We start from the raw sequence: 57,164 nt of genomic DNA, 5'->3' as shown, positions 1-57,164 counted from the left end.
CGCTTCGAGTGCGCGAAGCCGCCGCCCGATGGTCGGATGACTAAGCCTCAGCGCACGTGCGGCCGCGCCGAGTGTCCCGGTCCGTGCGATTGCGAGAAAGATTTTGACATCGCTCCACTCCATATGCAGGTGCCCACAAAAATGAACGCACGATGTTCAGTATATTGAATTGTCGAACGAAAATGATTTCGCCAAACTTCGCTCCATCGCATGTCGTAGTGCCCTCGCACCGCGCGTCCCTCACTTCAAAGAATGGAGAACGATCTTGGCCTTTTGGAAAAATGCTGCCGCGCGCACCGTGCGGCGCGGTCATATGTGGATTCCGGGCGATCGGGTCGAACAAAACGGACAGACCTACCAATGCGGTCCGCTCTTTATCGAGTGGGAAGCGCCCGAGCAGGTGACTCGCCCTTGGCCGATCGTGCTGCTGCATGGGGGCGGCTACCAAGGAACGGAATGGTTCGACACGCCGGATGGCCGGCCTGGCTGGGCGCAACGTCTGGTAGAGGCGGGCTATGCGGTGCTCGTTGCCGACCGCCCGGGACAAGGACGCTCGCCGTTCCATGTCGAGACGATGGGACCGATGGGGCCGGCGTTTTCCTATGAACACGGTCGCCATATCTACTTTCCCGCCGAATATGAAGGTCGGCATACTCAATGGCCCTTTGCCCGCGACGACGAAGCCGCAATGGATGAGTTCATCGCCGGTTATGGGCCGCTTCCCGCGGATCTCGCGTTTTCCGAGGACATGGAGGCTGACCGGATCGGCAGATTGCTGGACAAAATCGGCCCGGCGATCCTGCTCACGCACTCGGCATCGGGGCCGGTCGGCTGGCTGGTGGCTGATCGACGGCCCGGCTTGGTGAAAGCAATCGTCGCGGTGGAGCCGATGGGGCCTCCTTTCGCGGAGATTCCCAATATAGGCTCGCTGACGTGGGGCCTCGCGGCGGCTCCGCTCAATTGGGAGCCGCCCGTCGCTTCGCCTGAAGCGTTGCGCCAGGCCGCGCCTGGTACGCATCGGCTACCCGCGCTAGCCGGATTGCCGATCGTTGCCGTGACGGCCGATGCTTCCGCCTTCGCCGCAGCCAGCCGGCCCGCCATCGAGCAACTGAAGGCGGCGGGCAGCCACGCGCAAGTGCTGCATCTCCCCGACCACGGAGTATTCGGGAACGGCCACGGGCTCATCTACGAGAAGAACTCCGATGAGGCGCTGGCGCCGGTGTTGAAGTGGCTCGTTGAACACACGGAAGGACGGGACCCGACGTAAGAAAAACGGGAGGCGATAGAATGCACCGATGACCAAATTTGTCGCTCTCTTGCGTGCCGTGAACGTCGGCGGCACAGGCAAGCTCCCCATGGCCGAGTTGCGCGCGATGTGCGAGTCCCTTGGCTTCGCCGAGGTGCGCACGTATATAGCAAGCGGCAACGTCGTCTTCGAAAGCGAGCTCTCCGAAGCTTCGGTGAAGACCAAGCTGGAGCGTTGCTTGAAGACGAACGCCGGCATGCAGACCGGCGTTCTAGTCCGAACCGGCGCGGAACTGGCCGCGGTTCTCGCGGGCAATCCTTTTGCGTCAGCCGCGCCTAATCGAACCGTTGCCATATTCCTCGATGCGCCTCCTCCAGCCGATACGCTGGCCGGCGTGAGCGGCCAGCGGTCGGAAGAGATCGCGCTCGGGAAGCGCGAGATCTACGTGCATTATGGAAACGGCATGGCGGACTCGAAACTGAAGATCGCGGCCGCCAAGTCCGGCACCGCTCGGAACATGAACACGGTGGCAAAGCTCGCCGAATGGGCGGCGGAGTAGGCGCACAAGTGCGCCGGTCAGCCCTCTCCGTCGGCCTTAAGCCGTTCTTTTCGACGAGCGCGATGCCAAATCATTTCCCGGGAGGCTCAGTGCCCCGGTTGATGAGGTCAATGTAGCCGTAATAGCTGAATAACCGATTGCGCTTCTGCGCAGTGAGTTCTCGCACAATACCTAGCCCTTGCAAAAGCGTCAGCGACTTGTTGACAGTAGCCGGTGTGAGGCCGGTCTTTTCCGTAAGGCGAGCGGAGGTCGCGATCGGATGTTCCATTAGGGCTCTGTGAACTTGCAAAGCCGACGGCGTCGCGCGGCCAAGCGTCCCAACCATATCTCGATCGCGATCTGAGAGTGCGAGCAATTGACGCGCAGTATCCACGGCTTGGGTTGAGGTCACAATTACGGCCTCAGCGAAGAAGTCTAGCCAGGCTTCCCAGTTGCCATCCAGGCGGACTTCGTTCAGCAGTTCGTAGTAATGCTGACGATGGGTTTTGAAATAAAGACTGAGGTATAACATCGGTTCGCGCAGGACCTGCTGCTCGCACAGCAGCAAAGTAATCAGCAACCGTCCCAGACGGCCGTTGCCGTCCAAGAACGGGTGAATGGTTTCGAATTGGACGTGAGCAAGTGCTGCCTTGACTAATATCGGAGTCGACTGCGGTTGGTCGTGCAAGAATAGTTCGAGCTTGCTCATGCACTCCAATACTTGCTCGGGTGGCGGCGGTACGAAAGCAGCGTTTCCCGGGCGCGTGCCACCAATCCAATTTTGCGTGCGCCTGAACTCGCCCGGCGTCAGACGGCTACCGCGGCCTTTCGAGAGAAGTACCGAGTGCACTTCTCGGATCAGTCGTAGCGATAATGGCAGACCATTTCGTAGCAGATGCAGGCCGTGATCCAAGGCGGCCACATAGTTGCTGACCTCGCGCACATCGTCGAGGGCGACGCCAGGGGCTTCATCGAGTTCGAAAAGAAGCAGGTCCGAAAGCGAGGACTCTGTACCCTCAATCATGGACGATAGCACGGCCTCTTTTCTTACATACATATAAAGGAACAACGCGGTATCCGGTAGCAGCGTCGACACGCTGTCCAGTCGGCCGAGCGCCAACAACGCTTGATCGAACTTGTTTCGCAACCTCGGAGTCCAGTCGATAGGCGGTCGCGGTGGTAGGGCGGCTGGAATGAACGAGCGAACCTTTTCGCCAACGGTAGAGACGGTTTGGTAGCGACCTTGGGTGCTTCGCTTCATCGGATCTGGATCTTAAAATAAGGGAACACGTTATTTTACGATGATCCGTTATCTTAAAATAGCAACGAGACCTCCTGGCATCGCCGCCCTGCAGTTTCCTCTTCGTGTACATCCTGCTGGGCTTGCGGCTAACAGCAATCGGGCTCTTTAGCGTAATCGCGTTGCTTGGATATGCGGACGATTCTTGGGGAGGTAAGCCAACGAGGCGCTAAGAGGCGCTTCCCGACGTATAGCTCGCAGCCAACGCCGAACAACGCTCGCGCAGGAAGACATGCAACGCGTTGATGGCGGGCGTCAGTTGCGTACGGTGAGCACAAATCAAGTGCAGCGGCGCAGGCTCGCAATGCTCCTGCGGGAATAACTCCACCAGCCGGCCTGCCTTCAGATCGTCGATGAGATCGAGTCGCGACTTGTAGACAATGCCCTCCCCAGCTACCGCCCAGCGGCGCACGGCATCGGCATCGTCGCTGATGCGATTGCCCGTGACGGCCACGGTGCGCTCGCCGCCCGGCGGCGTAAAGCGCCAGCGTTCAAATATCTGCTCGCTCCAGACGTACCGAAGACAATTGTGCCGCCGCAAGTCGTCCACTTTGGCCGGCGCGCCATGTCGTTCGAGGTATGACGGCGCGGCACACAATGCCCGGCGATTGTTCTCGACCAGTTTCATGGCCAGCAGCGACGAATCGGGCAGCACCCCATAGCGCACGACAGCATCGAGCGGCTGGCGCATGAGGTCGGCCGCGCGGTCGCTTATTTTGAGGTGCACCGACAAACCCGGATGCAGGTGCTGAAATTCATCGAGCCACGGCAATAGCAAGTTTCGCCCGAAGTCGGACGGAGCCGACAGCCGCAGCGGCCCGGTCAGCGCCCCCCGGCCGGCCGCCAAGGCCTGCTCGCCTTGCGCAAGGGCGGCAATCATGACCCGCGCGTGCGGTAGATAACGCTCGCCGGCCTCGGACAGTTGCATGCTTCGCGTCGAACGGGTGAACAGACGCGTGTTCAGCGCTTTTTCGAGCCGTTGAACCGACGCGCTCGCGAGCGCCGGCGCGATATTGAGCTGACGTGCCGCTTCCGAGAAGCTTCCATAGTCCACCGTATGCACGAAGATCTGGACGTCATCGAGGCGAATCATTTTCGTTGAAATGCGGAAAGTGTTTGGGTTCGACGGGTATTTATCCGTATTTCGACGAAAGATAGCATGGCTTCAAATCTTTTCGGAGCGCAAGTCATGAAAGCCATCGGTTTCTATCAGAACCATTCCATCGACCACCCCGAGGCGCTGCAAGATATCGAGCTGCCGACGCCGGAATTGCGCGATCACGATCTGCTGGTGGAAGTGAAAGCAGTGTCGGTGAACCCCGTCGACACCAAGATCCGGCGCGGCGGCGATATTCCGGAAGGCGCGGCGCGTATTGCCGGTTGGGACGCTGCGGGAATCGTCCGCGCAACCGGTCCGTTGGCCTCGCGCTTCAAACCCGGCGACCGTGTCTGGTACGCCGGCGATATCAAGCGGCCCGGCAGTAACAGCGAACTGCATGCCGTGGACGAACGTATCGTCGGCCCCATGCCGGCATCGCTGGACTTCGCGCAGGCGGCATCGTTGCCGCTGACGACCATCACGGCGTGGGAACTGCTGTTCGACCGCCTGCATGTTCAGGCAGCGGACCCCACCGACAACAACGTGCTGCTCGTCATCGGCGCGGCGGGCGGCGTCGGCTCGATTCTGACCCAGCTAGCGCGCGAACTGACCGGCATGACCGTCATCGGCACGGCCTCACGGCCCGAAACCCGCGAGTGGGTGCTGGCGCATGGCGCGCATCACGTCCTCGATCACCACCAGCCGTGGGCGCCTCAGCTAGCCGCGCTCGGTATCGAGCACGTCACCCACGTTGCCGGGTTGAACAACAGCGCCGCTTATGTACGGCAAATCGCCGACGTGCTGCGCCCTGAAGGCCAGTTCGCACTGATCGACGACCCCGTGGGGCTCGACATCGGCCCATTCAAGGGGAAGTCGATTTCGATTCACTGGGAGCTTATGTTCACCCGCGCCATGTTTACCACCGGCACGATCGCACGGCAGCACGCCTTGCTGCGCCGCGCGGCGCAACTGGTTGACCAGGGGCGTCTCAAGCACACCGTAACCCGACGCATTGACGGCATCAATGCAAAAAATCTGATCGAAGCGCATGCGCTGGTCGAGGCCGGCAACATGATCGGCAAGGTCGTCGTTGCCAACCGTTGAACTGTTCGAGAAGGAGCATTGACATGAACTCGCCGATCATTAACACGGCCACGATTAGCCTCGAAGCCGCGCAAGCACTGCTGGCGCAAGCGCGCCAAGCATGCGCCGAGCGCGGGTTTGCCGCGACGATCGCAATTACCGATGCAGGCGGTCACCTGCGCGCGTTCGAGCGCTCGGATTCCGCCCCATTCCTCACTGTTGACGTGGCCATCGACAAGGCATGGACCGCCGCGTCGTTCGGCATGGCCACGCAACAATGGAACGAGTACATGGCCGAGCCGGCCGTCGCCCCGTTGGCGCACCACCCGCGGCTCATGCCGGTCGGCGGTGGCGTACCGATCTTTCATGAAGAGCGTTTGGTAGGTGCCATCGGTATTTCCGGTGGAACATCGGTTCAAGACCATGAGGCCGCTGAGGAGGCGCTGCGTCGGGCGGGGCTCGCGCGGTGAGTCTCGCTTGCTAGAGAAGCCGAGTTGTCCCGCTATGTTCTTTGGAACGACTCCGCTTCACGCCGCAGCGCCTTCCGGCGCATCCGATCAAGTCAAACCATAGGCCCGGCGAGCCAATGCCGATGCCAGCACTTCCGCTGGGTCCACCAATCTCCACGCCCGCGCTTCATCGATGAAGGGCATCGCAAGCGGGATCTCCGTGCACGCCATCACCATGGGCAGGTGGCCGTGCTGTTCGTATAGCACGCGACCCACCGCCGCGAATCGCTCGCGCGCGAGTTCGAGGCTGCCGGCCTTGACGCCGCCATAGATACCCTCCATTAGCGCGTCGCGCTCCGGCGCCGGCGGAAGCACGCAGTGAATCCCGCATGCCTCGAACGCCTCCTGATAGAGCGCCATCCGATAAGTGCCCTCCGTTGCAAGCAGGATGGCCGACGTAACGCCGGACGCCCGCAGATGGCTAGCCGTTTCCCTCGCGATATGCAGCAGTTCGACGTCCGGGTGTTCCCGCTGCAAAGCCGCCTGCCACGCATGCGCGGTATTGCAGGCGACTGCCACGGTGCGCGCACCGAGGCCGACGAGTCGCGCGATTGCCAGCGACATGCCTTCCAGCGGTTGCGGCGCATTGGGATCGCGTAGCGCCCGGCTACGGTCCGCCACGGGAATCTGCGCGAGCCAATGCTCCGGGAACGCCTGATCGACGATCGCCACGCCGTGCTCGCGCAAACATCGCTCGCAGGCCGAGAGGAATAAGCGGACGAAATCGACGCCCGCGGCGGGCCCCATGCCGCCCAGGATGCCGACGGGATACGTTTTTGCGAAAGACACCCGCGGCCGCCGCGGTCATCAACGGCTTCGGCAAGAGCATCGGACTCGTCCAGTTGCAGGAGCTGGGCATGCTCGAAACGCCGATTGCGCTCACGAATACCTTCTCCGCCGGGGCGGTTGCCGAGGCGCAAATCCGCGCGGCTATCAAGCGCCACCCTGAGATCGGCCGGGAATGGTCGACGGTCAATCCGCTCGTGTTCGAGTGCAACGACGGCTATCTGAACGACATCCAGGCGATGGCGGTGTCGGCCGAGCACTATGCGACCGCATGCAATGAGGCCACGGTCGAGTTCGCTCAAGGCTCTGTTGGAGCGGGCCGAGGGATGTCGATGTTCGGTTTCAAGGGCGGCATTGGGTCCGCCTCGCGCATCGCGGCGCTGCCGGATGGACAACGATATGTGCTGGGCGCACTGGTGCTGGCCAACTTCGGCCGGACCGAGCACCTCACGGTGGCGGGACAGCCGCTCGGGCGCCGTGTCGTTGCACAGGGACCCGGCGCGGATGACGAACGGGCTGGGCCGGAGAAAGGATCGATCATCATGATCGTCGCGACCGACGCGCCGCTCGATGTCCGGCAATTGGAGCGCGTGGCGAAACGCTCGGCGGCCGGGCTTGCACGCACGGGTTCAGTCTATGGCCACGGCAGCGGCGACATCGCGCTCGCGTTCAGCTCGGCGTGGCAGGTGCCGCATCTTGCGACCGAGCCGATGCCCGCCGTACGCATGGTGCACGAATCGATGCTGGATCCGCTTTTCAACGCATGCGCGGAAGCCGTCGAGCAGGCGATCGTCCATGGGCTGTGGCATGCCGCGACCGTGACCGGGCGAGACGGCCATCGGCGCGAAGCGTTCGTGGATGCGGTTCCGAATTGGCGGGAGCTACTGGCGCTTCCGTATTCAAGCGAGCAATCATAGTGAAGATTCTGATCTCCACCGATATCGAAGGCGTGGCCGGCGTGACCCACGTGGAGCAAACGCGTAGCGGCAACGCCGAGTACGAGCGTGCAAGAGGTTGGATGACCGATGAGGCGAACGCGGCGGTGCACGGTGCGTTCGACGGTGGTGCGACCGAGGTCCTCGTGAACGATTCGCACGGCGGTTTTCGCAATCTGTTGCTCGACCGGCTCGATGCACGCGCGCAGTCCATCACCGGCAAGCCGCGCAATCTCGGCATGATGGCGGGTGTCGAGCTCGATTGCGATGCGGTTTATCTGATCGGCTATCACGCGCGGTCGCAAACCACCGGCGTGCTTGCGCACACGATCAATAGCTTTGCGTTCAGGAGCGTACGCGTGAACGGCGCGGAGCTGGGGGAGGCAGGCCTATACGGTGCGCTCGCGGGAGAATTCGGCGTGCCGGTGGCGATGTTTTCCGGCGACGATGTCTTTCTGGCCGAAACGGCGCCGATTTTTCCCGGCGCGATCGGTGTGGAAACGAAGCGCGCATACGGCAACGCAGTGTGTACGAGCCTCGCGCCGTCGTCCGCCTGCGCGCTGATCGAAGAGGCGGCAAGCAGCGCGGTGTCCCGCATCCGTGACTTGAGGCCGTTCACGATGGCGGGGCCGCTGGAGTGCGAGTTGACGACGCAAACGCCGGGGCAAGCGGACTTGTTCGGCCAATGGCCGGGTATGCACCGAGTCGAAGGCAGTACGCTGCGGTTCGACGCGGACAGTATGCAGTCGCTCGTGCGCATGCTCAATTGTCTTTCCGCCATGTCGTTCATGCTGCGCTGAAGACCGCGCGTCCGCTCGTGCGGGAGTACTAGGCCGCGAGCCGTTGAACGGCGTCGCGCGCCGAAGCTATCGCTTTTTCTTTGATATCGGCGACATTCAGACCCTCGGCGACCACCGTCTCCACGTTCTTTACGCCGATGAAGCCCAGCGCCACCCGCAGAAACGACTCCGCGTGCTCGATCGACTTAAGCGTGGATGGTTCGCTGTAGACACCGCCGCGGGCGATCGCGAGAATCACCCGTTTGTTGCCCGCGAGACCCTCGGGGCCGTTCGGGCCGTATCGGAACGTGGTGCCCGGGACCAGGAGCCGGTCGACCCAAGCCTTCAGCGCCGAGGGCAACGCAAAGTTGTACAACGGGGCACCGACCACCACGATGTCGGCCTCGATGAACTCCTTCAGAATCGTATCGCTGGTATCCCGTTGTACTTGTTGCGCCGCGCTCAACGCCGGAACGGTTTTGGCGATCGGATGAGCGGAGGGTGCGGTTATAGCGGTAAAGTGAGGCAGATCCTCGGCGACGAGGTCGCGATAGACATAGACGCTCTCTAACCCTTGCGCCGCGCGAAGCTTTTCGACGATGAGCGCGGAGAGTTCGCGAGAAACCGAGCGCGGCCCGGTGATGCTGCTGTCGACGTGTAAGAGTTTCATGGGGTTCCAGTTCCGATTAGTAAGCGGGTGAAAGTATGTGCCCGCGCTAATCGGCCCACAAGAACGCACAAAGTTGAAACCTAAGGCACATGAATGTGACTGATACAGCTCTCGATGCGGCGGTTGCACATCGGCCCGGCGCTTGTCTCAAGGTCTCGCAGGCCATTGGCCGCATCGGTGACAAGTGGACCGTGATGGTCATTGTCCTGCTGCGCAGGCGCGGACACCGGTTCAACGAACTGAAGCGCGAGATTGGAGGTATATCGCAGCGGATGCTTACCCTCACGCTGCGGAATATGGAGCGCGATGGTTTAGTGACTCGGACGGTTACGCCTTCGATCCCGCCTCGCGTCGATTACGAACTGACGGACATCGGCCAATCGTTGGCGGAGCCGGTTAAGGTCCTCGGCGAGTGGGCTTTTAAGAACCTGGAACGGATCGCTGCCGCCCAGGCGGCGTACGATGCGCGAACCGATGAGAAAGCCTGAAGTGCGAGTTACGCGGGAATTGCTCGCCGGGAGGATCAGTCTAATCTCATTCTTCAAGGGCGTCCGGGGCGACGCTGTACGCACTCGACGGGGCGCATCGCATCACCCACATTTGGCCTTGGAATAGCCTCGACGAGCGCATTGCCATTCGCGCCAAATCGTATGCCGACGGGATCTGGCCGCCGAAGGGCGGCCCCGATCAATTCTATGAGGCTACTTCGACGATCTGGATTCCGGCTGCCAATTCGCCGCTACGTTGAATGAGGTATGCCGACTCGGAGCCGCCGAAGGTGCGCGCTTTCATGCGGCATTTAAACCCCGAATGTCGATTCCGACCACCCGAACGCCGTCCGCATCAAAGCGACTTCTTCTGTCGGCGTGCGACCGAATGCTCGTTTGAATTCGCGGCTGAACTGCGATGGACTTTCGTAGCCGCACCTTTGCAGATGCGGCGGCGACAGTCAACCCGGTGCGTATCATCAATAGGCGTGCTTGATGCAGCCGCGTCGACTTGAGATATTGAATGGGTGTCGCGCGGGTCACCGCCTTGAAATGGCGATGAAAGGTCGGAACGCTCATGCCGATTTCGTTGCTCAGGCTGTCGACGTCGATACGCTTGTCGTAGTCGGTGTGGATGCGGCGCAGTGCACGGGCAATCTGCGGGAAATGACCGCGCAGTGCACGGGCAATCTGCGGGAAATGACCGGTCGCCGCGAGCGACGCCCGCACTGAATCGCCCTGTTCGCCTGTCAACACTAGAAAGAAAATCTCGCGCACGACGAGAGGCGCGACGATGCGCGCTTCCATCGGCGAGCCGAGCGCCTCCAAAAGTCGAAGTAGCGTATCGGCAAGGCGATCGTTCAACGGGGTGGAATAGATCCCTTGCGGCATCCCGGATGGCTTACTGCCGGGTGTATCCAAGGCGAGGACGAGATCTGCGACGGCGCCTGCATCGAGGCGAAGCGTGACGGCGAGAAACGGCTCGGCGGAAGTCGCTTCGGTTTCCGTGGTGAACGGCAACGGCACGGAAGTACGAGATAGTGATTGGCGTCGTATACGAAGACCCTATCTCCGAAAAAACCGCGCTTGCGGCCCTGGCAGACAAGAACGATGCTCGGTTCGTACAAAACGGGCGTGCGGCCTAGCGACCGGTTGGCGCGAACAAAGCTGACACCCTCCAACGGCGATGCCGTATATCCCTCGTTCGGCGCAAGCCGCTCAATCAGCTTGACGATACGCCGGCGTCTCTCTGACATCCATCGCTCCTGCGTCTTTCATGACGACCCTCAATATAGCCGCTGCGCGAGGCTGGCGTCATCGTCGATACTTTTAGGCAAGGATGCGACAAGGGCAGCCATGGCCCGAGAGAAAGCCGGCAACTACATTTATTTCCTCGATCAAGCGGATCAACGGGTTGTTGAACAGCTCTACTAGTCGACTCTGGAGGAAATGAAGATGCAAGGTATCGATGAGGTTGGAGGAAAGGTTGCAATCGTCACGGGCGCGGCCAGCGGTATCGGACGCGCAATCACTGAATTGCTCGTGGAGCGTGGCGCTTATGTCATTGCCGAGGACATCGATCCCGCTGTCGAAGCGCTGGCGAGCCCGCATGTCGTGCCGCTCGTTGCGGACATCAGTGCCGACGGCAGCGCGGAAAAAGCGGTGGGGCTTGCCGTCGAACGATTCTCGCGTCTGGACCTGCTCGTGAACAACGCCGGCATCATTATCAACAAGCTTGTGGTGGACATGTCGCGCAACGATTGGGAGCGCATCATGACCGTGAACGTGACAGGCGCGTTCCTGCACGCTCGGGAAGCCATGAAGGCGATGATCCCGCGGCGCTCCGGTGCCATCGTCAACGTGGCTTCTTATGCGTCGTATTTCTCGTTTCCGACTATTGCCGCTTATACCGCGTCGAAAGGGGCACTGGCGCAGTTGACACGGACGCTTGCGTTGGAAGCGATCGAGCATGGCATTCGAGTCAATGCCGTTGGCTCCGGCGATGTGCTGACAAACATCCTCAACGATGCAGCACCCGACGGCAACGGCGTCGCGGCGTTAGCCGCGCACGGAGAAGGCGCGCCTATCGGTCGCGCAGCGAATCCGAAAGAGATCGCCGAGGTGGTGCTGTTCCTTGCCTCCGACCGAGCAAGCTTCATGGTTGGATCGGTCGTCATGGCCGACGGTGGGATGAGCGTGAAGGTTGGCTCGTGAACGTCTAGCGATTCAGCGGATTCGGCGGCCCGCATGGCGCGGGTCGCCGAATTCGTGTCGCACGGATAACAATCCGCCCCGCCGCTCCTGACTGTACTATCCCGAGTTGGCGCCGTTCAGGCGCAGTGCACGGCAGTTGTCCATCATTCTTATACGGAGAAGACGATGTCCCTCGCTAGCGAATTCCGAAAACTGCACGACAACACCACGCCGCTACGACTGCCGAATGTTTGGGACGCCGGCAGCGCTCGCCTCGTCGAAGCGCTGGGCGCGAAAGCGATCGCCACGACCAGCGCGGGTTTTGCATGGGCGCTCGGCTACCCGGACGGACATCAACTCCCCATGACCGAGGTGGTCGACGCCGTTCGGCGTATGACGCGTGTGCTGAAGGTGCCGCTCTCGGTCGATTTCGAAAACGGTTATACGGATGACCCTGCCACCGTTGCCGACAATGTGATGCGGCTCGTCGATCTCGGCATCGCCGGCATCAATATCGAGGATGGTTCGGACGCGCCCTCGCTGCTCGCGTCGAAGATCGAAGCGATCAAGACCGCCGTCGCGAAAGCCGGAGCGGATCTCTTTGTCAACGCGCGCAGCGATGTCTTTCTGGCTGGTCTCGTGGACAAGCCAAGTCAGGCCGCGGAGTCGATCAAGCGCGGTGCTCTATATGCATCCGCCGGTGCGGACGGGTTGTTTTTGCCCGCCATCATGGCGCCCTCCGACATTTCCGCGGTGATCAAGGAGATCCGATTGCCGCTCAATGTGATGGCGCGTCCAGGACTTGCCGACGGAGATACGCTAGGCAAACTCGGCGTCCGGCGATTGAGTGCGGGCAGCGGTATTTCGCAGGTACTCTTCGCTCAAGCGCGGGTGCTCGCTCGCGGTTTTCTGGAAGGTGGGGCCTCGGAGCCGTTGGCTGCCGCGATGCCGTACGGCGATATTCAGAATTTGTTTAGCGGTTTGCCGGCGAAGTGATGCATAAACGTTTGATAGTTCGGCGGCCCGCATCTTGCAGGCCGTCGAATGGTCTTCCCAAGCATTCACATCTTTAGTTGTATCGATAAATCGACGGCGAGTACGAGCTGACGGCAGACGTCGATGCGCGATGTCCCGAGTGCGAAGTGCCTTGGGTATCGGCGCCGTAACCGCTCGTATCCGTTTGAGCGACGCTCTCGTGTGCGACAACGCGTTGCTCGGCAGCTTGGATATTTTCAGGGTAATGCAGGCGATCGAGCGGGTTATAACCGGCGCGTTCGACACGGACCAGGTCTGCGCGAACCTCAGCGCGCGTCAACGGCTGATTGGATTGCGAGAAGGCGGCAACGGGAGCGACCAGGGCGACGGCTAAGGCGACTTGCTTGATAAGAGCGTTCATGATGACAACCTCCGGATTCGTTTATTTTCAAGGGGCTGCGAGCACAGGAAGTGTTTAGCAGGTGAGCGAAGTCTAGGCCTCGTATCCTTGACGATAAATATGCGATTCCGGAATTCATTGGTGTCGTTTGGATAACAATCGCCGCAGGCTATCGGCGCGATTGACGCCTCCTAGCGTCTCAGCCGCGTAGATTAGGCCGCGTTCGCCTGTGTAGCCTCGCGCAGCGCCCCGAGCGCGAGGCCGTCGGCGCCGAACAAATGCGCGTGCCGCACCGAAAACCCAACCTCGATACGTTGACCGTCCGCCACGGCCGAATCGCCCGAGCCTTTCACCTGAATCGTCCCGCCGCCAGGGAGCGCCAGGTGCGATAGCGTCTCGCCGCCGAGGTGTTCGACGACAATCACCTCTCCCCCCAAGCGCGCGTCGCAGCCCGCCACGCCGGTCTCCGTGATGTGCTCGGGACGCACGCCGAGCGTGAGCTTCTCGCCCGCGCGAACACCACCGGCCTCGCAAGGGACCGTAAGCACCGAGCCGCCGGGCAGTGCGATCGTCACACCTGAATGATCCGCCGCGCTGACTTCGACTTCGATGAAATTCATCTTCGGCGACCCAATGAAGCCGGCAACGAAGCGGTTGCGGGGACGCCGATAAAGCTCGAGCGGCGAGCCGATCTGCTCGACCGCGCCATGATTGAGCACGACGATGCGATCGGCCATCGTCATTGCTTCGGTTTGATCGTGCGTCACATAGATCATCGTCGCGTTCAACTGTTTGTGCAGTTTGATGAGCTCGAGGCGCATCTGTACGCGTAGCGCGGCATCTAAATTCGAGAGCGGCTCGTCGAAGAGAAAGACCTTGGGCTCGCGCACGATCGCCCGCCCGATCGCTACGCGCTGTCTTTGCCCGCCCGATAACGCACGTGGACGGCGTTCGAGCAATTGCCCGATCTGAAGGATCTGCGCCGCGGCATTCACGCGCCGGTCGATTTCGTTTTGCGGCAGCTTCAACATCCGCAACCCAAAAGCGATGTTCTCGTAGACGGACATATGCGGATAAAGCGCATACGACTGAAACACCATGGCGACGCCGCGCTCCGAGGGCTCGATCTCGGTTACGTCTTCCCCGCCGATCAGCACCCGCCCGGAATCGACCCGCTCCAACCCGGCAATCGTCCGAAGTAGCGTGGACTTGCCGCAGCCCGACGGCCCGACGAATACGAGGAACTCATGTTCGTTCACTTCGATATCGACGCCCCTGAGCACCTCGGCGCCCGAGAACGTCTTTCGGATCTGCTGCAACTGAACTGCGCTCATTTCGTGTCTCCTACGAATGTCGCACTTCCCGCGTTGTCGACCTGCGTCTTACACCCGGCGCCTCGCTACTTGCGGCCCGTTTATCGTGCAGTGCCGCAAGCACTCCTAATCAATTTTTTCTTGACAAGCGTCGTGCGCCAAAATATACATTTGAAAAAACGAAATTACAAGTGAAACGCAAACCCCGGTGGGCCGCCGGCTGCGCCGCAGTTGCATGAGGCAGTACCGAGTGTCCGTGGGCGTCGAGTAAGTCCGATGCCCGCCGCTGAATCGATAACAAGCTAGCTTTGCATCGGACCGGGAGCGAGCGCGTCGAGTGTTCGTTGCGGTCGACAAGGAGACAATCGATGAACAAACGGTTCTTGCAGCGCAACACAGCGATGGCGTCGTTGGCCGCCGCATCGTTCATGGTGGCGGCCCATGCTTCGGCATGGACGTTGAAGGAGGCAGCCGCTCCCTACTCGGGGACCACCATCCACGCGATCTTTCTCGATCGTCCCGGCTATGCGGCCGCGGAGAAGCTGATCCCGCAGTTCGAGAAGGAAACGGGCATCACGATCAAGTGGGACGTCGTGCCCTACGAGAGCACGCGGCAAAAAGAGGTGCTCAATTTCGTCAGCGGCGGCGCGCAAGACATCGTGCTCGTCGATGTCGTGTGGATCGGCGAATTCGCGAGCAACAAGTGGCTCGTGCCGATCAAGAAATTCACCGATGATCCCAAGCTCGCCGATCCGAACCTGAACCTGAAAGGCTTTTTCCCGATCCTGCTCGATTCGTTCGGTACATGGGACAAGGTGACGTATGGGCTGCCGTTCGATAACTACTCGGGGCTCATGTTCTACAACAAATGCATGCTCAAGCAAGCCGGATTCGACGAGCCGCCGAAAACTTGGGATGATTTGCTGAACGTCTATGCGCCTAAACTCACGAACGCGAGCAAGAACCAATATGCGTTCGCGCTGCAGTCCCGCCGGGGCGAAACCCAATCGGCCGATAGCTTCATGCGCATGCTCTGGCCGAACGGCGGCTCGTTGCTCGACGCCAAATTCAAGTCGAATTTGATGTCGCCGCAATCGCAGTCGGGGCTCGACTACCGGCAAAAGCTGATGAAGTACATGCCTCCGGGTATCGTCGATTTCGATCACGCCGAGGCGGTCAATGCACTCGCGCAAGGCCAAGTCGCAATGATCACCGAATGGTCGGCGTTCTACCCCACGTTGACGGATTCTTCGAAGTCCAAGCTCGGCAATTGCCTAGGCATTGCGACGGAACCGCGCGGCCCGGCGGGACTCAAGCCCGCGTTGGGCGGTTTTTCGCTGGCCGTGAACGCGAAGTCGAACGCGAAGAAGCAAGCCGCGGCCTGGCTCTTCATCCAGTGGATCACGTCCGAGCAAATGGCTAAGCCGTACCTCGATGCGGGCGGCGTGCCGGCCCGCACGGCCGTGTATCAGGATCCGGCCGTGCAGCAGAAGTATCCGTTCGTGAAGCCGATGGTCGAATCGTGGCAAGGCGGCGTGCCCGACTACCGTCCGCGCTTCCCGGAGTGGCCCGCGATCTCCGAGATTATCGGTGAGTGGGGGACGAAGATGATGCTCGGCGAGGTGTCGGTCAAGGACGGGGCGCAGACGATCGGCTCCAAGATGGAAGCGATTCTGCAAAAGGCCGGCTACTACGACGGCAAGAAGCCGCTGCTCAAATGAGCGATGCGCGGCCTCTAGTGTGAACCGGAGATCGTCATGCTGAACGGTATCGTCTCGGATGCTGGACAAGAGCCGGCCGCACGCCCGCGCGTGCGGCGACGGCTCCGGTCGCGTTCGCCCGCGTTTTGGTTCTTGTTTCCTGCGGTGTTCGCGTTAGCCGTGATCGGTATCTATCCGCTATTGGTCGCGCTTTACAACTCCGTTCATCAGTACCGCCTCGCGGATATCGAGGCAGGCACGCCGTTCGTAGGCCTGGACAATTACATCGCGACGCTGACCGATACGACGTTTTGGCAGGCGCTCGGGCGCACGATGCTGTTCCTGTGCCTAACCCTGCCGATCGAGATCGCGCTGGGTCTCTTCGCTGCGCTCATGCTGCACCGGCCCGGACTCGCCTGGATGCGGGCCGTTGCGCGCGTGGGTTTGGTCGTGCCGATGGCGACGACTTATGCCGTGGTCGGCCTCATCGGCCGTCTCATCTTCAATCGGCAGTTCGGCGTCGCGAATTACTTGCTCGGCTTCTTCGGCGTTCAGCCGCTCGACTGGCTCGGCGATCCCACGCTGGCCTACGTCTCGGTGATGATCATGGACATCTGGCAATGGACGCCGTTTTGCGCCTTGATCCTGCTCGCCGGCTTGACGATGGTGCCGAAGGAAGCGGAGGAAGCGGCGCGGCTCGAGACGCGCAAGCGCTTGACGATTCTCTGGCATATCGAGCGGCCGTACCTTCTGCCGGGGCTCACTGCAATTCTGATTCTGCGCTCGGCGGACATGCTCAAGATGTTCGATGCCGTCTACACGATGACGCGCGGCGGCCCGGGCGCGGCCACGGAGTTCATCAGCGTTTATATCGAGCGAATCGGTTTTCGTCTGTTCGACCAAGGCTTAGCCTCGGCGCAGGCCATGTTGCTGCTCGTGCTGACGATCGTGCTCTCGCGCTTATACATTCGCTACATTTACCGGGAGGTGGCATGAGCGCATCGTTTCTGGGTTTGCTGGCGCTCGGCGCGACACCCCGCTCCGATAGGGCGCGTGCGGGGCGGCGACGCGCGACGCTTTGGCATGGCTTCGCGTTGCTCGTCGTTTTCCTATCGTCGGTATTTCCTTTTTATTGGATGGTGACGACGAGCTTGAAGACACAGGCCGATGCGCTTGCCTATCCGCCGCTTTGGCGGTTCTCCCCCACGCTGCAGCATTACGGTGACGCGCTCTTTAGGCACGACGTGGGCGCAAGTCTCGTCAACTCATTGATCGTGGCGAGCAGCACGACGGTGCTCGCGATCTTGCTCGGCACGCCGGCCGCCTATGCGCTTGCTCGTTTCGAGTTTCGCGGCAAGCGCGACCTGTGGTTCTGGTTCATTTCGAACCGGATGGTGAGTCCCGTCGTGCTGGCCGTACCGTTTTTCCTGATCGCGACCAAGCTCGATCTGATCGACACGCATATCGTACTGATCCTGCTTTATCTCACCTTTTCATTGCCGATCGTGGTGTGGATCTGCACCGATCAATTCCGCAATGTCCCGATCGAACTGGACGAGGCCGCGCGGCTCGACGGCGCTTCGCCTTGGCGCGTGTTCTGGCGTATCAATCTGCCGCTTGCGATGCCGGGCATCGTGGTGTCCGCCATTTTCGCGTTCATCTTCTCGTGGAACGACTTGCTCTACGCCCTCGTACTCACGCGCGACAACGCCGCAACCTCGCCCGTGGCCGCGACGAATTATATGAGCGGGTACGAGCTTCCTTGGGGCGAAATCATGGCAACCGGGACCCTGATCGTCCTGCCCATGGTGATCTTCGCGTTGCTGGTTTCGGGCCGGCTCGTGCAGGGTGTCACGATGGGCGCGGTCAAGTGACTCGTTTGCTATAACTGTCGGTTTTCTCTTAGCGAGACATTCTTGACATCATGGGCAAGACCACCCAGTCCATACAACCCGTCGAGCCTGACGACGGCGTAGACCACGAAGAGGAACTGCAAACGCGTGTCGCCTGGCATTACTACGTCGGCAACATGACGCAGCAAGAGATCGCGCAACTGCTCGGCACGAACCGCGTGCGCGTCAATCGGCTGCTCGCGGCCGGCCGCGAAGCCGGCCTCGTGCGTATCACGATCAACAGCCGGATCGCGCCGTGCGTGGCGCTCGAGGAGCAACTCGTCGAGCGCTTCTCGCTGCAGGCGGCCGTCGTCGTGCCGAGCGGCGCGACTTACGAAGCAACGATGGCCGCCCTAGGCATCGGCGCCGCGAACTATCTGACGCAACACATCGCGGCGGGCCACACGATCGGGCTCGGCTGGGGAAGAACGATTCGCGCTGTCTTGCGTGCCTTGCCGCAGCGCTCCTATGGGCCTATCTCGGCGGTCTCGCTGCAAGGCGGGCTCGCGCATTGCCCCAGTATCAACACGTTCGACATCGTGTCGGATTTCGCCGATCTGTGCCACGCGGACGGCTATTTGTTCCCGGCGCCGATCTACGTCAGCAGTCAGAAAGTGCGCGACGTCATTCTGCAGGAGGACGCCGTGCGAGAAACCTACGAGCTTGCGCGCGGGGCCGAGCTTGCCTTGTTGACGGCAGGCGATCTGACGGAATCGCTCGTGATTACGTACGGCGTGAAGGATCCCGAGGATTTGCGTACGTTGCGCAAGGCGGGCGCCGTGGGCGACGTGCTGGGCCATTTCGTCGACGAAAACGGCAAGCTCATCAATCATCCGCTCAATCGCCGGACGGTGGCCATCACGCTCGACGATTTGCGCGGCATCAAGCAGGTCGTGCTCGCGAGTGGCGGCGCCAAGAAATTTTTTGTCACGCGCGCCGTGTTGCGCGGCGGCTATGTGTCGGTGCTCGTGACCGACGAGGATACGGCGCGAAGGCTCTGTGAGGAGCCGTGACTCGCGCCGATAAAGAACGTGAGGACTGCCGATCATGAGTTCGACGAATGCGGTCGACCGCAGCAACGAATTTACCGGAAAGCGCGTTTTGATTACGGGCGCCGGCAAGGGGATCGGCCGCTCGACGGCGTTGTTGTTGGCTGAGCGCGGTGCTCAGGTTATCGCGCTCAGCCGCTCCGCGGCCGATCTGCGCGCGCTCGAACGCGAAATCGGCTGCGAGACGCATGCCGTCGATCTGGGCGACGCGACGGCCGCGCGCGCAGCGGCGGTTGCCGCACAGCCGGTCGATCTGCTCGTCAACAACGCGGGCATCGCGCGCTTGCAGGCGTTTCTCGATCTCGATGTCGAAGCGTTCGACGAGACGATCGCTGTGAACGCGCGCGCTGCGATGGTCGTGGGGCAGGTTTGTGCGCGCGGCATGATCGAGCGCGGCGCGGGCGGCGCGATCGTCAACGTCTCGAGCATCTCGGCTCAGATCGGCTTCCCGCTGCACGCGGCCTATTGCGCATCGAAGGCGGCGCTCGATGCGCTGACGCGCGTCATGGCCGTCGAGCTGGGAGAGCATGGCATTCGCGTCAATTCGGTCAATCCGACTGTCACGTTGACGCCGATGGCGGAGAAGGCCTGGGGCGAGCCGGCCAAGGCCGCGCAAATGCTTTCGCGCATTCCTTTGAATCGGTTCGTGCAGCCCGGCGAGGTGGCGCAGGCGATCGCCTACCTGCTCGGCGACGAATCGCGCATGATCAACGGCGTGAGTCTGGCCGTGGATGGCGGTTTTCTAGCGCGGTGAACGCCGCGCGTTTATGTGCTTCCTCATCCTAAGCGAGTCGACTATGAGTGAACCGAATGAGACGGCGCAGATGACGGCCGTCGTCTGTCATGCCCCGAAGGATTATCGCGTCGAACGCGTCGCGCGGCCCAGGCCCGGCCCGAACGAACTCGTCATCCGGATTGCGGCGTGCGGCATTTGCGCCAGCGACTGTAAATGCTATTCCGGTGCGAAGATGTTTTGGGGCGGACCGAGCCCCTGGGTCAAGGCTCCCGTGATTCCCGGGCATGAATTCTTCGGGTACGTGGAAGAACTGGGCGAGGGCGCGGCGCAGCACTTCGGCGTGAAGGTGGGCGAGCGCGTGATCGCCGAGCAGATCGTGCCGTGCGGCAAATGCCGCTATTGCAAGTCGGGCCAATATTGGATGTGCGAAGTCCATAACATTTTCGGTTTCCAGCGCGAAGTCGCCGACGGCGGCATGGCCGAATACATGCGTTTCCCGCCGACGGCGATCGTGCACAAGATTCCGGACGGCATTTCGATCGAGGATGCCGCGATCATCGAGCCGCTCTCGTGCGCGATACATACGGTCAATCGCGGCGACATTCAGCTCGACGACGTCGTGGTGATTGCGGGCGCCGGACCGCTCGGGCTGATGATGACGCAAGTTGCTCATCTGAAGACGCCCAAAAAACTCGTCGTGATCGATCTCGTGGACGAGCGCCTGGCGCTTGCGCGCGAGTACGGTGCCGACGTGACGATCAACCCGAGGCGAGACGATGCGCTGGCGATCGTTCGTTCGCTCACCGACCAATACGGCTGCGATGTCTACATCGAAACGACTGGCGTACCGGCGGGTGTGCCGCAAGGGCTGGAACTCATTCGCAAATTGGGGCGGTTCGTCGAGTTTTCGGTGTTCGGCGCGGAGACCTCGGTCGACTGGTCCATCATTGGCGATCGCAAGGAGCTCGACGTACGTGGCGCCCACCTCGGGCCTTATTGCTATCCCGTTGCCATCGATTTGCTGGCGCGCGGGCTCGTCACGTCGAAGGGCATCGTCACGCATGGGTTCTCGCTCGAAGAGTGGGAGGAGGCCATCAAGGTCGCGAACTCGCTCGATTCGATCAAGGTGCTGATGCGGCCGGGCGAGCGTTCGCGGGGGTGAGCGCTAGCTGGGGCGGCGCGGGCTTGACGTCTGCGCTGATCGCGTGAAATCTCGATCATTGCCGTAGAACTCGTAATTGCTGAACGAGACGGTGCCGGGCTTCGAGGCGCCATAGCCCTTGATGAAGTACTCCGCGATCGCCTTACCTCCCGTAATTCTGCTTCCTCCGGGCGGTAACAGCGCGCCGTCTTGGGTATAGAGGCGGCCGGTCGCATCATAGTCGCCTCGCCCGAACGCATCCGCCCATCGTGCATTCTCGGCTTTGATAGCCGCTTCGGGCGGATGTTGCGAATCGGCGGCAAAAGCCGGCGCGGAAAGCGCGAAAACTGAGAGGCAGGCTGCAAGCGCAGCGCTACGAAAACGGATATGTTGCATCGAGGTATTTCCTATCCTGTGTGAAGCGAGAAAGAGCTGTGTTGAACTGAACTGGTGAGGGCAGATTCAGCGAACGCCCGGGATTCGCCCGAGCCCCCTGGATGCCCCGGGCATTTTCTTATCGACCATCGCGACGATTTCCGGCCGCGCATCCCGGGGATGACCGGCATGGAACGGCGGATCGGGGTCGTATTCGATGACGAGCTGCGTGTATTCGGCGGCTTGGCGGCCGCGCAGCTTCTGAGCAACGCGAAGCGCGAAGTCGATGCCTGCGCGTTACGCCGCCGCCGCTCATGAACCGGCCGTTGTCGTCTTCTACGAAGCGATCGGGAACGGGAATCGCCCCATATTCAGAGAGCTTGTTGACGAAGGCCCAATGACAGGCGCTGCGCTTACCGTTGAGAATCCCGGTTGCGGCAAGCACGAGCGATCCATTGCAAACCGACGTGATATGTTTGGCGCTTTGTGCGAGACGCCGGATTTGCGCTTGATACTCCGGGCGCATCGGCGCTGTCAAATCGGAGCCGCCCGGGACCAGAATGAGGTCGGTTTTCTCGATATCGGCCAGCCGCTCGGTGTTGCCATAGACAACCCCGAACTCAAGGGTCACGTTGCCTCCATCGAGGCTCGCGTAGCGAACGTTCGTATTCGGTAGCCGGTGAAATACCTCGCTGGGGCCGGCGAAATCGAGAAGCGTTCCACCGGCTGCATCGTGCCCGCCTTCACATCAGCATCGAGCAAATCGATCAGATTGCCTTACAGGAAGCTGCTAGAACGCTCGATGCCGCCCGCCGGTTCGGCACTCAAGAAAAAGTCGCATTGATCAATGCGATCGTCGTGCACATTGACCGCAGTCTGCATGACGATCTATCGATCCATCAAATTTCCGACCGTTTCGGCATCAGCGAACGGACGCTAGCCCGGCGATTCGTTAACGAGATCAGGATGCCGATTGGAAGTTACATACTCAATCGGCGCCTTGAAGAGGCACGGCGGCTACTCCAAGCGACCGACATGCCTATCGCAGAGATTCATCTCTCGGTCGGCTTTTCATCCGCTTCGCACTTCGCAACTTCGATCCGACGGCGATTCAAGATGTCGCCAAGCGCTTTGCGCGGTTGATGGCCGGAAAACGCAACTCGGTGGCCGGTTTTTGCAAGCAACGTTATCCAAAGAAACTAAGATTTTTCAACGTGCTTGGATCGATCGAATATGGAACACGACATCAACCGGACTTCGCAAACAGCCGCAGGTTCTGACGTAAGAGCAATGGCGCTCTGCCTAGGAGCGATGGTGCTAATGCAAAGCGGCATGGCCCTATCCCTTCCGTGGGTGCGCAGTATTGGCCCGCTGCACGTCTCGGCGATTCGGTTTGCGTATGCGGCGTTCTTGGCCGCAGCGTGGGCATGTGTACGCGATGTCAGGGGCTGGAATTGGCAAATAGGACTCGTGGCGATTCCGCTCGGGACGGCCATGGCGGGTATGGGCATTCTGTTCGCAGTGGCGATCGCGCGTATTCCTCTTGGCCTCGCTACCAGTATCGAATTCCTGGGGCCAATGGCCGTTGCCGTGGTATCGCGGCGGAAGCCGGTCACGCTCCTACTGGCCATGACGGCTATGGCGGGTGTACTCCTGATTCTTGGTGTCCATGAAAGCGTTGACATGAACGTCGGGACCGCAGCCGCGTTTGCGGCGGCATGTTGCTGGGCCGCATACATCGTAACCACGAAGAAATTAGCTAATGCGTCGGCCGGGGGAGTGCATGGCTATGCATTCGCCCTTTCGACGGCTGCCATCGTATCGGCCCTTGCTTCTCCCATGGAGAGCTCATCCGTCATGGTGGACCTGCATAGCGCGGCATGGCTTGCCGCGGTTGCCATCCTGTATCCGTTGCTCCCGTATGCGATGGAACTGACGGCCCTGCGGACGATGACTAAGCACCGATTCGGGATGCTTACCAGTATGGAGCCGGTCGTCGCGGTTGCGATAGGCGCTGTGATATTGGGGCAAAGCTTGTCGCGCTGGCAATCGTTGGGTGTTTTGCTGATTGTGTTGTCGAACGCGGGCGTAGCCTTTTTCGGTCGCCCGAGGAAGTAGTTGAAGTGGGTTCGCTTATCGAGACCGTCTGCGAAACGGAAGGCGACGTGAGGCGCGCAAAGGAGGGGTTCAAAGCATTTTGCGACGATGCCTACAAGTTTATGGTGGAAATGGATCGTCTCGCTGTGCTTCAGTAAGAATCGATGCGCTGCCGGCAGTCGCCGGGCGGTCATCCTCCCTCGCGCACCACTTGTACTAAGCACTGACAGTCTTTGGCGAGCGTCCGTTCGTTGAGATTCGTCACGCCGAGCAATAGCCCTTGTTGTGCGGGCGCCTGCTTATACCAAGGTGAGAGCGGCACCGGAGAGAGCCCCGAGCGTCTCGCCCGCGAAGCGATATCGACATCCGATACCGAGCCGGGAAGCGTGACCACCACGGCCATTCCGGCCGCCGTGTCAGCTTTGACCAAGTCTCCATCGATCTCTTTGAGACAACGCACCAAGGCTTCCCGCTGCTCGGAGTAAAGCCGCTTCATACGGCGAAGATGTCGAAGGTAATGTCCCTCGGTGATGAACTCGGTCACCGCGTGTTGCACGCAAGCAGCCGGCGCTGGGGCGAGGCATGCGCAGACATCGCCGAAACGCGGTACTAAATCCGCCGGCACTACGAGAAAGCCCAAACGCAGCGTGGGGCTGATCGTCTTACTGAAGGTGCCCGCGTGCAGCACGCGGCCGTCTCGATCGAGCGAAGCGAGCGCGGGCGCTGCTCGCCCTTTCAATTGGAGTTCGCCGAGATAATCGTCTTCGACTATCCAAGCGTCATGATCGCGAGCCCAAGCAAGCAGCGAGATCCTGCGGGCGAGCGACATCGTCATGCCGAGCGGTGCCTGTTGGCCAGGCGTCACGACCGCGAGTGCGGCGTCGGGCGCTTGCCGGATGCCCGCATCGATATCGAGTCCATCCGCGTCCACGGGTACGGCCGACACGGTCATGCCTGCGAGATCGAGGGCCGTATAAGTGAGCGGAAAGCCCGGATCTTCCATCCACGCTCGCCGTCCCTCCATGCGCAGCCCGCGAATCGCCAGGTTGAGCGCGCCGGCGAATCCAGCCGTGACGAACACCTGTGAAGGATTGCAGTGCAGGCCGCGCGCGACGCCGAGATATGCGGCGATTTCTCTGCGTAAGTCCGGGTCGCCGCGCGGATCGGGGTATCCCACGGGAGCCGCCGCTGCCCGGCGCGCCGCACGCGCTTGAATCCGCGCCCATAGCTTGAACGGAAACGCATCCTGCGACGGCACGCCCATTTGAAACGCCAAAGGCGCCGTGCCGAAGTCCTTGAATATCTCTGGCAGCGGCGGCGCCTCCGGCGACCAGCCGGTCATCGCCGCCAATGCGGGACGCTCCGCTACGCGGGTGCCCGCCGCGCCAAGCCCGATCGCGAATTGCTCGTCGATTAAGCGTTCGTAAGCGGCGCGCACAGTGCCTCGCGATACGCCGAGCTGGACGGCCAGATCGGACCAAGACGGGAGCCGTGCGCCGGCGGCAAGCTGCCCAGACTCGATCGCAGCGCGGATCGAGTTGTAAATCTGGACGGAGAGCGAGGTGCGTCCAGAACGATCGAGGCCAATAGTAGGGGTCGCCATAGCCGCGATAGTACATTCGAATTCCCTATGCTTGCGTTCGCCTCGCGACCGATTCAAGGCATTTGATTAAATTCTCATTCCTCCCACCTGATGGGACGGGCAAAAAATATTTGAAATTCTTCGATGTCGCTGACTATAGTCGTCGTGACCAAAATATAAAGCACCTCCCGGAGCCCCGGAATTGACGGAGACAGGCATGAATCTGCTCATGTACAGATGTCGCGCGTTGATGCTGTTGGTCGGAGTGTCCTTGACTATGTCGCTTGGATTATCGGGCTGTGGGGGCGGCTCGACCGATGACGGTACCGCGGCGTCGCTGAAGAGCGAAGCGAATGCCGCCGCGGCGGCAACCGATCAGGCAGATGGGCCGCAATCGAACCGGCATCGCGCGGTCCCAAGGAAGGTCGCGGTCGTGCCGCCGCCCATGGGATGGTCGTCGTGGAACAGCCTCGAGGAGAACGTGAATTACAACACGATCAAGGCTGAAGCTGACGGGCTCGCCGCGGTGAACGCACTGATCAAGAGCGGTGCGAAGTACGAATACGTGAACACTGACGAGGGCTGGTGGACGTCCGGCGTGCGCGATGCCGACGGCAATTTCGTGATCGACAGCACCCAATGGCCCGGTGGCATGCAGGCGATCGTGCAATACATCCACAGCAAAGGCCTGAAAGCGGGTATCTATATCGACGCAGGTCCACAAGGCTGCGGCACGCGCAGGAATGGCACACACTTCGTCGGCAGCGACTTCGCGCACTACGATCACGACTTCCTGCAGTTCGCGCAATGGGGCTATGACTTCGTGAAGGTGGACTTCTGCGGCGGGAGCGCGGCGGGCTACGATCCCGAGCAGGCCTACTCGGCCATCGCCGAGGCCATCGACAAGGCCTACGTACAGACTGGCCAACGCCTTACGCTGAGCATCTGCGACTGGGGCACGATCGGCAGCAATCCCGCCTATCCCGACTACAAGCAAGGACCGTGGGCATGGGCTGCCGGCGTCGGGCGTATGTGGCGCACGACGGGCGACATCTACATCCCGAACAGCGGCGCACCGAAATTCGGTAGCGTGGTTGGCAACTTTCTCGGCAACTATCACCCTGAAGGTCAGCATACCGGTTTCTATAACGACCCGGATATGATGGTCGCCGGCATGGGGATGACCGCCGTCCAGGATCAGGCACACATGAGCTTGTGGGCGATCGCGGGCGCGCCGCTGATTCTCGGCAACGACCTGTCGAAGCCGCTCACCGCCGATGCCACGCGTCTGTTGACCAGTACTGAAGTCATCGGCGTCGATCAGGACCCACTCGGTATTCAGGGCGTGATGGTCGCGCAATCAGGCGCGCAACAGGTGTGGGCGAAGCTGCTTGCGGGCACCGGCCAGCGCGCGGTCGTGCTGTTCAACAACGGCGCGAACGATGCACCGATGACGGTCTCCTGGCAGGAGCTTGGCTTCACGCCAAACAGCCGCGCGACGGTCCGCGACCTGTGGGCGGGCAAGAGCCTCGGGTCGTTCGTGGCGTCCTATACGGCGCCGACAGTGCCTGCGGGCGGTGCCGTGATGCTCGCGGTCAGCGGCAACGATGTGGCATCGGCGATCTACAAACCGACCTCGCTCGGCGGCGGCGCCACGTACTCGAATTGCTCGGACTGCATCGGAGGACGGATTGTGCGTGGCCTCGGTACGGTGACATTCGGCAATATCGAGGCGGCGAACAGTAGCGGCGGCTATGTGGAAATCACCTATGCGAATCGCACGCGCGAGACGCTGACCGCGCAACTGACGGCCAACGGAGGGCAGCCGACCATCGTCGCGTTCCCGCCGACGGGCCGCGATGGAGGTGTCGGCACGGTCACGCTGTATGTGCCGCTCACGGCGGGCCAGAATTCGATCACGATTTCGAGCGCCGACAGCGCCGCGCCGACGCCCGACATTGGCACGCTCGCGGTCGTTGCCGGTCCGGTGCGGCTGCCCCCTTTCAAGGCCGCCTACGAAGGCGAAGCTTCGAGCAGCGTGCTCGCCGGCGGCGCGCGCGTCGCGTCGTGCAGCGCATGTTCGGGTGGCGAGGACGTCGGCTATATCGGAAACGGCGGCACGCTGACGATGAACGGCATCTCGGTCGCGGCAGACGGTACGTACACCGTGCTCGTGGGCTACGCGAACGGCGACTCCGCACCGCGCTCCGCGCAGATCAGCTTCAACGGCACGACACCGGTTACAGTCTCGTTCCCGCCGACCGGCGGATGGAACACGATTTCGACGCTCGCCGTCACCGGCACGTTCAAGGCGGGCAGCGCTAATACGCTGATCTTCTCGAACCCGTCGGGCTGGGCGCCCGACATCGACGGGATTGGCGCGCCGACCGCAGCGAACTAAGCACCCATCAGGTCCACCTCGGCGCGGCGATAGTATCTGCTGTCGCCGCGCCGCATGCCAATGCACACCGCACGTCTGCGTTTAACCAATCGGAAGCGCTAGGCGCTGCAAGGCTGCCGTATTTACCGGTACCAGGCCTCATCCGAGCATCGCGCGCGGCTCGCTGCATGAACATTTCGTTGCGCACAAGCATCCGTTTTTGATTGCGGTGGTTCTACGAAACGTCCCACGATCTAAGTCGCCAAAATGACACCGATTTCGGACGTTCCCCGCGCGTTGCGATGCCTCTAACTAAAGTTGGAGAACTCCCCAAGCGTGGCCGGCGGCGCGGCGCCGCTCGATATGGAGCCAGAACGCCGCCCGCCGAGCTGCGCTTGCGTGCTTGATACCCCACATTCCGCCCTGCATTTCGAGGATAAGCCGTGAGAAAAACGCTCGTGGGCCTTGACGCCATGCGCTTCGTGCTTGCCGTGTACTTGATGGTCTTCCACACAATCCACGCCTACCCACAGGCGAACCGTCTCCCCTTCGTCTGGCTCGCCGATTTGGGCGGTTTTTCCACCAGCACTTTCTTCATACTTTCTGGGTTCATTCTTACTCACGTCTACGTCGAACGAAGCCCCTCCCTGCGCGGCGGAACGCACGATTTTCTTGTCAAACGATTTTCGGAAATCTATCCGATTCATTTAATCGGATTGCTTTTGTTCGTGCTCGTTCTATCCATGAGTACGCGCGCTTTCGATTCGTTTTTCTTGCCTTCCTTGGGCCGCGGAGAGCAGCAGGCCGTTCGACTGACGGGCGGTCTCGCAGCGTTCAATTGGTTGCTGAACATTGCGATGGTGCAAGTTTGGTATCCCCGCTACTCTTCGATCAACCCGCCGTCATGGTCGCTCGGTTGCCTACTATTTTTCTACGTTTGCTTCCCTTTGCTCGGCCCTAGGCTTGCCAATATGCGTCGTCGAGCCGCCGCGCTCGTTGCCGTCTGGTTGTTGTACCTGATCCCGCCCGTCACGGTCGTGCTGTTGGGCGCGTACGGCCCGCTCGCCGTCGGCGCCGTCGAACATAATCCGGTCCTGCGCATTCCCGAATTCATGAGCGGCATCTTGCTCTATAACCTGTATTCGTCCGGCGGTTTGAAGTGGCTGCTCGGCAGCCGTTGGCGCAAAGCCGTTGCGGCGGCATTCGTTCTAGTGTCGTTCGTGCTCGCGTCGTATCTCATCGAGAACGGGCCGCTCTACTTCCTCTACATCGTGCATAACGGTGCCTTGATGCCTACCGAGCTCGTACTCGTCGCGCTCTGTGCCGATGCTTGCGTTCCGAAATTCGCGCAACGGATCACATCGAGACTCGGAAACGCCGCGCTGTCGATTTTCGGCATCCACGGCGCCATCTTTGCCATCGCGATCAAAGCACTCAAATTGATGACCATTCATAAGCCGATATCGGAATGCGTCTCGCATTTCTCAGCGTGCGCGGCGGCCGCGAAGGGACTCGATCCTTCGATGGCTACCTATCCGCTTTACCTCGTCTTTACGGTAATTGCGGCGGTCTTGTTCCAGGAGCATTGCTTCGTCCCGCTGCGTACGGCGATTCGGCGGACGTTCGTCAAGCACGATCGTCGTCTCGTGGAGCGGCCCGGGCTCGCAAACGTCTAAGCGCGGGCCGCAAAACGATTCGCCCCCGATGCGCCAGGCGCTCGGGGGCCGGCACCGAGATCAGTGCGTATCCACTAACGTCGCATCGATATAGCCATCGACATTCTGCGACTGCTTGTACACGGCGTTGCGGACATTGAACGCGTTGGCATTGCGCGTGGACCCGTAGATCGAATCGAGCCCGTCGCCCTTGCGGAACGCTTGCTTCTCGGCGGCCGCATCGAGCAGATGCGTTCCCTTGAGCAACGGCAAGTACTGCTGAGGCGAAAGGCCCACGCGCGCGGACATGATCTTTACCGCGTCGGCCTGCGTGGCCGGATCGTTGATATAGGCCACGCAGCGATACCAAACCTTCACGACCTTTTCCCAATCCGCTTTCCGTGCGGCGAGGCTCGTCGGGGTAACGGCGATGGCATCGTAGATCAACCCCGGTGCGTCCGCCGATGTGAAGATCGCGCGCGAGCCGGGCGAGCGTTTCAGCGCTTCTCCCGCATTCGGCTGCCAAGCGGCCACGGCGGCGATGTCGCTCGATGAGCCGAGTACCTGCGGCAACTCATTGGTCTTCGCGTTGACGAGCGTGATGTCGGAATCCTTCAATCCGTGCTTTTGCAGCGCGGTCTCCAGCAGCAAGTGGTCCACCAGGCCCATTTCGACGCCGACCTTCTTGCCCTTCAATCCCTCGACCGTGCGCAGCGGCGGCTTCGCGATGATCATATCGTTGCCTGCCGAATAGTCGGTCAGGAGAATCATGACGTTCTTCGCACCGGAGGCGCCGGTGACGAGTGCATCGCCATTGGTCACGGTCACGGCGTCGAGCTTACCCGCCGAAAACGCATCGAGCGATGCCGAGTAATCGAACCATTCGAAATCGACGTCCACACCGGCTTGTTTGAACCAGCCTTTGTCGAGCGCAACCTGGAACGCGACCCAGCCGGGCCAGTCGCTATAGCCGATTTTCAGAGGCGGGGCGGCGTGCGCGGCCGGTGCGGCGGTAAAGGCGCCGACGAGCGCGGCGGCAGTCAGCGAGCGGCGCGTAGGGGCGAGGCAGAGCAGGCGGTTGAACAGGGACGCGATGCGGGTCATCGTTTTCTCCAGGAGACCGGGTGATGCGCTTGTCGATCGAATCGCGGACGGCGCGATTCGGCGGCATGACCGGTTCCTTGTTTACGCACGACGGACGCCGGTCAAGGAGAGGCACGATGGCCGCCGCCATCGCCGATCTCCCGGGCTTTTATCCCGCCGTGTAGCACCGCCGCAGCTCGTCTTGCAATCGCGTTGCGTGGCGCCGGGCTGCTCTCGGACCAGACGTTCTCGCGAACCGGAACCCTAGCACCCCTAAGATGCGACTGACCCGCACCTCTCGGCGCCCAGCCGAGCGAGAACCATGCCAACGGCCGAGTCCCATTGCGACGATGTGCGGCGCATCTCGGCTGCGAGCCAATGCATAAGCCATTCGCCCTCGGTATGCGACAGCCATGGAAGTGTTCAGTGAACAGGCGGTGCGCGCGAGCGCGTGCCGCCCCGCCGTGGTGCTTGCGGCCTTCGCTTGGTGCGTATCGCGCCCGGCCGTTGGGCGCGGTACCGCGATCGGATCGAAGCGCTTTCGCTCGGACGATTGCCTGGCGCGCATGACAGCTCACCGCTATCGATTGGCACGGTCCTCGCTTTAACGCCTCGCGAGAGGTGCGAAGCAATTTGCATCATCTTCAGGATCGCTAGGGTTCCGGTTCGCGAGAACGTCTGGTCCGAGAGCAATCCGGTCTGGCCGCCCATCCTTCTCATCGAGGAGGCGGCAAGGCTCCACGGAGGGATAAAAGCCCGGGAGGTCGCGATGTCGTTCGGTCGCCCTCTCATGCCTTTTATCAACCGATCCCAGGAGCCCTCATGTCGCTAAGCCCCGAAGCCGATTCCCGCTCGCTCAGTGCGATCGCATCGATCGCATGGGAAGCCGTCATACCCGCCGGCACTCACTGGTCCGGCATCTTGCGTCGCGGATTGGCGCTGCGCATCGTCGATATCGAAGGCGGCGCGAACTTGTCGGCTGTTTTTCATCGTCAAGAAGATCCCCTCGAGCGCTACAACATGGCGGACACGCTCAAAGCGCAACACACCGCGCATTTGACCCGTGGACACGTTCTCTATACGGACATGGGGCGCGTGATTGCATCGATCACGGCTGATACGCTCGGCTGGCACGATGCGTTGGGCGGCGTGGGCGATGCCGCCTTATTCGAGCGCAAGTACGGGAGGTCGTCGTATCAGGCCGAGCGCAACGACATGATTCGCAACGGCCGCGACAGCCTCGTTCTCGAACTCGCAAAGTACGGGCTCTCCGCGCGCGACCTCGCGGGGAACGTCAACTTTTTCAGCAAGGTAGCGCCCGATGAGCAAGGCGCGCTCGATTTCGTCACGGGGCACTCGCGGCCCGGCAGCGCATTCGATTTGCGCTTCGAAATGAATGCGCTGGCCGCGTTCTCTACCGCGCCGCACCCGCTCGATCCAAACCCGGCCTATACGCCGAAGCCCGTGAAGCTGATTGCCTATCGCGCCTACCCCGCCGACGGCGCGGCGCCCGATGACGACTTGTGCCGCCGCGCCTGCCCGGAGAACGTGCGCGGCTTCATCAACACCGACCGTCTGTTCGCCTAAGGAGCGCGCCATGCCGATCATCGAAAGCACGCTCGACCTTGGCCGAGCCATTTACGACACCACGCTTGCGGCCGGCGAGCCCTGGCTGCATGACGTCAAGCGCGGACAGATCCTGCGCATCCTCGACCTCGAGGGAAATCAGGCGGTCGATACGCTGTTTTATCGTACAAGCGATCCGACCGAACGCTATAGCGCGCAAGACACGATTCGCGAGCAACGCAATCTTTATCTGACCGCGGGCAGCGTATTGATGTCGAATTTCGGCAATCCGATGATGACGATCGTCGCCGATACCTGCGGCCGCCACGACACGCTCGGCGGTGCATGCGCGGCCGAGAGCAACACCGTGCGCTATGCGCTCGAAAAGCGCTATATGCACAACTGCCGGGACAGTTTCTTGAATGCGATTGCCCATTGCACGTGCGGTGCCGGCGCATCGATGTCGAAGCGCGACATCGTGAGCAACGTCAATTTCTTTATGAACGTGCCGGTTACGCCGCTTGGCGCCCTCACGTTCGAGGACGGCATTTCCGCGCCGGGCAAGTACGTCGAAATGCGCGCGGAGATGGACGTCACCGTGCTGATCTCGAACTGCCCTCAACTGAACAACCCATGCAACGGCTACAACCCGACGCCGGTGCGGTTGTCCATTTGGGAGGCGCAATGAGGTTTTCGAAAGTACTGATCGCCAATCGTGGCGAGATCGCGTGCCGAATCATTCGCACGTTGAAACGGCTCGGTATCGCCTCGGTCGCGATTTATTCGGAGGCCGATCGCGATGCGCGGCATGTCACGCTCGCGGACGAGGCGCTCTGCGTGGGCGCGGCACCCGCAATCGACAGCTACCTGAACGTCGCCGCGATTTTGGCCGCCGCGCGCGCCACCGGCGCACAAGCGGTGCATCCCGGCTACGGATTCTTGTCGGAGAACCCCGATTTCGCCGAAGCCTGCGAAGCGGCGGGGTTGCGTTTCATCGGCCCGAGTGCCGCGCAAATGCGCGCGTTCGGTCTCAAGCATACGGCGCGCGCATTGGCGAGCGGGCACGGCGTTGCGCTGTTGCCTGGGACGGACTTGCTGGCCGATGCCGGGACGGCACTGCGGGAAGCGGAGAAGATCGGCTATCCCGTGATGCTCAAGAGCACGGCGGGCGGAGGCGGGATCGGCATGTCGCTCTGTAAGGACGCGGCGCAGCTCGCGGCGGCGTTCGATCAAGTCGTGCGGCTGGGCCGAGCGAATTTCGCGCACGCCGGTGTCTATCTCGAGAAATTCGTCGAGCAGGCTCGGCATATCGAAGTGCAGATCTTCGGCGACGGATGCGGGGAGGTGATTGCGTTGGGCGAGCGCGACTGCTCGGTGCAGCGCCGCAACCAGAAGGTGATCGAGGAGACGCCTGCGCCGGGCCTTTCCGATGCCGAGCGTGAAGCGTTGCATGCGAGCGCGGTACGGCTTGCGTGCGCGGTCGACTATGCATCGGCGGGGACCGTCGAATTCGTCTTCGATGTGACGACGCGCGCGTTCTATTTCCTAGAGGTGAACACGCGGCTGCAAGTGGAGCATTGCGTGACCGAGGAAGTGACGGGTGTGGATCTCGTCGAATGGATGGTCCTTCAGGCCGAGGGCAATCTACCGCCGCTGGCCTCGCTCGCGGTGACGCCGCGCGGCGCCAGCATTCAGGTTCGCGTCTACGCGGAAGATCCGAACAAACAGTTTCAACCGAGCGCGGGCACGCTGACGCATGCGGCGTTTCCCGGCACGGCACGCGTCGAAACATGGGTCGAGGCGGGCACCGAAATCAGCGCCTATTACGACCCGCTGCTCGCGAAGCTGATCGTGAGCGGCGAGACGCGCGCGCAGGCACTGACGGCGCTGCGCATCGCGCTGGACGAGACGCGGTTGTACGGCATCGAGACGAACCTCGACTACCTGCGCGCGGTCGCAGGCTGCGATACGTTCGCACGCGGGGCGCAAACCACGGCGTTACTCTCGCGCTTCGCGTTCGCGCCGCATACGATCGACGTCATCGACGGCGGCGTGCAGACGACCGTGCAGCAGACGCCGGGACGCGTCGGTTACTGGGACATCGGCGTGCCGCCATCCGGTCCGATGGACGAGCGCTCGCTCGCGTTGTCCAACGCGCTGCTCGGCAACGCGAGCGACGCGGCCGGTCTCGAATGCACGATGGTCGGCCCGACGCTGCGGTTCAACGTGGAAACGTTGTTCGTGCTCGGCGGCGCGGCGTTTGCGGCCACGTTGGACGGCGAGCCCGTTCCGTACCGGCAGGTGCTGCGCGCGGCGCCGGGCGCGGTATTGAAGCTGGCCGGCGTCACGGGCGCGGGCGTTCGCGCGTACATCGCCGTGAAGGGCGGTGTGCAGGTGCCGGATTATCTCGGCAGTAAGGCGACGTTTACGCTCGGCCAGTTCGGCGGACATGCGGGTCGCGCGCTGCGCAAGGGCGACGTGCTCCATCTCGGCTCGGATGCCGGCCGCGGCGATGCGGGTTCGAGACTGGGCGACGCCGAGCGTCCGGTGCTTACGCATGCCTGGACGCTCGGCGTCCTAGACGGCCCGCACGGTGCACCGGATTTCTTCACGCGCGACGACATCGCGATGCTGTACGACACGTGCTGGACCGTGCACTACAACTCGAGCCGCACGGGTGTCCGTCTGATCGGCCCGAAGCCGCAATGGGCCCGCACCGACGGCGGTGAGGCGGGCCTGCATCCGTCGAACATTCACGACAATGCCTATGCGATCGGCGCGGTCGATTTCACCGGCGATATGCCGGTCATTCTCGGTCCGGACGGGCCGAGCCTGGGTGGTTTCGTTTGCCCGGTAACCGTCGTACGCGACGAGTTGTGGAAGCTGGGCCAGCTCCGCCCCGGCGATACGGTTCGGTTCCAGCGAGTGCATGCCTCTGCGGCGACCGGCGGACTTGATCTAAAAAGCGCGGCGCAGTCGAGTCCAACGCTGGTCATGGCCGAAACGCATGACGACTGCGTGCTCTATCGCGATCCGTCGGCCGGCAATGGCATCGGGGTCGTTTATCGCCGCTCGGGCGACCGCAATGTCCTCATCGAATACGGGCCGCTCGTGCTCGATCTCAATTTGCGCTTTCGCGTGCATGCATTGATGTGCTGGCTGCAAGCGCATCGCTTGCCCGGCATGCTCGATCTCACGCCGGGGATTCGTTCGCTGCAAGTTCAATTCGATGCACGCATCTTGCCGCTCGGCACGCTGCTCGAACACCTTCAGGCAGCGGAGCGTGAATTGCCCGACGTGGCCGACATGAAGGTGCCGAACCGTATCGTGCATTTGCCGCTGTCGTGGGACGACCCGTCGACGCGGTTGGCGATCGAGCGCTACATGCAGTCCGTGCGCCCAGATGCGCCTTGGTGCCCGAGCAACATCGAATTCATTCGCCGCATCAACGGGCTCGGCAGCGCGGACGACGTCAAGCGCATTGTCTTCGATGCCCAGTACCTGGTGATGGGCCTCGGCGACGTCTACCTCGGCGCGCCCGTGGCCACGCCGATCGACCCTCGCCACCGCCTGGTGACGACGAAGTACAACCCCGCGCGCACCTGGACTCCCGAAAACGCCGTTGGCATCGGCGGCGCGTACTTGTGCGTGTATGGAATGGAAGGCCCGGGCGGCTATCAGTTCGTCGGCCGTACGGTCCAGATGTGGAATCGCTATCGAACGACGCGCGAGTTCGAAACAGGCAAACCGTGGCTCCTTCGGTTCTTCGATGTCATTCGCTTCTATGAAGTGGACGAACACGAATTACAGATGCTGCGGGCTGACTTTATCGCGGGTCGCGCGTCCTTGAAGATCGAGGAATCGGTCTTCGATTTGGCTGCATACAACCGGTTTTTGAGCGACGAAGCGGAATCGATCGCCTCGTTCAAATCGGCGCAACAAGCTGCTTTCGATGCGGAGCGGGAGCGGTGGCGCCTCGCGGGGCAGGCCGAGTATCTCGGGGAAGCGGGGGTGGCCGAAGCGAATGCCGGGCTGGCCGGAGATGCGCTCGGTAGCGAACAACGCGGCATTGCCGCCGACGTCTCGGGCAGCGTTTGGAAAGTACTCGTCGAAGCCGGCGAGCGCGTAACCGAGGGCCAGGTGGTGGCGATTCTCGAATCCATGAAGATGGAGGTGTCGGTGGTGGCGACGGAGGACGGTGTGATCGATTCGATTGATTGTGCGCCAGGGGCGGCCGTCGCGGCCGGCCAGCGCTTGATGGTCATGCGTGCCGGTGCGGCCGAGGAGGCCGCATGAACGCGCTCACGCCTGACTCGGTACCGAATTACCGTTCGATCGCGGTGCTGCGTGCGCGATATGCAGCGGGAGAGTTGACGCCGCGCTCGCTCGTTGAGGCCGTCGCCGCCCACTTCGATAAAGGCGATCCACATCACGCCTGGATTCGTCCATTGACGCGCGAAGAAATGATGCGCTATGCCGATGCGCTTGCGGGCCGCGATATCGATGCGCTGCCGCTCTTCGGGGTGCCGTTCGCAATCAAGGACAACATCGATTTGGCCGGCGTGCCGACGACGGCGGGCTGCCCCGAGTATGCGTACACGCCCTCGCGCACCGCGCCCGTGGTGGACCGGCTCATCGAGGCGGGCGCGATCCCGATCGGCAAGACGAATCTCGACCAATTCGCGACGGGATTGTCCGGGCAACGCTCGCCGTACGGCGCGTGCCGCAACGCGTTCGATCCTCGCTACGCGTCGGGTGGATCGAGTTCGGGGTCGGCGGTAGCCGTTGCATTGGGCGTAGCAGCGTTTTCGCTCGGGACCGACACGGCCGGCTCTGGCCGCGTGCCTGCCGCCTTCCATGGGCTCGTGGGTCTGAAGCCGACGAAGGGTGTGCTGAGTACAGTCGGCGTGGTGCCGGCCTGTCGTTCGCTCGACTGCGTATCGGTTTTCGCGCATTCGGCGCAGGACGCGCGCACGGTGTTCGATGCGGCGTGGGGCGTGACGCCGAACGATCCCTATGCGCGAGCGTGGCAGCCCTTATTGGCCGCGGGCACGAACGCGAGCGCTGAGCAATTCGACGCGCTCGCCGGTGTGCGGTTCGGTACGCCGCGCGCGGACCAGCTTGAATTTTTCGGCGACACGTCTTACCGCGGCGCGTATGAAGCAGCGCTGACACGCTTGCGGGCGGCCGGCGCCCATGTCGTAGAAATCGACTTCTCAGCTTACCTCGCGACCGCTCGATTGCTCTACGAGGGCCCCTGGGTGGCGGAACGGCTCGCGGCCTTACGCGAGTTCTTCGATCGCAAGCCCGATGCCGTACATCCGACGGTGCGCGAGATCGTCCGCGGCGGCGCGCGCTTCAGCGCAGCCGATACGTTCGCCGCCTTCGATCGTCTCGCCTCGCTGCGCGTGCAAGCCGAGCACGTGTGGGACAGCATCGACGTGATTGTCACGCCGACCTCGGCGACTACGGCGACCCTCGATGAACTCGAAGCCGATCCGATCGGCGTCAATGCGCGCTTCGGGTATTACACGAACTTCGTCAATCTGCTCGACCTATCGGCGATCGCGGTACCCGCCGGCCGGGGCGTACCGGGCCCGCATGCGGGGCTGCCCTTCGGCATTACCTTTATAGGCCGCGCGCACGACGACGCCAAACTGCTCGGGCTCGCCGAGGCTTGGACAGAGGAAGGCCGCTCGGCGAAAGCGGCGCGCGACGAGCGGTCGATCGGGACATGTTCCGGCTTTGTCCGGGTGGCGGTAGTCGGCGCGCATCTGAGCGGCGAGCCTTTGAATTGGCAGCTCATGCAACGCGGTGCCCGCCTGGTGGAGAGCGCCGTGACGGCGCCCGCGTACCGGCTCTATGCGCTCGATGCGGCGACGGCCGGCGGCATCGAGAAGCCCGGTCTCGTGCGTGTGCGCGAGGGCGGCGAGGCGATTGCCGTCGAAGTCTGGGAGATTCCCGTCGCGGCATACGGCGGTTTCGTCGCGGGCATCGGCGCGCCGCTGGGCATCGGGACTGTATCGCTGGCCGACGGTACCCGCGTGCAGGGATTCTTGTGCGAGAGCGTTGCGCTCGACGGTGCGCAAGACATCACCCGCTTCGGCGGCTGGCGCGCCTACCGCGCGTCCTTGCGGTGACAGTGGCATGCATTACCGAATAGGCAAATACGGAGTTTATCGATGTCAACGAGCCTGAATACGACCGAATGGTTTGCCGTGCGGCGTGAGCTTTCGACGCGCGGCAAATGGATGCTCGGTACCGCTTCCTTTCTGCTGCCGCTCGTGCTGTGGTGTTTGATCAGCTACGTGCCGTTCGTCTGGCATCCGCAAATGAAGATTACGAACCCCGGGAGTGTCGATTATTTTCAGCCGGGTATGCAGGTGGATAAGGCTGTCTTTGCCGACGAACTGCGGCACGCGCAAGAAGCGCACACGGCGTTGCCGCAAGGCATGCCGGTGAATCCCGTGTATCTGCCCGCGCCGCATGAGGTGGCGCGCGCGTTCTACACGGCGTTCACGACGCCGCCCGCATCGCACGACGGCGTCTGGCTGCATGAAAGTCTGTTGCACAGCGTTCGCATCATCTTCTGGGGATTCTTGATTTCATCGGCGATCGGCGTACCGCTGGGCATCATCGGCGGGACGTTCAGTGCCATCGCGCGCCTGCAGGAGCCGTTTTTCGAATTCTTCCGTTATTTGCCCGCTCCCGCGTTCGGCGCGTTGATGGTGGCGATTCTCGGCATCTACGATGCGCCGAAGATCGCCATCATCGTGATCGGCACGATATTCCAGCAAGTGTTGATCATCGCGAATACCACGCGCAAGCTCGAGTACGGTTTGTTCGAAGCGGCAATGACGCTGGGCACGAAGAAGCTGAAGCTGGTCGCGCACGTCGTCATCCCGGGCGTCCTGCCCGATCTCTATCGGGATCAACGCATTTTGCTCGGCTGGGCGTGGACCTACCTCATCGTGGCCGAACTCGTCGGAACGAGTTCGGGCATCACGTGGTACATCATTCAGCAGGCCCGGTATCAGCACTTCGACAACGTCTATGCCGCGATATTGATGATCGGCATCATCGGCCTGGGCACCGATATCGTGCTCGCGCTGCTCGCCCGCAAATTCTTTCCTTGGGACCGCACGCTGAAGGCGTGACGGCATACGTCAGTGAATGTTTCAGCCGTTGCCGAAGAGGCGACCATGCGCAACCCTCAACCCGTTCCCGAATACTTGATCCAGTCCGAAGCGGTGCGCGACCGGTTCACGCGCCTCAAAGCGCGTGAGGTCGTGCTCGACGTCCAGCACGTCGGCAAGCGCTACCGCTCGGCGAACGGCGACGTCGTGGCGCTGCACGACGTTAGCTTTCGCACGCACCGGCGCGAGTTCGTCTGCGTGATCGGCCCTTCCGGTTGCGGCAAGTCCACGCTCATCCGTATCCTTGCCGGGCTCGAATCGCATACGAGCGGCGCGGTGCTGCTCGACGGCAAGCCGGTGCGCGGGCCCGGCGCGGATCGCGGGATGGTGTTTCAGGGCTATACGTTGTTCCCGTGGCTGACCGTGAAGAAGAACGTCATGTTCGGCCTCAAGATGAACGGCAGCAGCGCGGGCCACGCCGAACGCGAGGCCCTGCAATGGCTCGATCTCGTGGGGCTCACGCCGTTCGCCGACGTGTATCCGCATCAGCTCTCGGGCGGCATGAAGCAGCGTGTGGCGATTGCGCGCGCGCTGGCGAACCGGCCGCGCATCTTGCTGATGGACGAGCCGTTCGGCGCGCTCGATGCGCAAACGCGCGCAAAAATGCAGGCACATCTGATCGATATTTGGCGAAACATCGACGTGACGATTCTATTCATCACGCACGATCTGGACGAGGCGATTTTGCTGGCCGACCGGATTCTGGTGTTGAAAGCCAATCCGGGCGAAGTGCAAGAGTTGATCGAAGTGCCGGTGCCGCGTCCGCGCGAGGCCGCGCAACTGACGACGCGCGAGTTTTTGGCGACCAAGGCGAGGCTGGAGGCGCTCATCCATCCGCGGGCAGACGAGGCCGAGGCCGCGCAGGACTTCGTGCGCCCGCATATGATCCGGATGACGGACGTGACCGATAACGTCGAGTGAAAGCCGGCGGCTCGGATTTGCGCCGTGCGATACATTATGCCCTCGACGTAACGATTTCCAATGCGGCGGCTGGCCGAATACCGAGGGGCATCAGATGCATGCGATCAGGGCAATGACGATCGAAGACTACGACGCGGTAATCGAACTAATGAAGCGCACCCCGGGCGTCACGTTCAGAGACGCCGATTCGCGAGAGGCCACCAGCCGATATCTCGAGCGCAATCCAGGGTTGAGTTTCGTCGCGACCGTCGAGGGGGAAATCGTCGGTTGCCTCATGTCCGGCCATGACGGTCGCCGCGGCTATCTGCAGCATCTGGTCGTGCAGCCGGCGCATCGCCGCAAGGGCATCGCGAATGCGTTGGTCGGCACATGCTTAGACGCGCTGGCGCGCCATGGAATCGTTAAGAGCCATCTCGATGTCCTCAAGTCGAACGAGCTTGCGCACGCGTATTGGCGTAGCCAAGGATGGACCTTGAGAACGGATATCGATCGCTATTCGTTCATCCGCGGTACCAGCGAAAACGCCTGACGAACGGTGCCGTTGCGGCGCGGGCGGACAGCGCCGCACCGCACCGCAACGGCCTCCTATTACGCCGCTTGCACTTCGATGCGCCGCGGCTTGGCCTCCTCACGCCGCGGGATCGTGAGCTTCAAGACGCCGTCCCGCAACTGGGCGTCGATGCGGGCGACATCGAAGTCGGGGCTCAGCGTGAACGCACGGGCGAAATGCGGGTGCTGCATCTCGGCGTGTTGTAGCCGCAAGCCGGCCGGCGTGGGCACGACCGCCTCGGCTTCGATGTGCAAATTGCCGTCTTGCACGCGGACGTCGAGTTTTTCTCGGGGTACGCCCGGCAAGTCCGCGAATAGCGTGATGCCGTGAGGGTCTTCAAAAACGTCCACGGCGGGCGCGATGCGTGTTTGTCGCGCGATATCGCGTGTACCCTGTTGGTTGCTGACGGCACTGCCGGTTGGGCGCGTACCGGTCGTCAGTTCAGTACTGTCGCTCATGATGTCCTCTCCGAAGTTGTGTCATTACTGCACGGTGATGGCACGCGGCTTGGATGCCTCCGATTTCGCGATGCTGATCGACAAGCATCCGTTCGAGTACTTCGCGCTCACCTTGTCGGGATCCGCATGCGCCGGCAGCTCGACCACGCGCCGGAAGGTCCCCGTGAAGCGCTCGCGCGCATAGACTCGCGCATCTTCGCTCCCTTCGGTATGGACCGGCTTGCGCTCCCCGCTGATCGTGAGCAGGCCTTTGTCGATGGAGACCTCGATCGTTGCGGGATCCAAGCCCGGCGCGAACGCGACGACTTCGAGACTGTCGTCGGTACTCCCGATGTTCAAAAGCGGGAAAGAACCGAAGCGGCTCGCCCGAAGGCTGGTGGGAAAGTCGGCGAATAGGCTCGCCATTTGGCGCTGGAGACGGTCGAATTCGCCCAGCAGGTTGGTGCTGAAGAACAGATCGCTCATGGTTGGCTCCTGATGGCGGCTCCGCAAGGAGGCCGAACCGGATCCGGACTACGCGCTCCAGTTCGTTCACCCCGCAATGCCGCGGACAAACAAAGAGAAACACGCAGCGCGTCAATCGCGACTGCTTTGCGAGCCTAAGGTAGTGAGCGACCGTGGAATTTCAATAGGGCAAGTAACAATTTGTTACATCATGAATGACGAAAGCAGCCGGCCTGGGGCCGTGCGCCGGCCTACCGCTCGAGCAGCATCCGGCTCAGCACGCCGAGTACCGTGGAGGGCAACTCCGCCAGCCGGCTCACCACGACGCTGTGCGGATAGAACGACTCGACCGCATCGGTCAGCACCCCGACACCCACCAGCTCGATACCGCGTGCGCCGATGGCCGCGACGCGCGCGCGCAAGTCGGTACGCAGCACGCGCGGATCGCCGTCGCCCGTCGAGGGGTAGCCGTCGGAGAACACCATCAAGATCCGGCGCGCGGCGCGTTGTTCGGCGAGTCTCGCGGCAGCCCAAGCCAATGCCTCGCCGTCGGGGTTTTCATAACCGCAATCGATGCAGGCGAGACCGCTCAGCTCCGGCGAGCCGAAGCGTTTGTAGATCTTCAAATCGAGCCGTTCGACGAAACGGTTGTATCGGCTCAAGTCCGTGCCGGCGGCCCGTTGGCGTTCGAGCAAGGCCTGCATCGGCGCGCACTCCACCGAGCTATAGCCAAGGACCTCGCATTCGAACGATAACTGCGTGAGCGCGTCGGCGAGCGCGGTGGCGCACAACTGCGCGAGTTCGATCTTCTTGCCCGCCATCGAGCCGCTGCGGTCGAGCAGCAGCGTGACGGCGACGTCGCGGCCCTTCGCCGCGCGCATCGTGCGGAACGGCGTGCGATAGCCTGGCGATGTCGCGAGCTTGGCCAGCGCGGCGCGATCGATTTCACCGCGCTCTTGCTCGCGGCGCCAGCGAATGCGCTCGTCGGCGCTCAAGGCGCGTTCGAGCCGGTCCCTCAGCGGCGCGGTATCGGCGCGCGCCGCTTGCCGCAGCGTGCGCCAGGCCGCGGGCTCGCCGGCGCCGGTCAGGTCGGTTTCGACGTCGAACTCGGTGGCCAATGGGACCGACAGCTCAGGAAGGCGCGCCGCCGCTACGCCGCGGCGCGTGCGGTCGACCGCGCCATTCGCCGTGTCGGCTTCGTCCAGCGCGACCGCGCCGAGCGGCGAGCGGCCCATGCCGACCGCTTCGCGTGACGACCGAGCCGATGCGCGTTCCGTGGCATCCCGTTGAATGCCGTCCGCCGCAAGCGGAGCGTCGAGCGCGAACGTATCGTCGAACGACTCGAACGTTGCCGCGGCGCGGTCGGTCTCGATGTCTTCGGCTGCCTGCGTCGTGAACATCATGTTGTTCGCGCCGCCGGCCGAGAGCGCTCGCACCCGCGCGACGATGGCCCGCGCGCGTTCGATGCTTTCGTGACTCGAGCGACTCGCGCGGGCAGCGTCGATCAGCTCGCTCGCCGCGTGCAGCGCCGCCGTCAGCGAGTGGCTTCGCGCCTCCGTCGCGGTCGGCGCTTCCTTCCACAATGCTCGCTCCACGAGCCATGCAAACCGCGCGCGCCAATGCAACCGGGGCCAGCGCCGCTCGGCTTCGCGCGCGGCGTGTGCGCGCAGCGCGCCGAGAAACCAACGGGCGCCGGGGTAGCTCTGCATCAGCAGCACGGCGACGCGGCGGTCCTCGATGGCTTGGGCAAGGTCCGCCGTCACCCCGGCCGGTTGCGCGGCGAGCGCCGCGAGCGACGAATGCTTGGCGCGCGCGGCGAGAAGGTCCAGATAACCGGTCAGCACGTCCTTGTCCAGCGCTTCGTCGGCGGCACGATCGGGAATCACGATGCGCCCCGGCTCGACGCGCGGACCATCCGGGCTGAAGGCGACCGACACGCCGTAGCGTCCCGTGATCACGCGGGCCATCTTGCCGAGCGTCGATTCGTACGCGAACCCGTCGCGCTCGCGCGTATCGCGTGCGGTTTGCCGCGGACTCATGGCCCCGGGGCGATATGATGGCGCACGATCGCGCGGATGAACGCGGCGTCCTCGGGCGCCACCTTCGCATAGATAGCCGGTTCGGCCGCGCGCTCGGGATCGCCCGTGCGCAGCATGAGTTCCGCCCAGTCGATGAGGCGCCGCGTCGAGAACGCGCTCGACAAGTCCTCGCGGAGGAACGCCGCCCGGCATTCGGCGGCAATGCGCGCGAGCGTGTCCGCGAGCGGCCGCGTCATATGCGGCGCAAGCGTGCGTACCAGTACGTCTGACTCTTCGTCGGGGGAGAGGTAATCGATTCGATAGACGCGCCAGCGATCGAGAAACGCCTCGTTCATGAGGTTCGCGCCTTGATATAAATGCCGGAACCGGCTCATGGCGCCGACGGCATTCGCCGTGGCGAAGAGGCGAAAGCCGGGATGCGCCTCGACGATCTCATGGCCTTTCTCTTTCAGCACTAGGCGTCCTTGCGGCTCGAGCACGGCGGTCAACGCGGCCAGGATCGAGGGCTCGGCGAAGTCGATCTCATCGACGATGAGCCACAGCCCCTCGCGCATTGCGGTGGGCAGCACGCCGTCCACCCAAATCGTTTCGCCGCCCTTGACGGTCCAGAAGCCGACGAAGTCGCCGGCCGTGGTCTGCCCGTTCATATTCGAGCGCAAGACGCCGTAACGCGCGCGGGCAGCCACCTGCTCGATGAGACTCGTTTTGCCGGCGCCCGTATGGCCGATCAGCATCACGCGCTTGTTCTCCACGATGTCTTCGACGATATCGTCGAAGCGTGGCGAGAATAAATACGCGGGATTGATGCGCGGCACGAGCGCGTGGCCGGCGCCGCAAGGGAACGCGATGCGGCCGATTTGCACGGTCGCCTGTCGTCCAACGTTGCCTCCGTCGCCGTGCGTGCCGTGGTACGGCTCGGTCCCTCGATAGTGGGCGGCCGCGCGCCCCAGCTCGCTCATGAAATCGACGCGTGCGGCGCCTTGCGCCTCGCTCCGCGGCGCGCGCCCGTCGGCAATGAAGCCCTCCCGATGCCACTTCTTGAGCTTCGCGCGCAAGTTCTCCGCATCGACGACGAGATCGATATCCCCGGCCGTATCGCCGATACCGTGCTCGATGCGATAAGTCTGTGGACGATCTCCGATCGTGACGCGCCACCATTGTTCACCCGCTTCCGTAGAACGGCGGTAAATGCCAAGTGAATCGTTTTCGGTCATTTCGGGTGGGTTCATAGTGTTGGCCGGTAATTATGACTAGGACCGCGTGACGCCTTAATTGCAACTGTTATAACTGACAGCCGCGCCTCTATTTTATGGTAGGTCGCTGTCCTCGGAATCCCTCGCTTGCGTTTCCACTCGGAAACAATTGTGCAAGCCCGGTAGGCATCTTGCGCCCCAAATCGTTAGTGTTTATCGTAGCGGCGCATATGCTAATCAGTTCTGAGCATAAACGAAGCTCCCGGATCGTTGAAACGCCCGCCGCCGTATCGGTGACCTGCGGTACCGTCCGATGCGAGCTATGCATGGCATCGTTTCTTTTCAAATGCACTGCCGTGGCCCGAAGGAGGATATTTTGAAATCCTTGTTGCCTCAAACGATCAGCATGTCATTGATCGTCGCAGTCGGCGTTTTTGCGGCGTTCTTTATTCTCGAACGAATCTTTCCGCGGATTATTTTCGAGGGGAATAAACGCAGCCGCCTGATCAATAATTTTGGGCTAGGGATTACCTATAAGCTCATATTCTCGCCGATGGTCATTGCGCCGCTGATCCTCTACATCGTGCGCGACGTGCCGTACCGCTTGCATCGGCCGGATTGGTATCACGGCGCGCTGGCGCTGCTCGTCGATTTCCTGATCCTCGACCTCACGCACTTCTTGCAGCACATGCTCGCGCATCGCATTCCGCTGCTGTGGCGCTTTCATGCCGTCCATCACATCGACGAGCATCTCGACGTGACGACGGGCATCCGCAACCACTTCGCCGAGAAATTCTTCGCGCTCGCCACGAAGCTGCCCGTGCTGTTCTTGCTGGCGGTTCCGCCAGAGACGGTCGGTGCGTATGAAGCGTTCGTGTTCTGTTACGGCGTCTTCCACCATAGCAACATCCGCTTGCCCGACCGGCTCGAGCAGTGGCTGGGCAAGGTGCTCGTCACGCCGCTTTATCACAACATCCATCACGGCCGTACGCAGAACTTCACCGATTCGAACTACGGGGCCATCCTCAGCATCTGGGATTACTTCACCGGTACCCGTTGCCCCGTCACGCGTCGTCCTCCCGGCTTTACGAACGGGCTCGACGACCACCCCGACTACTCGCTCGCCGGGCTCCATCTGCTGCCGCTGCTGCCGGTCAGCGTGAAGAACTGGGGCGACGCATGGCTCGGCGGCAAGCGTAGCCGCAGCGGTCAGCGCGAGTTCGGCATCCAGCCGAATCCGTAACGCCCGGCCGATCGGTTTCAGCGGTTCCTTACGGCCGTCCCGCGCCGCGCGCTCCGCAAGGAGCGCCAGCAAGGGGAGCGTGCCGTCTCCAAATCAAGCAGAAACGAAAAGGGTGAGTATGGACACGAACCTGAACATCGCCTCCGTCGGCGATTCGATCGTCACGGCCAACGCAGCATGGACGTTTGCCGGGGAAACGGCCAAGCACTTCGACGACCACGTGTCGAAATCGGTGCCGCGCTATGCGGACGGTCACGAGCTCGTTGCCGAGATCAGCGATTTCTTCGTCAGCGCTCACTCGGTCTGCTATGAACTCGGCTGCTCGACGGGTGCGCTCACGCGCAAGCTCGCCCGGCGCCATGGCCCCACGGCGAAATGGATCGGTATCGACGTCGAGCCCGACATGATCGCGCAAGCCCGCAAGACGGCCGCGAACGAGCCCGATCCGATGGCCAACGTGAACTTCATCGTCGACGACATCAATCTGCACCCGTACGAAAAGAGCGATCTGATGGTCGCCTACTACACCGTGCAGTTCATCCGGCCGCGGCTGCGTCAGACGCTGATCGACAAGGTCTACGAGAGCCTGAATTGGGGCGGCGCATTCTTGATGTTCGAGAAAGTGCGCGCGCCCGATGCCCGCTTTCAAGACATCGCCGTGGCGCTCTACAACGAGTACAAGCTCAAGCAAGGCTACGACTGTGAGCAGATCATGCAAAAGACGCGCAGCTTGAAGGGCGTGCTCGAGCCGTTCTCGACGGCCGGCAACGTGGACATGCTCAAGCGTGCGGGCTTCAGCGACGTCGTGACGGTGTTCAAGCATATCTGCTTCGAAGGCTTCCTATGCATCAAGTGAGCGAAACGAACGAGGCGCAGCTCGACGCCGCGCGCGATTATCTGCGCGCCGTCGGCGTCGAAGACGACTACGCCTGCGCGGAGCAGCCGTGCGACGTTTGCGGCGACACGCATTTCGCCGCGCTCGTGGACGAGGTCGAGATCGGACAAGGCCGGCGCTGGAAGCTGCCGGTCGTCATCTGCGAAACGTGCGGCTTCGTCATGCAGAACCCGCGCTTCGAGCCCGAGTTCTACGATGCCTATTACCGCAAGCACTATCGCGTGAACCTGTTCGGTGCGACCGAGCCCGAACGCGCTTTCATCGTCGATCAGTTGCGGCGCGGCGAGCGGCTGCTCCAATCGCTCGAGTCGTATCTGCCGGCAACGGGGCGCCTGCTCGACGTGGGCTGCTCGTCGGGCGGACTCATGGTCCCGTTCGCCAAGCGCGGCTGGGAAGTGCTCGGGACCGATCCGGACGCCGGCTATGCCGAGTATGGCGCCCGTCATTTGAAACTGAAAATCGAGACCGTCGGCGCCGAGGATATGGTGCTGCCCGAGGCCCACTTCGATCTCGTCGTCATCACCGGTTCGCTCGAACACGTGCATGACGTCAATCGCACGCTCGAACTTTGCCGCCGCGCGACGCGCGAAGGTGGACTGCTCTTTATCGAAGGGCGCGCGCTGCTCGGCGGCGTGGCGGCCGGCACGTTCAGCCATACGCATCGGCGTTATCTGACGTTGCGCAGCATTGGACTCATGATGCGCAAGCACGGCTGGGAGCCGATCCTCTCGACCGACGAACTGCTGACCGGGCCGACGCGGCCGGGCGGCGTCTACGTGCTGGGCCGGGCCGGCGAGCCGATGAGCGCCGATGCGTTCGCGGCCGCCGTGCGCGAAGGCGCGGCCGAGGAGCAGGCGCGGGTCCGGGCAGCCGTCGCCAATTTGCCGGGAGCGCGCCGTTGAGCCAGGACTTCGCTCAGCCAATCGTCGGCGAGTACACCCGCTTGCGCGAGGATCTCGACATCGAGACCCTCGTCGAGCCCGGTCAGCCCGAGCGGTTCGTGCTTCGCGATCGCGACTCCGAGGAGTCGTTCGTTCTCGGCAAACGCGAGCTGCTCGTCGCGCGCATGTTCGACGGCATGTGCTCGATCGAGCGGATCGTCGAGCGGCTGCGCGTGGAGCACGCGATGCGGGCGTCGGCGGCGACCGTCAAGCAATTCGAGGAACGCATGCTCGCGCTTGGCATCCTGACGGATCCCTCGCGGCCGTCGGCTTCGCGCGTGGTCAAGCCGCGCTCGCAATCGGCCGGCATTACCTATGGTCCGTTCAAGCGCGTCTTGATGATCACGTTGTTTCGCTTCGATCCGCACGAGATGCTGACCGCGATGATGGCCCGTATGCCATGGCTCGCGACGCGCGCGGCGTTCGGCGCATTCGGCGTGCTCGTCGCCGCCGCATGCGTGATGCTCGGCGTGAACGCCCGCGCGTTCACGCACGATCTGGTGTCGGTCTATTCGACGAGCTTCGCGTGGATTCCGATTCACTACGCGGTCGTCATCGCATCGATCGTCGTTCATGAGTTCGGCCATGCGCTCGCTTGCCGCGCCTACCGCGTGCGCGTGACCGAGATCGGCGTGGCGGTGTATGTCGTCATCGCGACGGGCTGGGCCTGGCCCGTGCAGCGCGAATGGAGCCGCCTCGATAAGACCGCGCGGGCCGTGACGATTTTCGCGGGCCCGTTCGCGAGCCTCGTCTTCGCGGCGGTGGCGGTGTTCGTCTGGGCCTGGGCGGCACCGGGCGGCGCGGCGCGTTATTGCGCGACCGTCGCGATCGCGAGTCCCTCGCTTGCCCTGATTCCGACGCTGCTGCCGATCTTCAACGGCGACGGCTATCTGGCGATGACGGAACTGTTGAACATGCCGCGGCTGCGGCAGCGCGCGTTCTCGGCCTTCACGGCGCTCATGCGCGGGCGCCGCGTCTCGCTGACGCGACGCGAGACGCTCACGTACACGGCCATGGTCATCGGCACGCTCGGCGGTTGGCTCATCGTCTGGGCCAACGTCGCACGCATCGCGGTTTCCGCTGTTTCCGCGTTTCAACCCCACTGACTGTTGACGGAGGATCTCATGAACGACACGACCGTTTCCCAAGAGCAAAGCCAGTCCGTAGCCGATATGCAGGCGAACCTGGCCGCGCAAGGCACGGACGCCTGCGAAGGCAAGCCGGCCGATGCGCTGCAGGACTTCGAGGACTTCTCGCTCGACGACATCGAAGTCATCGAAAGCAAGGTCTTCGCGTGATGCAAACGCACGCCCCCGCGCCGGCGCGCTGATAGCCGCGGGCTTACCAGGTTCATCGGGCCGGGGGCGTTTTCATTCCGGAGCAATCATGACATTTGCGAAGCCGTCCGCCATCGGCGTCGGGCTGCAATACAACCCAGAGATCCTCGACTGGTTTCCTTTCGAGGACATGGAAGTCGACGTGTACGAGGTGCTGCTCGACAACCTGATGGGCCCGCTCGACGGTCCGTATATGATGCGTCCCGCCGCGCGCGAGCAACTGGAGAAGATTCGCGGGCGCGGCCGGCTGCTCGCGCACTCGAACTATGGTTGCGATTTCGGCTTTGCGCCGCTCGAGGAAACGGCGGCGCTCCGGCGTCATGTGCCGCTTGCCAAGGCGATCGGCAGCCCATGGGTCGCCAACCACTGCTTTTACGGCGACAACTCGTGGCTCGATATCTGGAGCAGCCCGGTTCAGTTCTCCAACGCGGAGATCGAACGCTGCGCCGCGCGCGCCGCGGCCGTGCAGGAAGCCTATGGCATGCCGCTCGCGCACGAGAACGCGGCCTACTACATGCCGACGCCCGGCGCGCAAATGCGCGAGGCCGAATTCATGGCGCGGCTCGTCGAACGCTCGAAAACGTTCCTGCATTTGGATTTGCACAACATTTATACGAACTCGGTGAATCTCGCCGGGTTTTCCTGCGCCGATTACCTCGACACCATTCCGCTCGACCGCGTCATCGCAATCCACCTCGCGGGCGGTAGCTGGTATGGCGGCAGCTACCACGACTGGCACGACAGCAAGGTGCCCGAGCCCGTCTGGGAACTGCTCGAGGACGTGCTGTCGCGCGCCGAGCCGGCCGCCGTCATCCTCGAGTTTCAAGGTCAGGCGCACCACGACGGTACCCGCGTGCTGGGTCAATCGACGGCGCAATCCGATCACGAAATGATCGCGGGCGATCTGGCCCGCGCGCGCGAGATCTGGAACCGGCATAAGGGTGCGCGGCACGATATGGCGACGCTCGCGGAGCAAGCATGAATATGAACGCACAAACCGTCTGGCTCACTTGGCGCCGCATCATGTGCGAGCAGCCCCTCGCCGCCGCCGTGCTGGCGGGACAGGTCGACGACATGCAACAGCGCTTCTCGCTGAGCGACGACGAATTCGCGGTCGCTCGCGAATATGCGAGCGAAGCGTCGGGTGCGCGCTGGTTCGTCGAGAACTACCGCTTTCGCATGCGCAACTCGTTCCTCAATGCGCTCGAGAACGGCGCACCGTTGACGCTGCGTGCGCTGTTGGCCGATGGACACGACGTACGCGAGCTCGGGGCCGCCTTCCTGGATACGGTGGGCTGGCGCGACTACGGTCCGTTCGTCTACACGTACTGCGCCGAGGCGTTGGCGTTCCTGCGACATCACGCCGAAGCGGTGCGCGTGACGGGCATGGCCGACTTGATGGGACTCGAAGCGGCCGCCGTCGCGATGCTGCGGCGTGTCGGGGCACTGGGCGAAGCGGCACACAAACAAGCCGCGAATAGCGCGAGCGCATCGGCCGCCCCGTTCGACGATGCGGCCACGGTCTGGACGCGTTCGCCGTTTTGCGAACTCTATCGCTCATCGACCCAACTGGCGAAATGGCTGCGCGAGAAAGGGATGCTCGGGCGCGAGCCGCTGCCCGAAGTGCCGGGCGTGTACGTGGCGTACTACGTCGATGACGAACATACGCACCGCTTCGGTATGTTGCCGGAGCGCGCGGCGCAGATTCACGACGCGCTCGAGGAGCCGGCCGATCGCGCCGCGCTGAACGAGCGGCTGGCCGCACGCGGCCTAGCACCGGTTACGGAAGCTGACGCGCGAGCGTTCGAGCTGCTGCGTCAGTGTCGCGCCATCGACGTCTCCCGGGGATAACCATGTCGCTTTCGTCGTTCTTCTGGATGCGCTCGGCGGGCTTTCCGATCAGTTGGCTCGAACGCTTCGCCGTGCGGCTCGATGAGCAAGAGCTCGCGCGCTTTCATGCGCTGACCGAATCGATCGAGGCGCGCATCGAACGGATCCGCCAGGGCTTGCTCAAAGCGGGCTCGCCGGTGGCGCTGAAGGTCGTGCGCAAGCTCACCGAAGGCATGCCGCTCACGGCCAAGGATTGGCCCGCCGATCAAACGGCGCTCGCCGCCGACGAACTCGAGCCGCTCCATGCCGAGCGCGCGGAATTGGCGCAACTGAGCGCCGCGCTCGAAGCGAGCTTCGGCGCCGCCGCCACTCACGCGCGGGCCGCGCTGTTTGAGACGCTGCGCGATCCGCTGTTGCGCGAGGCCGTATTCCTATCGAATCCGAGCGCGCTCGAACGCGTCGAGACGTTGGCCGAATGCGCGCCCGAGCGCGTCGACAACCGCATGCGGCAGCGTTTGCGCCTGGCGTGGAGCTATGTGCAGCGGCTGTGCGCGAAGAACGATACGACGAGCTTTTTCGGTCCGATCGCTTGGGGAGAATTCGGATCGGCCGACGCGCACGGCGAGGCTTCGTCGTTCCAGGTCGAGTTCGGCGAGGGTGGCTGGATCGGCGAGCGGCGCACTTACTTCGAGCATTGGGTGATTTCGCGCGTGGCGACGGCGATGTCGGAAGATCCCGTGCTCGGCGATACGTTGCCGATCTCCCTATCGCCGGCCTGCGCGTTGGTCCAGGGCGCGTTGCAGGCGCCCGGCAACCGGCGGATTGCCGTGCACGGCGCCTTGCTTGCCGTGCTCGAGGAACTCGAAGCGCAGCGCGCTCACGGCATCAAGCGCGCGTTGCTGCGCGAGCGCTGTCTCGCCCGCGGCTTCGACGGGACGAGCGTCGATGCGGCTATCGACAGCGTGCTCGCCAAAGGCATCGCCGCGCGCGCCGTGCGCATTCCCACGGGCCTCGCCGATCCGCTCGGCGCCCTGCGCGCTTATCTTGCGCATCTCGATCCGGGGCATCCGCGCACGCGCTTCTGGCGCGAACTGTTCGAATCGCTGGAGCGCGAGCGCCGGCGCTTCGCGACGGGCGGGCTCGACGAACGGCGCGCGGCGCTTGCCGATTGCGAGACGCTGTTGGCCGAGAACGGCATCGACGTGAGCCGCGAGCAAGGCAAGATGTATGTCGGCCGCTTTCCGTTCTACGAAGACTGCGCGCGCAACGTGCGCGTGCGCATCGGGGGCGAGGTGCGGCGCGCGATCGATACTGAACTCGTGCCGCTGATGGCGCTCTACGACCGTCTCGCCGGCGCGATCGCCGCGCATGTATCCGCTGCCTACGTGCGCATCCGCCAGGATGGCGACGTGGCCGTGCGGCACGATCTGCTGTCGTTCGCGCGCGAATTGCAACGTCATCGCGTGGCCGAGGAGACGGTTGCCGCCCTGCGTCCGCTACTGCGCGAAGCGTGGCGCACCGTGATCGCAGGCAAGCAGGCGGTCGATGGCGAGATCGCGCTCGATGCGGACGACCTCGCGGGGCTCGTCTCGGCGTTCGAGCAACAAGGCCTGCGCGTGAGCGGTCCGCAGCCGCTCGGTACGCGCGTGCATTCGCCCGATTTCCTGATCGCGGCGGCCAGCGTCGATGCGATCCGCGCAGGGCAATTCGACCTTGTCATCGGCGAGGTGCATCCGACGGTCCATACGGTCTCGCAGCCCGTGGCGCAGCCGTTCTGTCCTTACCAAGACAGCGTACGCGACGAGGTACGCGATACGCTCGGCAATTCGCGGATGGTGGCGGCCGATTCGGACAGTACCTATCAGCGCTCTCATATCGACTGGCTCGACGTGCCCGAGTTGTGGCAAGTCGAAATGCCGGGCGCGAGCGCGCGCGTGCCCGGCGAGCGTCGTATTCCGGCGGCGCGGCTCGAGCTCGTCGAAAACGACGGCAGCCTATTCGTCGAAGATCCCGTGAGCGGTCTCGTCGAACATCTCCTGACGGTATTGCCCGGCGATTTTCATCGCGCCGCGTTTGCGCTGGCCGCCGACGTGCTCGGTGCGGGCATTGCCGAGCGCATCCGTCTGGGCCGCACGATTCTCAAGCGCCGTACCTGGACGCTGCAAGCGAGCGAACTGCCGGTCGCCGAGCGCGTCGGCGAAAGCATGCCGGCCTTCCTCGCGTGGCGGCGCTGGGCCGACGCACAGGGTTTGCCTCGTCATATTTTCGTGAAGGCCGACACGGAGCCGAAACCCGTCTTCGTGGATTTCGACTGTCCGCTCTCGCTCGATGCGCTAACGTCGGTGTCGGCACGTGCGCAAACGCTCGGCGTCTCGGAGATGCTGCCCGCGCCGCACCAGGTGTGGCTGGCGGACGAGCGCGGCGCGTTCTGCGCGGAGTTTCGCACGTCGATCGTCGGCATTGCCGGCGACGAGGGCGCGCGTGCCCAATCCCCCCAACGACACGAAGAAGCACTGCCATGAAAATGAACGCAATTCCGTTCGGCGTGACCGACTGGTCGGACGTCGAGCGCACGGAACACAAGGGCGAAACGGGTATGGCGTACTGGCGTACGCGTCAGTTCGGCGACATTCGCGTGCGCGAGGTCGAGTACACGCCCGGCTATCTGGCCGATCACTGGTGCTCGAAAGGACACATCCTCTATGTCGTCGAAGGCGAGCTCGATACCGAACTCGACGACGGCCGCCGCTTCACGTTGAAGGCGGGCCAGAGCTATCAGGTCGCCGACAACGCCGAGCCGCATCGTTCGCGCACCGAGACGGGCGCGAAGCTGTTCATCGTCGACTAACTCGACCGGCGGCCCTCGCTGCGAGGGCCGCGTGCCGTGCCTTCCGCTTCGCTGTGTTCGATCCACGGAGACGCCTCATGAGCGACAGCCACGCCGATTTGCCGCGCCGCGACGCCAATTTCGCCGCCCTGACGCCGCTCGATTACATCGCGCGCGCGGCGCAGGTGCATGGCGATAGATTGGCGATCGTGCACGGCCCGGTGCGCCGCAACTGGCGCGACACGTATGCGCGCACGCGCCGTCTCGCCAGCGCGCTCGCGCAGGCGGGCATCGAGCGCGGCGACGTCGTGGCCGTGCTGATGCCGAATACGCCCGCGATGGTCGAGGCGCATTTCGGCGTGCCGATGGCCGGCGCGGTGTTGGCCGCATTGAATTACCGGCTCGATGCCGCCTCGCTCGTCTACATGATCGAGCATAGCGGGGCGAAGATGCTGCTCGTCGATGCCGAATTCGGAGCATGCGCGCTCGAGATCGAAGCCGCCTGCCCGGGTTTGCGGGTGATCGTCGATTCCGATCCCGTGGGGCCGGGCGCCTTCTCGCTCGATCGGATGCGCGGTTGGACCGACTATGAGACGTTTTTGACGGGCGGCGATCCGGACTTCGCATGGCTGCGCCCGCTCGACGAGTGGGATGCCATCGCGCTGAACTACACGTCGGGCACCACGGGCAAGCCCAAGGGCGTCGTGCTCCATCATCGCGGCGCGGCGCTTAGCGCGCTGAGCATCGTGCTCGACTGGGACATTCCGATGCACCCCGTGTATCTATGGACGCTCCCGCTGTTTCACTGCAACGGCTGGAGTTGCGCGTGGGCGCTAGCCGCGCGGGCCGGCGTGAATGTCTGCTTGCGCCGCGTCGACGCGGCGCGCGTCGTGGATCTGATGTGTACGGAGCGCGTGACGCACTACTGCGGCGCCCCGATCGTGCAGACGCTGATCGCCGATGAGATCGATACGCGGCTCGGCGACTGGCATGCGCGCAGCGCGCGCGCCGTGCATGCGTTGCTGGCCGGCGCGGCGCCGTCGCCGACGCTGTTCAAGCGTTTGGAAGCGCTAGGAATCGTCCCCTCGCACGGCTACGGGCTGACCGAGACCTACGGCCCGGCGGCGATTTGCGTGCCCCGTGACGAATGGGACGCGCTCGATCCGGCCGAACGGGCCGCCAAGCGCGCGCGGCAGGGCGTCGCCTATCAATTGCAAGGCGCGTTGTCGGTCCTGCATCCCGAGACGCTCGAACCGGTTCCGGCCGACGGTATGACGATCGGCGAACTGATGTTTCGCGGCAACCTGTGCATGAAGGGCTATCTCGCGAACGAGGAGGCGACCGGCAAGGCGTTCGCCCAGGGCTGGTTCCATACCGGCGATTTGGCCGTGCAATGGCCCGACGGTTACGTGCAGATCAAGGACCGCAGCAAGGACATCATCATTTCGGGCGGCGAGAACATCTCCAGCATCGACGTCGAAAACGCGCTCTATCAGCACCCGGCGGTCAGCGCCGTGGCCGTGGTGGCGATGCTCGACGACAAATGGGGCGAGGTGCCGTGCGCATTCGTCGAGACGCGTCCCGGCATGCAAGTGACCGAAGACGAATTGATCGCGCACTGCCGCACGCGGCTGGCCGGCTTCAAGATGCCGAAGGCGATCCGCTTCGAGCCGCTGCCCAAGACGTCGACGGGCAAGATCCAAAAACACGAACTGCGCGCGCGGCTCACGGCCCGGCTGCGCGAGGACGTGGCCGAGACTTCCGTTTCCTCTCAGTAATCAAGCTAGCACCAGACAACACAAGGAGAACCCGCGATGAGTGAGCATGCGATTGCATCGGAGCCCCTCGGCTTCAAGCCCAAGAAGTCCGTTGCGCTGTCAGGCGTGGTAGTCGGCGATTCGCGCCTGTGCACGGTGGGCCGCGCGGGTAACGACCTGCACTACCGCGGCTACGACATTCTCGACGTCGCCGACGTATGCGAATTCGAAGAGATCGCGCACTTGCTCGTGCACGGCAAGCTGCCGAACAAGGTGGAGCTCATCGCGTACAAGGACAAGCTCAAATCGCTGCGCGGCGTGCCGTCCGCGGTCAAGGACGCGCTCGAAGCGACACCGGCCGGCGCCCACCCGCTCGACGTGCTGCGCACGGGCGTGTCGGTGCTCGGTACGGTGCTCCCTGAAAAAGAGGACCATGGCATTTCGGGTACGCGCGATATCGCCGACCGCCTGATGGCCTCGCTCGGCTCGATGATGCTCTACTGGTATCACTTCAGCCAGAACGGCCGGCGCATCGATGTCGAGACCGACGACGACTCGATCAGCGGCCATTTCCTGCACTTGCTGCACGGCCGCCCGGCACCGGCATCGTGGGTGCGCGCGCTGCATACGTCGTTCAACCTGTATGCCGAACATGAATTCAACGCATCGACGTTTACGGCGCGCGTGATCGCGAGCACGGGTTCCGATTTCTATTCGGCCATCACGGGTGCGATCGGCGCGCTGCGCGGACCGAAGCACGGCTGCGCGAACGAAGTCGCGTTCGAAATCCAAAAGCGCTACGACACGCCCGACGAAGCCGAGGAGGACATCCGCCGCCGCATCGAGAAGAAGGAAGTCATCATCGGCTTCGGCCATCCCGTCTACTCGGTGGCCGATCCGCGCCATCAAGTGATCCGCTCGGTGGCCGAGCGCCTGTCGAACGAGTCGGGCAACCGCAAGATGTTCGAGATCGCCGAGCGCATCATGCACGTGATGCGCGATTCGAAGAAGATGTTCCCGAATATGGACTGGTTCTCCGCGATCGCTTATAACCAGATGCGCGTGCCGACGGCCATGTTCACCCCGATCTTTGCGATCGCGCGCACCTCGGGGTGGAGCGCTCATGTGATCGAACAACGCATCGACAACAAGATCATCCGCCCGAGCGCGAACTACGTCGGCCCCGAGAATCAGGCCTTCGTTCCGCTCGAAGCGCGTCCATGACAACAAGACTCATGCGAGGAGATTCGTCAATGCAATCGAAGCGAAAACAGGCCTCGATGTTCACGCTGGCTGCCGTGCTGTCGGTATGCGCGGCCGATGCGGCATATGGGGCCGACGATATCGATGCAAGTATCGCCGCGTTGCCGCCGGGGCCGAATACGGATGCGATCGTGCTCGGGCGCAATATCACGCTCGATACGCCGCGCTACGCCGCGGGGCATGTCTCGGGAAACGCGATTTCGTGCGCGAGCTGCCATATCGGCGGCGGCACGCAACCGAACGCGTCGCCGTGGGGCGGTATTACGGGCGTGATGCCGTCGTATAGCGCGCGCAGCGCCACCGTCGAATCGCTGTCGCAGCGTATCAACAACTGCTTCGTGCGTTCCGAGAACGGCACGCCGCTCGCGTTCGATTCGGCCGAGATGAACGGCCTGCTCGCGTATATGGCCTTTCTGTCGCGCGGCGTGAAGGGCGGCGAATTCGCACCGGGCCGCGGCATGGGCAAGATCGAGAACATGTCGAAGATTACGCCCGATCGCGTGCATGGCCAGGCCGTCTATACGCAGCAGTGCGCGTCGTGTCATGGCGCCAACGGGGAGGGCATGAGTTCGGGCGGCACGTTCGCGATTCCGCCGCTATGGGGCGACCGGTCGTACAACATCGGCGCCAGCATGGCGCGGCTCGGCCCGGCCGCCGCGTTCATCAAGTACAACATGCCGCTCGGCAAAGGCGGTACGTT

General features: G+C 62.9%; 51 protein-coding genes, 4 pseudogenes and 2 riboswitches (2 of these 57 only partly in view). Of the genes and pseudogenes, 39 read left to right on the top strand and 16 right to left on the bottom strand.

Translation table 11 applies throughout. The features are described from left to right. On the bottom strand, positions 1-123 hold the start of the coding sequence (locus DXT59_RS29880; RefSeq protein ID WP_116142047.1) for a LysR family transcriptional regulator. It extends 729 nt beyond the left edge of the window; 123 of the gene's 852 nt are visible here — the first part of the coding sequence; the start codon lies at positions 121-123; the stop codon falls past the left edge of the window. Positions 124-265: 142 nt separating this feature from the next. Here DXT59_RS29880 and DXT59_RS29875 point away from each other — a divergent pair, with 142 nt between their 5' ends. Both DXT59_RS29875 and DXT59_RS29870 read left to right on the top strand, forming a co-directional pair. Continuing rightward, a complete protein-coding gene (locus tag DXT59_RS29875) occupies positions 266-1,267 on the top strand; it encodes an alpha/beta hydrolase (RefSeq protein ID WP_205417497.1) in 1,002 nt (333 codons plus the stop codon). Between the two features lie 28 nt (positions 1,268-1,295). Next, a complete protein-coding gene (locus tag DXT59_RS29870; RefSeq protein WP_116142045.1) occupies positions 1,296-1,805 on the top strand; it encodes a DUF1697 domain-containing protein in 510 nt (169 codons plus the stop codon). Between the two features lie 70 nt (positions 1,806-1,875). On the opposite strand, the gene DXT59_RS29865 is transcribed toward DXT59_RS29870, so the two are convergent. Further along, positions 1,876-3,045 (bottom strand): Fic family protein, encoded by a 1,170-nt coding sequence (locus tag DXT59_RS29865; protein ID WP_116142043.1) that lies wholly within the window; start codon positions 3,043-3,045, stop codon positions 1,876-1,878. Between the two features lie 208 nt (positions 3,046-3,253). Then, a complete protein-coding gene (locus DXT59_RS29860) occupies positions 3,254-4,177 on the bottom strand; it encodes a LysR family transcriptional regulator (RefSeq protein ID WP_116142041.1) in 924 nt (307 codons plus the stop codon). 96 nt (positions 4,178-4,273) lie between these two features. Between DXT59_RS29860 and DXT59_RS29855 the strand changes: the two genes are divergently transcribed. Next, on the top strand, positions 4,274-5,287 hold the full coding sequence (locus DXT59_RS29855; RefSeq protein WP_116142299.1) for a zinc-binding alcohol dehydrogenase family protein: 1,014 nt from the start codon (positions 4,274-4,276) through the stop codon (positions 5,285-5,287). A gap of 23 nt (positions 5,288-5,310) precedes the next feature. Then, positions 5,311-5,736, top strand: coding sequence for a GlcG/HbpS family heme-binding protein (locus DXT59_RS29850; RefSeq protein WP_116142039.1), 426 nt, complete (start codon positions 5,311-5,313; stop codon positions 5,734-5,736). An 87-nt stretch (positions 5,737-5,823) separates the two neighbouring features. Here the strand turns inward: DXT59_RS29850 and DXT59_RS29845 are convergent, their stop codons facing one another. Next, positions 5,824-6,522 (bottom strand): aspartate/glutamate racemase family protein, encoded by a 699-nt coding sequence (locus DXT59_RS29845; protein WP_116142037.1) that lies wholly within the window; start codon positions 6,520-6,522, stop codon positions 5,824-5,826. Between the two features lie 20 nt (positions 6,523-6,542). Between DXT59_RS29845 and DXT59_RS29840 the strand changes: the two are divergent. Both DXT59_RS29840 and DXT59_RS29835 read left to right on the top strand, forming a co-directional pair. Further along, a pseudogene (locus tag DXT59_RS29840) lies at positions 6,543-7,478 on the top strand (P1 family peptidase); the annotation flags it as partial. Further along, the gene (locus tag DXT59_RS29835; protein WP_116142035.1) at positions 7,478-8,296 is read left to right on the top strand and encodes a M55 family metallopeptidase; all 819 of its coding nucleotides are present in this window, start codon (positions 7,478-7,480) and stop codon (positions 8,294-8,296) included. The pseudogene DXT59_RS29840 and the gene DXT59_RS29835, both read left to right, overlap by 1 nt. Positions 8,297-8,324: 28 nt before the next feature. On the opposite strand, the gene DXT59_RS29830 is transcribed toward DXT59_RS29835, so the two are convergent. Further along, on the bottom strand, positions 8,325-8,945 hold the full coding sequence (locus DXT59_RS29830) for an FMN-dependent NADH-azoreductase (RefSeq protein ID WP_116142033.1): 621 nt from the start codon (positions 8,943-8,945) through the stop codon (positions 8,325-8,327). An 89-nt stretch (positions 8,946-9,034) separates the two neighbouring features. On the opposite strand from DXT59_RS29830, the gene DXT59_RS29825 reads away from it, so the two are divergent. Together DXT59_RS29825 and DXT59_RS31485 are read left to right on the top strand one after the other, a co-directional pair. Then, positions 9,035-9,433 (top strand): winged helix-turn-helix transcriptional regulator, encoded by a 399-nt coding sequence (locus tag DXT59_RS29825; RefSeq protein ID WP_116142031.1) that lies wholly within the window; start codon positions 9,035-9,037, stop codon positions 9,431-9,433. A 74-nt stretch (positions 9,434-9,507) separates the two neighbouring features. Further along, positions 9,508-9,693: an NIPSNAP family protein gene (locus DXT59_RS31485; protein ID WP_116142295.1), complete on the top strand. Its 186-nt coding sequence runs from the start codon at positions 9,508-9,510 to the stop codon at positions 9,691-9,693. 51 nt (positions 9,694-9,744) lie between these two features. On the opposite strand, the pseudogene DXT59_RS29815 reads toward DXT59_RS31485, so the two are convergent. Beyond that, positions 9,745-10,689, bottom strand: a pseudogene (locus DXT59_RS29815) (AraC family transcriptional regulator). 193 nt (positions 10,690-10,882) lie between these two features. On the opposite strand from DXT59_RS29815, the gene DXT59_RS29810 reads away from it, so the two are divergent. Continuing rightward, the gene (locus tag DXT59_RS29810) at positions 10,883-11,647 is read left to right on the top strand and encodes an SDR family NAD(P)-dependent oxidoreductase (protein WP_116142029.1); all 765 of its coding nucleotides are present in this window, start codon (positions 10,883-10,885) and stop codon (positions 11,645-11,647) included. Between the two features lie 165 nt (positions 11,648-11,812). Beyond that, positions 11,813-12,622, top strand: coding sequence for an isocitrate lyase/PEP mutase family protein (locus DXT59_RS29805; RefSeq protein ID WP_116142027.1), 810 nt, complete (start codon positions 11,813-11,815; stop codon positions 12,620-12,622). Positions 12,623-12,695: 73 nt separating this feature from the next. Here the strand turns inward: DXT59_RS29805 and DXT59_RS29800 are convergent, their stop codons facing one another. Together DXT59_RS29800 and DXT59_RS29795 are read right to left on the bottom strand one after the other, a co-directional pair. Next, positions 12,696-13,022, bottom strand: a complete 327-nt coding sequence (locus DXT59_RS29800; RefSeq protein WP_116142025.1) for a DUF4148 domain-containing protein — start codon at positions 13,020-13,022, stop codon at positions 12,696-12,698. Positions 13,023-13,213: 191 nt separating this feature from the next. Continuing rightward, positions 13,214-14,335 (bottom strand): ABC transporter ATP-binding protein, encoded by a 1,122-nt coding sequence (locus DXT59_RS29795; protein WP_116142023.1) that lies wholly within the window; start codon positions 14,333-14,335, stop codon positions 13,214-13,216. 347 nt (positions 14,336-14,682) lie between these two features. Between DXT59_RS29795 and DXT59_RS29790 the strand changes: the two genes are divergently transcribed. Genes DXT59_RS29790 through DXT59_RS29765 form a run of 6 tightly spaced genes read left to right on the top strand, consistent with a single transcriptional unit; the run spans position 14,683 to position 20,853 of the window. Further along, entirely contained in the window at positions 14,683-16,035 is a 1,353-nt protein-coding gene (locus DXT59_RS29790; protein WP_116142021.1) for an ABC transporter substrate-binding protein, read from the top strand. 36 nt (positions 16,036-16,071) lie between these two features. Beyond that, positions 16,072-17,010, top strand: coding sequence for a carbohydrate ABC transporter permease (locus DXT59_RS29785; protein WP_116142019.1), 939 nt, complete (start codon positions 16,072-16,074; stop codon positions 17,008-17,010). After that, positions 17,007-17,888, top strand: a complete 882-nt coding sequence (locus tag DXT59_RS29780) for a carbohydrate ABC transporter permease (protein WP_116142017.1) — start codon at positions 17,007-17,009, stop codon at positions 17,886-17,888. The genes DXT59_RS29785 and DXT59_RS29780 overlap by 4 nt, the downstream gene beginning before the upstream one ends. A 50-nt stretch (positions 17,889-17,938) precedes the next feature. After that, positions 17,939-18,919 carry a sugar-binding transcriptional regulator gene (locus DXT59_RS29775; RefSeq protein WP_116142015.1) on the top strand — a complete coding sequence of 327 codons (981 nt, stop codon included), beginning with the start codon at positions 17,939-17,941 and terminating at the stop codon, positions 18,917-18,919. 34 nt (positions 18,920-18,953) lie between these two features. Continuing rightward, positions 18,954-19,709, top strand: a complete 756-nt coding sequence (locus DXT59_RS29770) for an SDR family oxidoreductase (RefSeq protein WP_116142013.1) — start codon at positions 18,954-18,956, stop codon at positions 19,707-19,709. Between the two features lie 43 nt (positions 19,710-19,752). Next, positions 19,753-20,853: an alcohol dehydrogenase catalytic domain-containing protein gene (locus DXT59_RS29765; protein WP_116142011.1), complete on the top strand. Its 1,101-nt coding sequence runs from the start codon at positions 19,753-19,755 to the stop codon at positions 20,851-20,853. Between the two features lie 42 nt (positions 20,854-20,895). Here the strand turns inward: DXT59_RS29765 and DXT59_RS29760 are convergent. Both DXT59_RS29760 and DXT59_RS29755 read right to left on the bottom strand, forming a co-directional pair. Further along, positions 20,896-21,228, bottom strand: a pseudogene (locus DXT59_RS29760) (YybH family protein); the annotation flags it as partial. Between the two features lie 66 nt (positions 21,229-21,294). Beyond that, positions 21,295-21,931 (bottom strand): annotated as a pseudogene (locus DXT59_RS29755) (DJ-1/PfpI family protein); the annotation flags it as partial. Between the two features lie 134 nt (positions 21,932-22,065). On the opposite strand from DXT59_RS29755, the gene DXT59_RS31645 reads away from it, so the two are divergent. After that, positions 22,066-22,350: a helix-turn-helix domain-containing protein gene (locus DXT59_RS31645; protein WP_420823443.1), complete on the top strand. Its 285-nt coding sequence runs from the start codon at positions 22,066-22,068 to the stop codon at positions 22,348-22,350. A gap of 90 nt (positions 22,351-22,440) precedes the next feature. Continuing rightward, the gene (locus DXT59_RS29745; RefSeq protein WP_116142005.1) at positions 22,441-23,325 is read left to right on the top strand and encodes an EamA family transporter; all 885 of its coding nucleotides are present in this window, start codon (positions 22,441-22,443) and stop codon (positions 23,323-23,325) included. A 169-nt stretch (positions 23,326-23,494) separates the two neighbouring features. Here DXT59_RS29745 and pdxR read toward each other — a convergent pair whose 3' ends face one another. After that, positions 23,495-24,907 carry a MocR-like pyridoxine biosynthesis transcription factor PdxR gene (pdxR, locus tag DXT59_RS29740; protein WP_116142002.1) on the bottom strand — a complete coding sequence of 471 codons (1,413 nt, stop codon included), beginning with the start codon at positions 24,905-24,907 and terminating at the stop codon, positions 23,495-23,497. 196 nt (positions 24,908-25,103) lie between these two features. Between pdxR and DXT59_RS29735 the strand changes: the two genes are divergently transcribed. Both DXT59_RS29735 and DXT59_RS29730 read left to right on the top strand, forming a co-directional pair. Continuing rightward, positions 25,104-27,287, top strand: coding sequence for an alpha-galactosidase D (locus DXT59_RS29735; protein WP_240324737.1), 2,184 nt, complete (start codon positions 25,104-25,106; stop codon positions 27,285-27,287). 452 nt (positions 27,288-27,739) lie between these two features. Next, positions 27,740-28,942, top strand: a complete 1,203-nt coding sequence (locus DXT59_RS29730) for an acyltransferase family protein (RefSeq protein WP_116141999.1) — start codon at positions 27,740-27,742, stop codon at positions 28,940-28,942. A 60-nt stretch (positions 28,943-29,002) separates the two neighbouring features. Here DXT59_RS29730 and DXT59_RS29725 read toward each other — a convergent pair whose 3' ends face one another. Continuing rightward, a complete protein-coding gene (locus tag DXT59_RS29725) occupies positions 29,003-30,025 on the bottom strand; it encodes an ABC transporter substrate-binding protein (RefSeq protein ID WP_116141997.1) in 1,023 nt (340 codons plus the stop codon). 135 nt (positions 30,026-30,160) lie between these two features. Beyond that, positions 30,161-30,283, bottom strand: a riboswitch (guanidine-I (ykkC/yxkD leader). A 363-nt stretch (positions 30,284-30,646) separates the two neighbouring features. Further along, positions 30,647-30,769: riboswitch (guanidine-I (ykkC/yxkD leader) on the top strand. A 57-nt stretch (positions 30,770-30,826) separates the two neighbouring features. Here DXT59_RS29725 and DXT59_RS29715 point away from each other — a divergent pair. From DXT59_RS29715 to DXT59_RS29685, 7 genes are all read left to right on the top strand, one after another. Continuing rightward, the gene (locus DXT59_RS29715; protein WP_116141993.1) at positions 30,827-31,591 is read left to right on the top strand and encodes an urea amidolyase associated protein UAAP1; all 765 of its coding nucleotides are present in this window, start codon (positions 30,827-30,829) and stop codon (positions 31,589-31,591) included. Positions 31,592-31,601: 10 nt separating this feature from the next. Beyond that, on the top strand, positions 31,602-32,258 hold the full coding sequence (locus DXT59_RS29710; RefSeq protein WP_116141991.1) for an urea amidolyase associated protein UAAP2: 657 nt from the start codon (positions 31,602-31,604) through the stop codon (positions 32,256-32,258). After that, a complete protein-coding gene (uca, locus tag DXT59_RS29705; RefSeq protein WP_116141989.1) occupies positions 32,255-35,866 on the top strand; it encodes an urea carboxylase in 3,612 nt (1,203 codons plus the stop codon). The genes DXT59_RS29710 and uca overlap by 4 nt, the downstream gene beginning before the upstream one ends. Beyond that, positions 35,863-37,710 (top strand): allophanate hydrolase, encoded by a 1,848-nt coding sequence (gene atzF / locus DXT59_RS29700; RefSeq protein WP_116141987.1) that lies wholly within the window; start codon positions 35,863-35,865, stop codon positions 37,708-37,710. The genes uca and atzF overlap by 4 nt, the downstream gene beginning before the upstream one ends. A gap of 42 nt (positions 37,711-37,752) precedes the next feature. Beyond that, positions 37,753-38,727, top strand: a complete 975-nt coding sequence (locus tag DXT59_RS29695) for an ABC transporter permease (RefSeq protein ID WP_116141985.1) — start codon at positions 37,753-37,755, stop codon at positions 38,725-38,727. Positions 38,728-38,772: 45 nt separating this feature from the next. Then, positions 38,773-39,687 carry an ABC transporter ATP-binding protein gene (locus DXT59_RS29690; RefSeq protein ID WP_116141983.1) on the top strand — a complete coding sequence of 305 codons (915 nt, stop codon included), beginning with the start codon at positions 38,773-38,775 and terminating at the stop codon, positions 39,685-39,687. A gap of 94 nt (positions 39,688-39,781) precedes the next feature. Continuing rightward, a complete protein-coding gene (locus DXT59_RS29685; RefSeq protein ID WP_116141981.1) occupies positions 39,782-40,216 on the top strand; it encodes a GNAT family N-acetyltransferase in 435 nt (144 codons plus the stop codon). Positions 40,217-40,275: 59 nt separating this feature from the next. Here the strand turns inward: DXT59_RS29685 and DXT59_RS29680 are convergent, their stop codons facing one another. From DXT59_RS29680 to DXT59_RS29665, 4 genes are all read right to left on the bottom strand, one after another. Further along, positions 40,276-40,695, bottom strand: coding sequence for an Hsp20/alpha crystallin family protein (locus tag DXT59_RS29680; protein WP_116141979.1), 420 nt, complete (start codon positions 40,693-40,695; stop codon positions 40,276-40,278). A gap of 24 nt (positions 40,696-40,719) precedes the next feature. After that, a complete protein-coding gene (locus DXT59_RS29675; protein ID WP_116141977.1) occupies positions 40,720-41,160 on the bottom strand; it encodes an Hsp20/alpha crystallin family protein in 441 nt (146 codons plus the stop codon). Positions 41,161-41,390: 230 nt separating this feature from the next. Next, entirely contained in the window at positions 41,391-43,178 is a 1,788-nt protein-coding gene (locus DXT59_RS29670; protein ID WP_116141975.1) for a cobaltochelatase CobT-related protein, read from the bottom strand. Beyond that, positions 43,175-44,407 carry an AAA family ATPase gene (locus tag DXT59_RS29665; protein ID WP_116141973.1) on the bottom strand — a complete coding sequence of 411 codons (1,233 nt, stop codon included), beginning with the start codon at positions 44,405-44,407 and terminating at the stop codon, positions 43,175-43,177. Before DXT59_RS29665 ends, DXT59_RS29670 begins: the two co-directional genes overlap by 4 nt. Positions 44,408-44,777: 370 nt before the next feature. Here DXT59_RS29665 and DXT59_RS29660 point away from each other — a divergent pair, with 370 nt between their 5' ends. The 12 genes from DXT59_RS29660 to DXT59_RS29605 form a co-directional block, all read left to right on the top strand. Then, entirely contained in the window at positions 44,778-45,614 is an 837-nt protein-coding gene (locus tag DXT59_RS29660) for a sterol desaturase family protein (protein ID WP_116142292.1), read from the top strand. 118 nt (positions 45,615-45,732) lie between these two features. Continuing rightward, positions 45,733-46,470, top strand: a complete 738-nt coding sequence (locus DXT59_RS29655) for a methyltransferase domain-containing protein (protein WP_116141971.1) — start codon at positions 45,733-45,735, stop codon at positions 46,468-46,470. Continuing rightward, the gene (locus DXT59_RS29650) at positions 46,458-47,411 is read left to right on the top strand and encodes a class I SAM-dependent methyltransferase (RefSeq protein ID WP_205417496.1); all 954 of its coding nucleotides are present in this window, start codon (positions 46,458-46,460) and stop codon (positions 47,409-47,411) included. The genes DXT59_RS29655 and DXT59_RS29650 overlap by 13 nt, the downstream gene beginning before the upstream one ends. Then, a complete protein-coding gene (locus tag DXT59_RS29645) occupies positions 47,408-48,556 on the top strand; it encodes a M50 family metallopeptidase (protein WP_162878307.1) in 1,149 nt (382 codons plus the stop codon). Before DXT59_RS29650 ends, DXT59_RS29645 begins: the two co-directional genes overlap by 4 nt. 18 nt (positions 48,557-48,574) lie before the next feature. Then, on the top strand, positions 48,575-48,748 hold the full coding sequence (locus tag DXT59_RS29640; protein ID WP_162878306.1) for a TglA family RiPP precursor: 174 nt from the start codon (positions 48,575-48,577) through the stop codon (positions 48,746-48,748). A gap of 88 nt (positions 48,749-48,836) precedes the next feature. Beyond that, positions 48,837-49,769, top strand: a complete 933-nt coding sequence (locus DXT59_RS29635; RefSeq protein ID WP_205417495.1) for an MbnB/TglH/ChrH family RiPP precursor modification enzyme — start codon at positions 48,837-48,839, stop codon at positions 49,767-49,769. Then, positions 49,766-50,638, top strand: a complete 873-nt coding sequence (locus DXT59_RS29630) for a hypothetical protein (RefSeq protein WP_162878305.1) — start codon at positions 49,766-49,768, stop codon at positions 50,636-50,638. Before DXT59_RS29635 ends, DXT59_RS29630 begins: the two co-directional genes overlap by 4 nt. Before the next feature lie 2 nt (positions 50,639-50,640). After that, positions 50,641-53,139 (top strand): lantibiotic dehydratase, encoded by a 2,499-nt coding sequence (locus DXT59_RS29625; protein ID WP_116141963.1) that lies wholly within the window; start codon positions 50,641-50,643, stop codon positions 53,137-53,139. Further along, positions 53,136-53,465: a DHCW motif cupin fold protein gene (locus DXT59_RS29620; protein WP_116141961.1), complete on the top strand. Its 330-nt coding sequence runs from the start codon at positions 53,136-53,138 to the stop codon at positions 53,463-53,465. The genes DXT59_RS29625 and DXT59_RS29620 overlap by 4 nt, the downstream gene beginning before the upstream one ends. A gap of 77 nt (positions 53,466-53,542) precedes the next feature. After that, positions 53,543-55,222, top strand: coding sequence for an AMP-binding protein (locus DXT59_RS29615; protein WP_116141959.1), 1,680 nt, complete (start codon positions 53,543-53,545; stop codon positions 55,220-55,222). A gap of 36 nt (positions 55,223-55,258) precedes the next feature. Further along, positions 55,259-56,425: a bifunctional 2-methylcitrate synthase/citrate synthase gene (gene prpC / locus DXT59_RS29610; protein ID WP_116141957.1), complete on the top strand. Its 1,167-nt coding sequence runs from the start codon at positions 55,259-55,261 to the stop codon at positions 56,423-56,425. 29 nt (positions 56,426-56,454) lie between these two features. Beyond that, positions 56,455-57,164, top strand: partial view of a c-type cytochrome gene (locus tag DXT59_RS29605; RefSeq protein ID WP_162878304.1) — the 5' portion only. It continues 118 nt past the right edge of the window; 710 of the gene's 828 nt are visible here — the first part of the coding sequence; the start codon lies at positions 56,455-56,457; its stop codon lies off the right edge, out of view.

This window comes from Trinickia diaoshuihuensis (genome assembly GCF_003390925.1).
In the GTDB taxonomy this organism is placed as follows: domain Bacteria; phylum Pseudomonadota; class Gammaproteobacteria; order Burkholderiales; family Burkholderiaceae; genus Trinickia; species Trinickia diaoshuihuensis.
This window is presented reverse-complemented; position numbering and strand designations above follow the sequence as displayed.

Bases quoted from the DNA above. Each gene is read 5' to 3' on its own strand.
- DXT59_RS29870 (WP_116142045.1), top strand. From the start codon at position 1,296: ATGACCAAATTTGTCGCTCTCTTGCGTGCCGTGAACGTCGGCGGCACA.
- DXT59_RS29865 (WP_116142043.1), bottom strand. From the start codon at position 3,045: ATGAAGCGAAGCACCCAAGGTCGCTACCAAACCGTCTCTACCGTTGGC.
- DXT59_RS29860 (WP_116142041.1), bottom strand. From the start codon at position 4,177: ATGATTCGCCTCGATGACGTCCAGATCTTCGTGCATACGGTGGACTAT.
- DXT59_RS29855 (WP_116142299.1), top strand. From the start codon at position 4,274: ATGAAAGCCATCGGTTTCTATCAGAACCATTCCATCGACCACCCCGAG.
- DXT59_RS29850 (WP_116142039.1), top strand. From the start codon at position 5,311: ATGAACTCGCCGATCATTAACACGGCCACGATTAGCCTCGAAGCCGCG.
- DXT59_RS29845 (WP_116142037.1), bottom strand. From the start codon at position 6,522: ATGGGGCCCGCCGCGGGCGTCGATTTCGTCCGCTTATTCCTCTCGGCC.
- DXT59_RS29830 (WP_116142033.1), bottom strand. From the start codon at position 8,945: ATGAAACTCTTACACGTCGACAGCAGCATCACCGGGCCGCGCTCGGTT.
- DXT59_RS29825 (WP_116142031.1), top strand. From the start codon at position 9,035: ATGAATGTGACTGATACAGCTCTCGATGCGGCGGTTGCACATCGGCCC.
- DXT59_RS29810 (WP_116142029.1), top strand. From the start codon at position 10,883: ATGAAGATGCAAGGTATCGATGAGGTTGGAGGAAAGGTTGCAATCGTC.
- DXT59_RS29805 (WP_116142027.1), top strand. From the start codon at position 11,813: ATGTCCCTCGCTAGCGAATTCCGAAAACTGCACGACAACACCACGCCG.
- DXT59_RS29800 (WP_116142025.1), bottom strand. From the start codon at position 13,022: ATGAACGCTCTTATCAAGCAAGTCGCCTTAGCCGTCGCCCTGGTCGCT.
- DXT59_RS29795 (WP_116142023.1), bottom strand. From the start codon at position 14,335: ATGAGCGCAGTTCAGTTGCAGCAGATCCGAAAGACGTTCTCGGGCGCC.
- DXT59_RS29790 (WP_116142021.1), top strand. From the start codon at position 14,683: ATGAACAAACGGTTCTTGCAGCGCAACACAGCGATGGCGTCGTTGGCC.
- DXT59_RS29785 (WP_116142019.1), top strand. From the start codon at position 16,072: ATGCTGAACGGTATCGTCTCGGATGCTGGACAAGAGCCGGCCGCACGC.
- DXT59_RS29780 (WP_116142017.1), top strand. From the start codon at position 17,007: ATGAGCGCATCGTTTCTGGGTTTGCTGGCGCTCGGCGCGACACCCCGC.
- DXT59_RS29775 (WP_116142015.1), top strand. From the start codon at position 17,939: ATGGGCAAGACCACCCAGTCCATACAACCCGTCGAGCCTGACGACGGC.
- DXT59_RS29770 (WP_116142013.1), top strand. From the start codon at position 18,954: ATGAGTTCGACGAATGCGGTCGACCGCAGCAACGAATTTACCGGAAAG.
- DXT59_RS29765 (WP_116142011.1), top strand. From the start codon at position 19,753: ATGAGTGAACCGAATGAGACGGCGCAGATGACGGCCGTCGTCTGTCAT.
- DXT59_RS29745 (WP_116142005.1), top strand. From the start codon at position 22,441: ATGGAACACGACATCAACCGGACTTCGCAAACAGCCGCAGGTTCTGAC.
- pdxR (WP_116142002.1), bottom strand. From the start codon at position 24,907: ATGGCGACCCCTACTATTGGCCTCGATCGTTCTGGACGCACCTCGCTC.
- DXT59_RS29735 (WP_240324737.1), top strand. From the start codon at position 25,104: ATGAATCTGCTCATGTACAGATGTCGCGCGTTGATGCTGTTGGTCGGA.
- DXT59_RS29730 (WP_116141999.1), top strand. From the start codon at position 27,740: ATGCGCTTCGTGCTTGCCGTGTACTTGATGGTCTTCCACACAATCCAC.
- DXT59_RS29725 (WP_116141997.1), bottom strand. From the start codon at position 30,025: ATGACCCGCATCGCGTCCCTGTTCAACCGCCTGCTCTGCCTCGCCCCT.
- DXT59_RS29715 (WP_116141993.1), top strand. From the start codon at position 30,827: ATGTCGCTAAGCCCCGAAGCCGATTCCCGCTCGCTCAGTGCGATCGCA.
- DXT59_RS29710 (WP_116141991.1), top strand. From the start codon at position 31,602: ATGCCGATCATCGAAAGCACGCTCGACCTTGGCCGAGCCATTTACGAC.
- uca (WP_116141989.1), top strand. From the start codon at position 32,255: ATGAGGTTTTCGAAAGTACTGATCGCCAATCGTGGCGAGATCGCGTGC.
- atzF (WP_116141987.1), top strand. From the start codon at position 35,863: ATGAACGCGCTCACGCCTGACTCGGTACCGAATTACCGTTCGATCGCG.
- DXT59_RS29695 (WP_116141985.1), top strand. From the start codon at position 37,753: ATGTCAACGAGCCTGAATACGACCGAATGGTTTGCCGTGCGGCGTGAG.
- DXT59_RS29690 (WP_116141983.1), top strand. From the start codon at position 38,773: ATGCGCAACCCTCAACCCGTTCCCGAATACTTGATCCAGTCCGAAGCG.
- DXT59_RS29685 (WP_116141981.1), top strand. From the start codon at position 39,782: ATGCATGCGATCAGGGCAATGACGATCGAAGACTACGACGCGGTAATC.
- DXT59_RS29680 (WP_116141979.1), bottom strand. From the start codon at position 40,695: ATGAGCGACAGTACTGAACTGACGACCGGTACGCGCCCAACCGGCAGT.
- DXT59_RS29675 (WP_116141977.1), bottom strand. From the start codon at position 41,160: ATGAGCGATCTGTTCTTCAGCACCAACCTGCTGGGCGAATTCGACCGT.
- DXT59_RS29670 (WP_116141975.1), bottom strand. From the start codon at position 43,178: ATGAGTCCGCGGCAAACCGCACGCGATACGCGCGAGCGCGACGGGTTC.
- DXT59_RS29665 (WP_116141973.1), bottom strand. From the start codon at position 44,407: ATGAACCCACCCGAAATGACCGAAAACGATTCACTTGGCATTTACCGC.
- DXT59_RS29660 (WP_116142292.1), top strand. From the start codon at position 44,778: ATGTCATTGATCGTCGCAGTCGGCGTTTTTGCGGCGTTCTTTATTCTC.
- DXT59_RS29655 (WP_116141971.1), top strand. From the start codon at position 45,733: ATGGACACGAACCTGAACATCGCCTCCGTCGGCGATTCGATCGTCACG.
- DXT59_RS29650 (WP_205417496.1), top strand. From the start codon at position 46,458: ATGCATCAAGTGAGCGAAACGAACGAGGCGCAGCTCGACGCCGCGCGC.
- DXT59_RS29640 (WP_162878306.1), top strand. From the start codon at position 48,575: ATGAACGACACGACCGTTTCCCAAGAGCAAAGCCAGTCCGTAGCCGAT.
- DXT59_RS29635 (WP_205417495.1), top strand. From the start codon at position 48,837: ATGACATTTGCGAAGCCGTCCGCCATCGGCGTCGGGCTGCAATACAAC.
- DXT59_RS29630 (WP_162878305.1), top strand. From the start codon at position 49,766: ATGAATATGAACGCACAAACCGTCTGGCTCACTTGGCGCCGCATCATG.
- DXT59_RS29625 (WP_116141963.1), top strand. From the start codon at position 50,641: ATGTCGCTTTCGTCGTTCTTCTGGATGCGCTCGGCGGGCTTTCCGATC.
- DXT59_RS29620 (WP_116141961.1), top strand. From the start codon at position 53,136: ATGAAAATGAACGCAATTCCGTTCGGCGTGACCGACTGGTCGGACGTC.
- DXT59_RS29615 (WP_116141959.1), top strand. From the start codon at position 53,543: ATGAGCGACAGCCACGCCGATTTGCCGCGCCGCGACGCCAATTTCGCC.
- prpC (WP_116141957.1), top strand. From the start codon at position 55,259: ATGAGTGAGCATGCGATTGCATCGGAGCCCCTCGGCTTCAAGCCCAAG.